Below are 57,671 nucleotides of genomic sequence, written 5' to 3' on the forward strand. Positions count from 1 at the left end.
CCCGAAGGACAAGATCCGCTCGACTTGCATGTATTAGGCACGCCGCCAGCGTTCGTCCTGAGCCAGGATCAAACTCTCCAAAAAGGGTAGTTCAATATGCTGTGCTCATTACAAGCTAGCTTTATTTCTTTAAAAAGCATATGCGCTCATGTTCAGTTTTCAAGGAGCAAGCTTGTCTTACTCGGTGTTGCTTGTCCGACTCGCTCTCGCGGCCGGAAGACTAATGTACCACATTCGTTCGTCTCATTTCAACTGGTAATTCATAACAGTCTCGATGATGTCCTCCGTGCTTGCGGCGGATTCATAATATAACACCGCGGACAGCCCGCCACAACCGCTAAATATTTCCGTCATAGCCCTAGGAAATAAAACGGGCCGCCCCCGAAGCGAACGATCCGCTTCGGAAGCAGCCCTCAACCATCGTCTATTGCCCGATGTCGCCGCGCCGCTCCATCAACCTCAGAATCATCGCGGCCCCTTGCGCCCTCGTCGACGCCGACGCCGGGGAGAATGCGCCGTCGCCCATTCCGTTCATCAAGCCGAGCTCGCGGGCGAGCTCGACGGCGCCGATCGCCCAAGCGGCGATATCCGCTCCGTCGCGGAACGCGCCGACGCTGCCCTCGCGCGCGAGTCGATCGGCTGTCGACTTCGCTTGCGATTCCAGCCCTAGCGCCCGGACGATGAGCACGGCCATCTCCTCGCGCGTTACCGCGTCGTCCGGCCGGAAGCGGCCGTCGCTGCCCTTCACGAGCCCGAGCGCCGCGGCGCGGGCGATGGCGTCGTAGTGCCATGCCCCGGCGGGGACGTCGACGAACGTCGGGACGGCGTCCGGTTCGGCGTCGCCGTCTTCGCGGCGGACCAACGCTTCCACGAGGAGCTTGCCGAACTGCGCCCGCGTCAGCGGCTGCTCCGGCCGGAACGAGCCGTCCTCGAAGCCGTCGACGACGAAGCGAGAGGCGAGCGCCTCGACGTCTCGCCGCGACCAGTGGCCGGACAGATCGGCGAACGTCTTCTCGGTCGACATGACAGCGTAGACGCCGAACGTCGTCAGCTCTACCGATAGCGTCGTCTTCTTCGAATCGAGTACGCCGCCGACATATCGCCATGTACCGCCCTCCAAGCGGTAGATACCTAGCTTCCGCGGATCGATGTCCGCAGCCGCTGCAGCATCGTACTTCAGCGACAGCCCGAACGGCTGCCCCGTCGCGGCCATCGATCCGACGTCAAGCCGGTAAGCGTCGCTGTAGCCCGCGACGCGCTCGGGCAATGCAAGCGACTCAAGCGCGAGGCGGCCCGCCTTCAGCTTCCGCTCCGCGTCGAACGTCCCTGCGGCGAACCGCAGCTCGACGTTCCCATCGAAGCCGCTCCACGCCGTCGTCGCCGGACCGAACGTCGCTTCCTCTTCGTCGACCGCGTTCGTCGGCGGAGGCGGAGACGGTGGAGGCGACGGGTTACCGGATGAACCGCCCCCGTCTCCGCTCGGACCCGCAGTTCGGAACTGCACGACCGCCGCGTCTGACACGTTCCAATACGTATCCGCCGACACGAGCGTCGCCTCGTAGTCCGTCGAAGGCTGGAGCGATCGAAGCTCCGCCCTCCCGACGCCCTTCTCGATATACGTCGGCTCCGAATACGCGGCGTCGCCGACCTTGCGCCAAGCGACGATGAGGCTTCGGAAGTCGGCGTCCGCCGGATCCGTCCAGACGAGGTCCGCCCGATCGATGCCCACGTTCGTCGCGCGGGGCGAGCCGGCCGGCGCCGGCGGCGCCGCGTCCATCACGAGCTCCGGCTCGTCGACGGTCGCGCCGCGGACGATCGCGCCGTTCGAATCTTCGCCAGTCGGATTGATCGCGATCTTCACCTCGTACGCCGCGCCCGACTGCAGGCCGGTGATCGCCGCGAACCGAACGCCGACCGGCACCTCCACGCTTTGCTGCTGCGTAAACGAAGCGTCTGCGGAGGCTTTCCAGTATACCCGAATGCGGTCCGCCGCCGTCACTCCCGTCTCCTTCCACCGTATAAGCAGCTCCTTACGGCCGGAGACGGCTTCCGGCGCCTGAACCGTCAGCGGTCCCGACGCAGCGACCGTGCCCTCGTACGCCGTCTCCATCGCGACGGAGGCGTAGCTTACCGGCTTCGCGGATACCCGGACCGTGTACGCGGTGCCGACTTCCAAAGCCGCTTGGAAGCGGAACGTCCGGGCGACTTCCCGGCCGTCGGCCGTTTCCTCGGCGTCTACCGGAACCAGGACGCCGGGAACGTTCTCTCCGCCCTTGGCGAGAGCGACGTCCCCCGGCTCGAACGAATCGACGAGCATCGGCTTGCTGAACGTCAGCAAGGCGCCGTTCGCATAAGCGAGCAGCTCTTCGACCCGCGGCGTCTCGAGCGACGTCATCGGAATGTTGACGTCGAAATGCGGCGGCAGCACCGTCAGCTCCTCGCTCTCCGCCGGGAGGTAGCCGTCCTTTTCGTACAACACCTTCCACTTGCCTTCGGGCACATCCCAGCCGTACTTCCCGTTCGCGTCCGTATAGAGCGGATTCGCTTGACCGTACCAATCCGCGTCCCACGGGCTCCACGAACCGTCCTGCGGATCTTGATACAGGATCGTAGCTTTCACGCCTTCCAGACGATTCGACGCGACGGCTTCGTACACGTATCCGCTCGGGTCCCAAATCCAGACCGGATCGGCCACTTTATCCTCGTTCTTCGGCTTATCGTCTTCGTCCTCCGGAGGCTCCTTGCAGCGATCGATCGCACCGGCCGCGGCCATATCGTCGCGCCACTTCTTATTTTCCTCGAAGTCTTTCTTGAGGTAATCGAGATCCTCCTGCCACGTCGCTTTCGCCGAATCGCCTAGAATCGTCAGGGCGCTCGCAAAGACGAGTCCTCCGACCCCGGCCGTTACGACGCCCGCCACCAAGCCGAGTCCGGCGGTAATTTGTTTCAAGACCAGCATCTCATGCGCCCGTTCGAAAATGCGCTCGGTCTCCTTAATATAATGGTTGACCGAGGGCGCGTGACATTCGCTGTTGATGACTTGGTTCTGGAAGTCGAGCAGCTGATCCGCGTAATCGGTGAAGTCGAGGGCGTCCTCCACGTACCCTTTGGCCGCGTTCAAGTGACCCAAGACGCCTGTCAGCTTGCTCTCCGGCGAGACGAAGCTCATCACGTTCATGACATGATCCGTGTTGATCTGGTCCCCCGCGAGCTTCGCTTCGGCGGCGAACGACTTGAAGGCGAGCTGCGCCTCCCGCGTCATCGCGCTCGTCGGGACGATGCTGGAGAAGGTCACCGCTCCCGCGGCCGGATTTTTCTCCACGGTAAAGTTCGTATATGACGAAGTCGGCCCTTCGATGCCCTTGAGCGAGAGACGCGCGTAGGCGATTGACCCGTCCGGGAATGTCATCTTGAACGCCGGGGAATGGAAGAAGCCGTCGGCCGCCCCCGTTCCGAACGCCTCCGCCGTCTCCGCTTCGGTCGCCCGAGCGAACGTCGTATCCGCGAAGCCGCCCGTCATCTCGCTTCGGCCGTATTTGCTCCACTGCTCCGCCGTCGGAGGCATTCTCGCCTCGACCGGCTTCGGCGCGACGTCGTACGTGACGTAGATTCCCGTCTTCAGCGAGTGATTCGGGATGAGGTAGCCGCTGAATTCTTTCGTCTGCCCTGTCCGCCTCGCCGGAATCGGCGTGTCGCCGACCCAGAAGGTCACGTTCGAGACGCGGTCGGCTTCGTTGATTTCCGCGTCCAGAAACAACGGCATGCCCGGCACGATCACGTACGGAAACTTCGAGACGCCCTTCGACGGATCGAGCGTCACGACCCGCCCGTCGGATTGCTGCATCGTCACGCCCTCGACGACCGCATGCGTTTCGTCGACGGACACCCGGACGATCTCGGATTGCAGCGTGCCGCCTTCCGCGGCGACCTTCGCCTGGAGCCCGTAGACCGGGCTCTCCCGCCAGATCGCCGACTCCGGCTTCGTCGGCAGCGACACCGTCGTCCCCCAGAAACCGCCCGGCGACGCCTCCGCGACGCCGACCGTCTCCCGGTCGGCGAAGATCGTCACTTGGCTGCCGGCCGGCGCCCGTCCGCTGACGTAGATATCCTGCGAAGCGGACAGTCGCGGCGCTTCCAGCGTGACGGCGACGGGCGTCAGGAAGACGCTGCCGACCGTCTCCTCCCGAGGCTCCGTCTCGTTCGCTAGCCGGAAGCTCATGCCAAGCCGCGCCTCCGCCCGCGTCGCGAACGACGCCGCCAGCTTCAGCCGGTACGTTACGGAGCCCGGACGCTGCCGGTCGACCGCCCCGATCGGCACGAGGTACCGCCCGTCGGACTGCTTCGCCGGCGAGACGACGGCGCCGTTCCAGACGACGCTGTCCTCCTGCAGCGTCGCGCCGGCCGGGACGTCGAGGACGAGGCTCGCTTCGGCGGCGTTCTGGCTCGCATCGAGCCGGTAGCTGCCGCGCAGCGTGACGATTTCGCCCGGCGATACTTCGTTCTTCGCATGCAGCGCGTTGCCATCCCTCCCGAAGAACGCGAAGGTCTGCGCAGGAATCGCGATCGACGGAATTTCGACGATCTTGCCTTCTTCGACCGTGACCTCGCGGGTTACCCGCTTATAGCCGCCGGCCCGAGCGCGTTCCGTGAAATCCACTCGGAACTCTCCTGCTTGCGAGAGTCGGAAGGAATACGTTCCGCCGGCTTGGAACTGCAAGGGTCCGACATAACTCCAAGCGCTCCCTGTCCGACGATATACCGTTCCGGTCAGATTCGCGAAGTCCGTCACCCCGTCGATTCGTCCGACGATCCGCCCTCTCTCCGTCAGCTCCAGCCTCGCCGTGCCGTTGCGATTGTCGTCCAACGCCGCAGTCGTGCATACGCGGGAGTAATCGTCGAACAACCCTTTCGAGCATACGTTAAGCACATCTCCAGGGGACGCTTCGAGTGGAATCCGGTTGTTGCCGCCGATCCAAGCATTGGCATAGACCCCTTCTTTCCCCCCTGTCGCCGTAATGCCGTAATCGACGGCTTGGCGCCAGTCGTCCACCGGCAGCCGTCTGGACGCTTCGTCTAGCGGCGTATATTGGAGATGAATCGTAAGGTATCCACTTCCTCGGTCCGTGACCCGCAGCGGCTGCTCGAGGTCCGTCCCTTCGCCGATGCGAATCGCGACGGGACTCGTCGCCATCTGGTACGACGGCGGTCCTTTCTTCTCGACGCGGAGCGTATAATCGCCGCTCGGTCCCCTCAGAACATAAGCGCCCTGCGCGTCGGTTTCGACCTTATTCTCGATGCTGTTTTTCAAAACGAGATACACGGTCGCGCCGGCCACTGGCTGCCCGCTCTGATCGGTAACGACGCCGCGAACGGCGCCGTCCGGCCGCAGCGCCGCCGATACGGCGAGCTCATTCGCCCCGGGCGTCAGCGTCACGCGCCGTTCCTCAGGCGTCTCGTAAGCCGCCGGAACGTCGAACCGAACGATGATGTCCTCCTCGGCGTACCGCGCGGCGCGCATCCGGTAGCCGTAATCAGCTTCCCATCGAGCCGTCTCGAGACGCTTGCCGTTCGCGTCGTAAAACTTGATCGCGGCATCTTTGATCTCTTCTTCGCCCGGCGTCGTCAGCTTCACCGCGAGCGTTGCGGAAGGCTTCGGCGACAAAGCCGCCTCGGCGCGTCCGCCGCTCTTCACTTCGATCTCCGCCCGCTCGCGGAGCGTCACGCCCCGAGCGTCGATCAATTCGATCGCGTAGACGGCAGGTCCCGGCAGCGGAATCGTCGCTTCCGGGGTTTCGCCGAGGCGAACCCCGCCCTCGTATCGAAGGTTTTCGCTTTTGCTCTTGAGCCGCACCCAGCTTCCCTTCATCTGACCAGCGTAAGCGCCCGTCAGCTTCACCGTCGCCTCCCCCGCGATCTTCAGCGGGAAGCCGGACGGGTCCGCCTCGGCCGATACTTCGGGCGCTCCGACCTGTTCGGCGCGAATCGCCAAGACGTCCGTCGCTCCTTCCGGCGGCGCGAACGCCGCACGGTAGACGCCGGGCTGCGACGCGTCCTCCGTCATCGGCAGCGTCGCGGTCTTCTCGCCTTCCGACGACGATGCGTACCGGACGACGGCCTGCGCTTCGAGGCCGGGCGTGCCGAACGCCAGAATCGCGACGCTCGCGCCCAGCGGGAGCTGCCCGCCGATCCGGTTCGGATGCGACCAGGCGACCGTCGAAAGCTGCGATTCCGGCTGCTCCGCGTCGGTGCACGGCCCTTCGAAGCAGGCGATATGAATGCTGCTGCCTTCGCCTTCGCCCATGAGGAACGCCGCCCGGCTGCCGTCGCCGCTCAGGAACGGGGCGGTTACCGATTTCGCTCGGTTACCGATATACGTCCACTCCTCCGCGACGCGGTCGTACCGAATCGAACCGCGGTCCGAATCGAACGGCTGCGTGCTCGGACTTCCCGGCGTTCGATTGTAATACGAGAAGGCGACGTATCTGCCGTCCGCGCTGATCTGCGGCTCCCCGAGCCCTAGATTCAAGCCTTGACCGAGATGAGAGGCGATCGATTCCGTCGTTCCCGACCGTCGGTCGTGGACGTATACGCGAATGTCCCGGTACCCGACGCCCCCTTGCAGCGCGATCGTTTGACCGTCCTGGGACAGCGAAACGTGCATCGCGCTGACGAGCTCATCGTCCCCGAACGGCACCGGAACATATTCCAGCGCGTTCGTGCGGGTATCGTACACGTACAAGCGGCGAACCGCATCGTCCTGCCAGCCCGGCATATTCGAAGCCGACGTCAGGAACGCCGCGTACCGGCCGTCGCCGCTGATCGCGGGCGACGAGCTGAAGTCGTTCGCGATATCGCCTTCGTTCGTCTTGCTGATCAGCTTCACCGTCTTCGTCGGTCGATGATATAAGAAGATGTCGGTATGCTCGTTGTCGTCTTCCTCTACGATCTTATTCGAATCGCTCTCGAAGACGAGCCACTCCCCGTCGTCGCTCATCGCCAGATGCCTCGGATCGACCGCCCACACCGGCAATACGGTATCGGAGTATCCGGTCGTTCCGTCGTAAATATACAGGTCCGGATTGGTGACCAACATCACCCGGGTCGCGTACGCGACGAACCGTCCGTCTCCGGACATCGCGTACAGTCCGTCTTGCACATACTGGCGCGGGTCGGATAAGTTTTGAGGCAGGCTCCCGATCCGCTTGTAGCGCTTCGCCGGGTCCTCTTCCAAAACATCGTACGTATAGACGCCATATAAGCTGTTCGACGTCGTCGCATCCGGCAGCGTGTACAGACGCGCAATGAATGCCGCTTTCGTGCCGGCCTTGTTCAACATCGGAGAATAGATGCCCTGATTGTATCCGGCGTGCTCCGGTACCGACGCCGCCTCTGCCGAGTAGCGGTGGAACGTCCCGGCCCGCATGCGCATGGACTGTTCGCTTCGATTGCCGGCCCGGTCGACCGCATAGATCTCGTACTGGAACAATCCGGTCTCCGGCAAGCCGGCGTCCAAGTAAAATAAATCCCGAGTCTCCCCTAGCTTCGCGCCGTCTCGGAACACCTCGTACCGATCCACGGTCGAATCCCGCGAATACGAGCCGTCCGGATTCGGTTCCCGCTCATACGGCGAATCCCACTGAAGCAAAATCTGATCGTACGCGGGGTTGGTCCACCCCTTGGACTCCGGCTCCATCGGCTTCGTCTCGTCGAATTCCACGAACTGCGACGCGGACGCCGGACTCGTCAGTCCATCCTTCTCCGCCGTCGCATAGAATTCGTACACCCCGGTCCCGCTCCATAACGACGCTCCCGTTTCGAACGAGCCGATGTCGCCGTACACCGCTTCGGTGACGTAGACGCTGCCGCTCTCTTGAACGGCGCCGTCCTTGCGGTAGTAAATCCGGACCGTCGACTCCAGCGGCGCCGTCCCCCGAATCTCGACTTCGGAAAACGCGACCGCGCTCGGCATCGGCTCGAGCGCCGGCGCGGACAGCGTCCCGTCCGAGAGCGCCGGCGTCTCGATCTCGCCGAGCAGCTGCGCGACCGTCTCGGGCGGCGGCGCCGGTGGTTCGTCGCCCGCTCGAATCGGTACGGCGGGCGCCGTCGACGTCGCCAGGACGGACGCGATGACCGCGGCCCATATCGTCTTGCGTATTCTTCGCTTCACGTGGCAAGCTCCTCCTCGTTCCTCGTTCCTCGTAAGAAACCGTAAACTACGTTCATTCTAACGAGAGCTCCCCTATGACAATCGTGACGGTTTGTCACGACTGTAGTCATAGAAGACCAAAGAAGGAGTCGCTATAGAGCGATAGTCTCAACAAAAAAAGACCGATAGGGCGACTATCGCCCCATCGGTCTTCCTCTTCCCGCTTATACCATAACTTTGCAAATATCGTTCGTGAACGCGACCGGATCCTGCACCGGCAGCCCTTCGATCAGGAGCGCCTGGTTGTAGAGCAGGTTCGTGTACAGGTTCAGCTTCTCCTTGTCGTTCGCGTGCGCGGCTTTCAACGAAGCGTACACGGGATGGTTCATATTGATTTCGAGCACCTTCTCGGCTTGGACGTTCTGTCCGCCGTTCGGCATCGCGTTCAGCACCTTCTCCATCTCGATCGTAATTTCGCCTTCCGTGGAGAGGCACACCGGATGGGACTTCAGCCGCTTCGACGCCTTCACCTTCTTGACCTTGTCGGACAAGAGGCCTTGCATGTACTCGAACAGCTCCTTCGCTTCGTCCGTTTCCTTCGCCGCGTCTTCGCTCGCGTCCGGCTCGATGCCGAGATCGCCGCTCGATACCGACTTGAACTCCTTGTCCTTGTACTTCTGGAGCATCTTGATCGCGAACTCGTCGATCTCCTCCGTGAAGTACAGCAGCTCGTAGCCCTTGTCCGTCACGAGCTCCGCCTGCGGCAGCTTCTCGATGCGCTCGATGGAATCGCCCGTCGCGTAATAGATGAACTTCTGATCTTCCGGCATGCGGGAGACGTATTCGTCGAGCGTTACGAGCTTCTTCTCCTTCGAGGAGTGGAACATCAGCAGATCCTGCAGGTCGTCCTTATGCGCGCCGTAGTCGCTGTACGCGCCGAACTTCAGCTGACGGCCGAACGCCTTGTAGAACTCCTCGTACTTCTCGCGCTCGTCCTTCAAGAGGGAGAGGAGCGCGCTCTTGATTTTGTTCTTGATGTTCTTCGCGATCAGCTTCAGCTGGCGGTCGTGCTGCAGCATCTCGCGGGAGATGTTGAGCGACAAGTCTTCCGAGTCGACCATGCCCTTCACGAAGCTGAAGTAGTCCGGCAGCAGGTCGCCGCACTTGTTCATGATGAGCACGCCGTTGGAGTAGAGCTCGAGACCCTTTTCGTATTCCTTGGTGTAGTAATCGAACGGCGTCTGGCCCGGGATGAAAAGGATTGCGTTATACACGACCGCGCCGTCGGCGCTGACGTGCAGATGCTTGATCGGCTTGTCGAAGCCGTAGCGCTTCTCGAAGTAGAAGTTCTCGTAGTCTTCGTCCTTCAGCTCGTTCTTGTTCTTGCGCCAGATCGGCACTTGGCTGTTGACGGTCTGCTCCTCCGTAACGTCTTCCCATTCGTTCTCCGCGCCTTCCTTCTTCTTGCTGCGCGTGACGTCCATCTTGATCGGGTAGCGAATGAAGTCGGAGTACTTCTTAACGATGTTTTGCAGGCGGTACGTCTCGAGGAACTCGTCGTAATTGTCGTCCTCGGTGTTCGGCTTGATCTTCAGCACGATGTCCGTGCCGACCGTCGCCTTCGTTCCGGGTTCGACCGTATAGCCGTCGGCGCCTTTGGAATTCCACACATACGCCTCGTCGCTGCCGAGCGCGCGGCTCGTCACCGTCACCTCGTCCGCGACCATGAACGCCGAGTAGAAGCCTACGCCGAATTGACCGATAATGTTGTGGCCGTCTTTCAGTTCGTTCTCCTGCTTGAAGGCCAACGATCCGCTCTTCGCGATGACGCCGAGGTTGTTCTCGAGGTCTTCTTTCGTCATGCCGATGCCGGTATCCGAAATCGTCAGCGTGCGATTGTCCTTGTCCGGCGTTATCTTAATGTAGTAATCCTCTTGGTTGAACGTCAGCGAGTCGTCCGAAAGAGCCTTGTAATAAATCTTGTCGATCGCGTCGCTGGCGTTGGAGATCAATTCTCTTAGGAAAATCTCTTTCTGCGTATAGATGGAGTTGATCATCATCTCCAACAGACGCTTGGATTCCGCCTTAAACTGCTTCTTAGCCATCCGTTCGGTTCCCTCCACATCGATTCTGCCGCGTAATGATTAGCACTCTATTGAACTGAGTGCTAATTCTCCTTTTTATATAACATACTCGATTTTTCCATGTCAACCGCGAGTCCGTCCACCGCTTCTCTCGTGCACGGCGTGACGAGCGACAGCGGCTTGCCTGCGGCGGCGCGCGCTTGCTCCAGCGCTTCCTCCGGCTTGCCGAGCTTCTGCAGCGTCAGCGCGTAATAATAGTAAGATTCGGCGTGCTTCGGCTTCTTCTCGATCGTCTTCTCGTACCACTGGGCGGCTTCCTCGTATCGTCCGAGCATATAGTACGTCTGCGCGAGGTTGTCCAAAATCGAAACGTCGCTGTCGTTGTACTCCTGCGCCTCTCGATTGATCGCGAGCGCTTCCTCGAGATCGCCCCGCAGCAGCTTGAAATAACCGAGATTCGCGTACACGGTCGTATTCTTGTATTCCTTATGTACTTCTTCCAGCAGCGCGACGGCTTCGTCCCGCTTGCCCTGCAGCCATAGCGCGGTCGCCAGGTTCAGCTGCCCCTGCATGCGCGGGATGCCGGGCTTCGTCTTCGGCAGCGCCTCCTCCAGCACGCGTTCCGCCTTGACCGGGTCGCCGGCCTTCATGAGCAGGTACGCGTAGCCGATCGCTTGCGGCGGCTTCGCGTTGGGGAGATTCGCGCTCTTCTCGAACAGGCGCAGAGCCTTCTCGGCGTTCCCCTTCATAAGTTCCGCATTGCCCCGCCCGGCGTACCAGGTCGGTCTGAGCGCATAGAAGGCGGCAAGAAGCAGGACGAAAATAACGAGTAGAATAACGGCTTGAACTGGCGGCATAAGGCAAGATTCCTCGCTTTCGGATCGGAAGTGTCGCCTTCTATTATAGCCGATCCCTCCGAGATCGCCTAAGCCGCCGTTGCGGCGGGACCCGCTTCGTCGACATCGGCGCCGCCGCCCCGAATATTGCGACTGCGGCGCCTATGCGTCCCCGCCGATCCGCACGACAGTCCGGCCGCGAATCGTACCGCGGAGGATGTCCGCGAGCCGCTCAGGCAGCTCGTCGAAGCCGATCTCCTGCGCGATGTCCGTCAGAAGTCCGGCCGGCTTCCACTCGTCCGCCATCGCGCGCCACAGCTCGAGCCGCGTCTCCATCGGACACGCGACCGAGTCGATGCCGAGCAGGTTGACGCCCCGCAGGATGAACGGAAAGACGGACGCTTGCCACTCGCCGCCGCCGGCCATGCCGCTGACGGCGGCCGATCCGCCGTATTGCAGGGAACCTAGCACATGGCGCAGCCCTTCGCCGCCGACCGGATCGATCGCCGCCGCGAACCGCTGCTTGAGCAGCGGGGACGGCTTCTCCGGCGCGAGCGCGGCGCGGTCGATAACGTCGGTCGCGCCGAGACGGGTCAGGTAGTCGCGCTCCGACGCTCGTCCCGTGCTCGCCGTCACCTCGTACCCCGCCCGCGCGAGCAACGCGACGGCGATGCCGCCGACGCCCCCCGACGCGCCGGTGACGAGCACCGGACCGCGGTCGGGCCGCAGGCCGTTGTCCTCGAGCCGCCGGAGCGACAGCGCCGCCGTAAAGCCGGCCGTGCCGAGCGCCATCGCCTCCTTCGGCGACAGACTCTCCGGCAGCGGCACGAGCCAGTCGGCCGGCAGCCGGGCCAGCTCCGCGAAGCCGCCGTCGTGCGAGACGCCGAGCCCGTAGCCGGTCGCAACGACGCTGTCGCCTTCGCGGAAGCGCGGCGCGCTAGATTGCACGACGACGCCCGCAAGGTCGATGCCGAGCGTCCGCGGATACGCCGCCACGACCTTGCCGTTCGCCGTCGCCGCCAGCCCGTCCTTGTAATTCACGCTCGAGTACGCGACGCGAACCGTCACTTCTCCCTCCGGCATTTCCTCCATTTTGCGTTGCTCGAACCCGGCCGAGAAGCCGTCCGCCGTCTTGCGCGCCGCGAACGCTCGATACTTCTCCATATCTCAGTTTCCTCCGATCGTTAATAAGAATGGTTTACGCGAGGGTAATCTTGTTGCAACCATTCTAACAAACGCCCTCTCCCCTCGCTATTCATCCGCACACGACTTGGCACCGGAATCGCCGTGTGAGGGGTGACCGCCTTCACTTCTTTCGCCCCCTCATCTTACAGCTGAGCCAAGGGAATTCGGGGAGAAGGAACTGCGAGGAATACTTGGCCCGAGGCGCACAGCAAGGCGCGGACAGCTGAGCGAGCTCAACGAAGGGATTGCGGGGAGCTGAGACCAAGAGAAGCGCCAAAAAAAGAAGGGCGACATCGTCACCCTTCCTCCCCCGCGGCTTGTAAATTGCGGAATTGATTGTAAAACATCTGGTAATACGTGCCTTCTCGCCTCATCAATGCGTCGTGGTCGCCTCGCTCGGCCACCTCGCCGCGATCGATGACCATGATCGTGTCCGCGTCGCGGATCGTGTTCAACCGATGCGCGATGACGAAGCTGGTTCGATCCCGCATGACGTTCAGCAGCGCTTCCTGAATGTGCAGCTCCGTGCGCGTGTCGATGCTGCTCGTCGCCTCGTCGAGAATCAAGATCGACGGCTGCGCCAGAACGACGCGCGCGATCGCGAGCAGCTGCCGCTGCCCCTGGCTGATGTTGCCGCCGTTTTCGGTCAGGACGGTGTCGTAGCCTTGCGGCAGCCGGCGGATGAACACGTCCGCGTTCGCCGCCCGCGCCGCCGCTACGACCTCTTCGTCCGTTGCGTCCGGCTTGCCGTATTTGATGTTGTCCTTGACGGTGCCGGAGAACAAATACGTGTCCTGCAGCACGATGCCGAACGCTCGGCGCAAGCTGTCGCGGGTATACTCCCGGATGTCTCGGCCGTCGAGCAGAATGCGCCCGCCGGTCGGATCGTAGAACCGGGTGACCAGGTTGACGATCGTCGTCTTGCCCGCGCCGGTCGGCCCGACGAGCGCCGTCGCGCTTCGCTCCGGCGCTTCGAAGCTGACGTTCCGCAAAATCGGAACGTCGGCGCGGTAACCGAAGCTGACGTTCTCGAAGACGACCTTCCCTTCCGGCCTCCGCAGCTCGACCGCGTCGGGCGCGTCCGGGGCTTCCTCCTTCTCGTCGAGCACCTCGAACGCCCGCTCCGCGCCGGCGACGCCCGCCTGCAGCACGTTATACGTCTGCGCCAGCTCGTTCAGCGGACGGACGAACTGCCGCGAGTACCCGACGAAGCTCGCGATAACGCCGACCGTGATCGAGCCCTTCACCGCCAGCAAGCCGCCCGTCAACGCGATCGCGGCGAAGCCGATGTTGTTGATGACGCTCAGCAGCGGCATCATGAAGCCGGACCATACCTGCGCCTTGACGGCGGCGTCGTACAGCTTGACGTTTACGGTCTCGAACTGCTCGATCGACTTCTCCTCGTGATTGAACGCCTTCACGATCTGTTGTCCGGTGATCGTCTCTTCGATATGGCCGTTGAGCGCGCCGAGGTGCGCCTGCTGGTCTTTGAACAGCACGCTCGTGCGTTTCGTGATCGTGCGCGCCAGCAAGAAGACGAGCGGCACGGTCACGAGGGCGGCCAACGTCAGAAGCGGGCTGAGCACGAGCATCATAATGAGCGAGCCGAGAATGGCTAGCGAACCGGACATCAGCTGCACGGTCGACTGCGAGATCGTCGTGCTGACGTTGTCGAGGTCGTTCGTCAGTCGGCTCATCACTTCGCCGTGCGAGCGGGAGTCGAAGAAGCCGAGCGGCAGCTTCTGCAGCTTCGCGAACAGCGACGCCCGCAGACCCGCGACGACGCGCTGCGATAAGCCCGCCATCATCCAGCCTTGCAGGAACGACAGCGCGCCTTCGCCGACGTAAGCCGCGGTCAAGGCGACGATGACGACGGGCAGCAGGCCCATGTCGCCGTCCGCGATCGCGTCGACGCCGACCCCGATCAAGTAAGGGCCGGCGACGCCGATCGCCGCGCTCAACGCGACGAAGACCGCGATCAGCGCAAGCCCGGCGCGTTCCTTGCCGAAGTACGACCACAGCCGCTTCATCGTCGCTTGGAACTGCTTCGGCTTGACGACCGGCCCCCGGCCCGGAGGGCCGAAACCGCCCGGACGGCCCGGCATGGGAGGTCCCGGCGGCGGACCGCCCGCGCCTCCGGCGTTCTCGCGATTCTTGCGATCCGACTCAGACATGGCTCCGCACCTCCTTCCCGACTTGCGATCGATAGATTTCTTGGTAGACGCGGCATGTCTGCATGAGCTCGTCATGCGTGCCGACGCCGACGACCTCGCCGAGGTCCAGTACGACGATCTTGTCGGCGTCCATGACCGAGCTGATCCGCTGCGCGATCAGGAGGCACGTCATCCCTTTCGCGTACGCCTTCAGCGATTCCTTGATTCGCGATTCTGTGGCGGTGTCCACAGCGCTCGTGCAGTCGTCCAAGATTAAGATGCGCGGCTTCTTCACGAGCGCCCGCGCGATCGAGACGCGCTGCTTCTGGCCGCCGGACAGGTTGACGCCGCGCTGCCCGAGCCGCGAACGGTAGCCCTCCGGCAAGCGCGCGATGAACTCGTGCGCTTCCGCCATCTTGGCCGCGCGTTCGACGTCGGCTTCTAGAGCATTTTCGTCGCCCCACCGGATGTTATCGAGAATCGTGCCGGAAAACAGCACGCTCTTCTGCGGCACGATCGCGATCGACTCACGCAGCGCCGCCGGATCGACGTCCTTCGCGTCGACGCCGTCGACGAGCACCCGCCCGCCGGTCGCGTCGTAGAAGCGCGGGATGAGCCCGACCAAGGTGCTCTTCCCCGAACCGGTGGAGCCGATGATGCCGACGGTTTCCCCCGGCTCGCACGCGAAGCTGACGTTCTTCAGCACGGGAGAGCCCGGCGCCTCGCCGTACGCGAAGTCGACGCCTTGAAATTCGATTCTCCCTTCCTTGCTCTTCGGCGCCGCGTCCGTCTTCCACGTCATGTCGTTCGTCTGGGCGAACACCTCGCCGATCCGGATCGCGGAAGCGCGAGCCCGCACGAACATGGCGAACACCATCGACACCATCATGAGCGAAAAGAGCATCTGCGTCATATAGTTAATGAACGCGACGAGCTCGCCCACTTCGCCGCTCTGCATGGCGCCCGACTCCATCCACCGGCCGCCGATCCAAAGAATCGCGACGACGCCCAGGTTGACCGTCAGCATGATCGCCGGATTGAAGACGGCCATGGCTCGCATCGCGCTCGTCGAGCGCTGCCGCTGCTCCTCGTTCGTCGCCCCGAACTTCTCGACCTCGAAGCCGAACCGGTTGAACGCCTTGACGACCCTCACACCGGCGAGATATTCGCGCACCGCCGCGTTCACGCGGTCGAGCGACTGCTGCACTTTCAAAAACCGGGAGAAGCCGACCTTCATATTGAAGGCGACGAGCGCGGCGACGATCGGCACGACGACCGCGAAGATGGTCGACAGCTCCGGGTTGAGCCGGATCGCGAGGATGAGCGCCCCGATGCCGAGCAGCGGCGCCTTGACGAAGATGCGCATCAGGCCGCCGACGAAGTTCTGTACGAGCGTGATGTCGTTCGTCATGCGGGTAATGAGCGACGCGCGCTCGAACTTGTCGATGTTCGCGAACGACAGCGATTGAATTTTCCGAAACAGGTCGCTCCGCAGCTCCGCGCCGAATTTCTGCGACACGTAGACGGCGAGCACGTTCCGAAGGCTGGCCGCGATCGCGCCGCCCGCCGTGATGAGCAGCATGAGCCCGCCGATGCGGAGCACGTAATCCATGTCCCCGTTCGCGATGCCGCGGTCGATGATGTCGGCCAGCAGCGTCGGCATCATGAGGTCCGCCGCCGCCTCGAGCGTCAGGAAGAAAATCGCCAAAAGAAAGCCCTTCCAATACTTCTTAATATATTTTCCGCTTGGCATCCGCCGCTACGCCTCCCCGTTCCCCCGCAATTGGTCGGACAGCTTCTTCATGAGCCGCACGAGCTCCGCGCGATCCGCTTCGTCGAGCCGCTCGAACGGCCCCGCGAGCGATGCTCTCCAAGCGTCCTCCGTCTTGCGGATCGTCTCAAGACCCGCCTCCGTCAGGGCGATGTTCTTCACGCGGGCGTCCGTCGCATCCTGTTCTCGCCTCACGATGCCCGACCGCTCCAGCCGGTCCAGCATCTGCGACATCGTGCTGGCTCGCACGTCGAGATGCTCCGCCAGCTGTCCGATCGTCGCGGCGCCCCGCCGCTGCAGCTGCCTCAGCAGCAGCCACTGCACCTTCGTAAGCGGCTGCTGCCGCTGCGCGTCCCACGTCGACGAGCGCAAATGCCGATTCACGGCTTGCAGCGACGCCAAAAATTGTTCCAGGTTCGCATCCATCGTGCCGCCCCCTTTTCCACATATTTGTATTATATAGCTAACCTAAATAAAATGCATCAATAATCGTCCCCTTTTCCCCGGCCCATATGGTAGGATAGTAATAAATTTATGGCGTTAAGCTTTGAACCCCAGGAGCGTGCGTGCGGATCATGGAAACAAATATCATAACGATGTTCATTACGTTGGTCGCCACTTCGGGCGTGTTCACGCTGTTCCTGTGCCTATACGCGTATGTCAAACGGAAGGAAATTCCCGGCGCGCGCACGTTCATTTGGTATACGGCCTCCATGGCGATTTACATCTTCGCGGTCGCCTTCGAGTGGACGAGCGATACGGTGGAAGAGATCATGCGCTGGACCGTCCTTGAATATCTCGGCATCGCCTTCGCGCCGCCGCTCGGTCTGTTGCTCGTGCTGCAATATATCGGCAAGTCGGTCCCCCGCAAGGTCGCGGCGCTCATGTTCGTCGTGCCCGCCGTTACGTTCTTGTCGGTGGCGACGAACGAGTGGCATCATTTGTTTTATAAATCCATTTTCCTCCGTGAAAATACTCCCTCCCCCCTCGCCGACGTCGAGATCGGGGAGATGTACATCGTGCACGGCGCGTACACGTTCGGCTGCATGCTGGCGTCCGTCGTCCTGCTCGTTCGCCAGTGGTTTCGGACGAACCGGGCGTTCCGGCTGCAGCTCGCGACGCTGACGATCGGTCAGTTTCTGCCGATGGTCGGCGCGTTCTTGTATTTGATGGGCGTCACGCCGTACGGGATGGATCCGGTGCCGATGGTGCTGTGCCTGACGTCGGGCATGTACATCTGGGCGATGGTGTCCTCTCGCGTCCTGACGATCGTGCCGATCGCCAAGGAGCGGCTGTTCGAAAGCCTGCGGGAAGGCGTTATCGTGCTGGACGCGACGGAGCGCATCGTCGACTTCAACGCGGCGGTCGCCCGCATGATGCCGGGGCTGACCGCTTCCTCGGTCGGGACGTTCCTTCGCGACGAGTGGCCGCGGCTGACCGGCTCCCCGCTGCCCGTCGGCGGGACCGGGGACGGGATGCAGGAAGTGATGGTCTGGACGGTGAAAGGCGAGGACGTCTCCTACCAAGTGCGGTCGTCGCTCGTGCGCGACCGGACGGGCGAGACGATCGGCCGCCTGCTCATGCTGATCGACGTGACGGAGCAGAAGCGGCTGCAGGACAAGCTGACGCAGATGGCGTACTTCGACGGACTGACGAAGCTGCTTAACCGGGCACGGTTCGTGCAGCGAAGCCGGGAGCTGTTGTCCTCGGCCCAGCGGTTCGGCCTGCCGGTGTCGTTCGTCTTGTTCGACATCGATTCGTTCAAGCGGATCAACGACACGTACGGTCACGACGTCGGCGATCAAGCGATCGTGCACGTCGTCTCGATCGCGAAGCGGCTGCTTCCGCCGGACGCGCTGTTCGCTCGCTACGGCGGCGAGGAGTTCGCGCTCGCGCTGCCGTCCGCGACCGGGCTCGAGGCGGTCGAGCTGGCGGAGCGCGTCCGGGCGGCGTTCGAGGCCGAGCCGCTCCGCGCGGGCGGGGAGACGATCCTCGTGACGTCGAGCTTCGGCGCGGCAGAGGCCCGGGGGAGCGACGACACGCTGGAGTCACTGCTGCGCGACGCGGACGCGGCGCTGTACGCCGCGAAGCGAGCGGGCCGCAACCGGGTGCGCGCGTTCGAGCCGACGACGTAAGGCAAGGGGCTTTCGGGGCGAAGTCAGACTGCCCCGGAGGCCCCTGCCTGTGCCGCCAAACTGCTCAAAATTTGACACCTTCGCCGCAAACGGCTCAATTATTGACACGTTCCCCCGCCTGCCGTCCGACCGCCTTCCTCCGACAGCCTCGTTTACCGCGCATCACCAGCGATTGCGCCGACAAACTGCTCAAAATTTGACACCTTCGCCGCAATCTGCTCAATTTTTGACACGTTCCCCGGCCAGCCGACCGACCGCCTTCCTCCGACAGCCTCGTTTACCGCGCATCGCCCGCGACTACGCCGCCAAACTGCTCAAAATTTGACACCTTCGTCGCAAACGGCTCAATTATTGACACGTTCCCCCGCCTGCCGTCCGACCGTCTTCCTCCAACAGCCTCGTTTACCGCGCATCGCCCGCGACTATGCCGCCAAACTGCTCAAAATTTGACACCTTCGCCGCAAACGGCTCAATTTTTGACACGTTCCTCTGCCAGCCGACCGACCGCCTTCCTCCAACAGCCTCGTTATCCGCGCATCACCCGCGACTACGCCGCCAAACTGCTCAAATTTTGACACCTTCGCCGCAATCGGCTCAAATTTTGACACGTTCCCCGCAAAATAAAGAGGGACGCCGCTAGGCATCCCTGATCAAATCGCTTCCATTCATCTACAGCACTTCATCTAGCGAGCCGCCGCGTCTCTCCCATAGAGCGCGCTGCCGATCACGCCGGCTTCGTCGCCGAGCGCCGCCGGCACGACCGAGATCCGCTCCCAGTAGTCGGAGATCAACAGCCGCTGCATCGCCTCGCGAACGGGCGCGAGCAGCCGCTCGCCGGCCGCCGCCGCGCCGCCCCCGACGAGCACGACGTCCGGGCTGTACATCGTCACCGCGTACGCGAGGCCACGGCCGAGCTGCTCGCCCGTCCGCCGCAGCACCTCGATCGCGACCGCGTCGCCTTCGTCGTACGCCCGGGACACGTCCCGCGCCGTCAAGCCGGGCATGCCTTCGCCCGGGAACCACTCGCGCAGCACCGACGCTCGTCCGTCCCGCTCGACGAGGTCGCGCGCTTGGCGGGCGATGCCCGTCGCCGACGCGACCGTCTCGAGGCAGCCGGTCAAGCCGCACCCGCACCGGTACGGAATGCTCTCGAGCGGGATATGCCCGAGCTCCCCCGCCATGCTGCCGCCGCCGTAAAACAACCGCCCGTCCGACACGAGCGCCGCGGCGAGCCCCGTCCCGACGGTCACGCCGAGCACGTGCCGAACGCCGCGGCCCGCGCCGAGCAGCGCTTCCCCGTAGACGTACATCCGGACGTCGTTGTCGATCGCGACCGGAACGCCGAGCCGCTCCCGCATCCGCGCGACGACCGGCACGTCGCGCCATCGCAGATTCGTGCTGTTGAGCGCGACGCCGCCCTCCTGATCAATGAAGCCGGGCACGCCCATGCCGACCGTAATCGCGTCCCCGGGCACGCCGCATCGGCCGAGCAAGCCGCGCACCGTCGCCGCGATCCGATCGAACAGCGAGTCCGGCCCTTCCCCCGCCAGCGTAGGGATGCTCTCCTTCGCCGCGACGCGCTCCCCGTCGAGCAAGCCGATCGCCGTATTCGTTCCTCCGATATCTACTCCGACGCAATAGGACATGCCTGCGTCCTCCTCTGCCTAGTAAAGTCTTCCCTCTATTATAGTTTCTCGTCCGGAAAATATCTCCACTTTTTCCGTACCGCCCCGTATGTTTCGCCTCTCTCTCGACCATCCTAGTAGTATCGTAAATTAAGAGAGTATCGGAGGAATGAACCGTGAGCTTCGAGTTGGCGTTATTGGCGTTCGTCATCGTCGCGTTCGGATTTCTATGGCTACGAACTAAGAAACAACTCCAATCCACCCGGGAAGGCAGCGCTCTGCTGACGGACATCGCGGCGGAGCAGCGAGAGACGCTTCGGCATGGTTTATATCAGCGATTCAAGAGAAGCGACGATACGGAAAAGGAAAATCCGTTCGACTTCGAACACTTCGTCGCCGAACTGCTGACGGTCGTCAACGAAAGCGACGTATACGTGACGAAGTCGACCGGCGACTTCGGCGTCGACATCGAAGAACGGCGGGACGACGGTTTATTCTTATACCAGGTCAAGTGTTACGAGAAGCCCGTCGGTTTCGAGCCGATCGCCATCCTCCATTCGCGGATCGTCAAGGACGGGGCGGACGGGGGCTGCGTCGTCACGACGAGCGCGTTCACGCAAGCCGCGATCGACTATGCGAAGGCGGTCGACATCGAGCTGATCGACGGGGACGATCTATTGGACCTGTGGGAGGAAGCGTTGGAGTATAAGAAGGAAACGGCGCGTGAGCTCATCCCGGACGTGGTGTGATTATCGAGCAGAAAGAGATGTTCCATCTTACTGAATCATCTCTTTCCGGGCTCGCGGTTACCCCGCGCGTAATACGGCACCAGCGTTAGATATGGTGGACTTTAATTGGGTTTGTATGTTCGGAACTCAATCTTTCCCGGTCAGCAATCTTCTGCCGAATTGCACGCGCGCTTCAAGCTCGATCATAAACTTGCATTCCTCGCAGCAGTGCATCCCCTTCGCGTTCCGCTTCACTCGATCGTACGCGGCCGTGCCCTCGAAGACGACGAACTCCTTCTTGCAGATGTAACAAATCGAACGCAGCCGAAACCCGTCTTCGTTCATCACTCGATCCCTCCCGGGCCGGGAGCTTCGCCGGCATTGACGGGCGAAGCGCATCGCGGTATAAAGAAAATATGAAATAACACACTGTGCTAAAATATTTTAGTTCAGTGTGCCAAATATAGCAAGGGGCTAACAACGTTGCCGAAAATCGTGGACCACGAGGAAAAGAGGAAGCTCATCGCCGAGACGGCGTGGCGCATCATCGAGTCGAAGGGGATCGAGCATGCGTCCATTCGCGCCGTCGCCGCCGCCGCGAGACTGTCGCCCGGCGCCCTGCGGCATTACTTCACGACGCAGGACGAACTGCTCATGTTTATCGTGGATTATTATTTGACGAGAGGAACCCAGCGCGTCGAGTATCCGACGATCGGTTCGCTGCCGATGGAGGCCGCGAAGGAGGCGCTGCTCACGCTGCTCCCGACGGCCCCGGACAAGCGAACGGCGACCGGCGTCTGGTGGGTGTTCGCGATCCGTTCGCTGACGAGCGCCGCGCTGCAGGGGAAGAAGGACGAGCTGACGGACGGACTCCACGGGCTGACCGCGGCCGTTCTCGAGCTGTTGGCGAAAGCCGGGCTGCTCCCGCCGACGCTGGATACGAAGCTCGAGACGCTCCGGCTCGCCGCGGTCGTCGAAGGGCTGACGATACTCGCCTTGCTCCGGCCGGAGCTTTATACGCCGGAGACGATCGAGTCGATCGTCCGCCGACACATCGAAGAGCTTTGCGGCGTCCGATGAACGGGAATTCCTCAGCCTTATTACACGAACGAAGGGCTTGCCCAGAGGGAGAAATCACCTCTGAGACAAGCCCTTCCTTTTTCAAACCCGCCTTCACCGTCCCAACGCCACGCCCAGTTAGCGCCCCAATGGTTACGTTGCCTTCCGCCGATACGAGCGGAAGGTCAGCGGCGCGAACGCGAGCAGCGCGGCGGCCATGACGGCGAGCGCCTTCGTCAGCTCGACGACGTCCGTCTGGCCGTGCATGAGCCCCCGGGCGGCGGTCGACGTCAGGCTGATCGGGTTATACGCGACGATCGGACCGAGCCAATTCGGCATCGTGGACGTATCCACGAAGACGTTGCTAGTGAAAAGAAGCGGGTACAGCGCGATGTACGACATGCTGGAGATCGACTCCGTCTTCTTGACGACGACGCCGAGGAACGCGAAAATCCAGCTCAGGCAGAACGCGTACGCGAGGACGAGCAGCAAGGCCAGCGCCGCGCCGACAACGCCGCCTTCCGGCCGGAAGCCGAGCACCAAGCCGAAGGCGAGCGTCGTGAGCAGCGCCGCCGCGAACTGCAGCAGGTTGATCCCCATCGTTCCGACGATCGCAGCGGGCTGCCAGAACGGAAGCGTCCGAAACCGGTTGAACACGCCGCGGTCGATATCGGTTTTGATGCCGATGCCGATGTAGACCGTCATGCTCGTCACCGTGTACACCAGCATACCGGGCAGCAGAAACTGCAAGTAGTTTCCTGTCGAACCGGAGATCGCGCCGCCGAATAGGAACGTAAAGATGAGCAGGAAGACGACGGGGAACACAACGACGTCGATCGCCATATACGGCAGCATGCTCAGCGATCTTCGCCAAGAGCGCCAAGCGAACGTCGAGATCGCGCGAGCCGGATTCGGAGGCGGCGGGATCGCCCCCTGCCTCATCGCCCGAAGCAGCTTCGACTCGTTCTGCATGTTCATACGAACGCCTCCTTCTCCGGAGCCGACCGTCCGGTGAGCGCGAGGAACACCTCGTCCAGACTCGGCTCGCTCAGCGAAAATTGGACGACCGCGACGCCCGCTCGAGACAGGGCGAGCAGCGCCTCGGCCGCCAGCGCCGGGTCCGGCGCCGCCGCGGAGAGCGCCGTCGGTTCGGCGAGCGTCCGCACGTCGGCGCGCAGGGCGCCTCGCAGGACGCGCTCCGCGTCGGCCCGCTGCTCCGCGCGTTCCAGGCGAACATGCACCGTCCCGCGGCCGACGGACGCCTTCAGCTCGGCCGAGGTTCCTTCGGCGATCACGACGCCTCCGTCGATCACCGCGATGCGATCGGCCAACCGGTCGGCCTCTTCCAAATATTGCGTCGTGAGCAGGATGGTCGTCCCGGCTTGCTTCAACAGGCGCACCATATCCCACACCTCGTTCCGGCTGCGCGGATCGAGCCCCGTCGTCGGCTCGTCGAGCACGAGCAGCTCGGGCGTCGCGAGCATCGCCGCCGCAAGATCGAGCCGCCGCCGCATGCCTCCCGAATATTGCGACGCCGGTTTCCCCGCCGCTTCCGAGAGGCCGAAGGCGTCCAGCCATTCGTCCGCTCTCGCCGCGGCCGCCTTGCTTCCGTACCCGAGCAGCCGCCCGAATAACTTCAAGTTGTCCCGGCCGCTCAGCTCTTCGTCCACCGCCGCGAACTGCCCGGTGAGACCGATCCGGCGACGAACCGCGTCAGGCTCCCGCACGACGTCGCGGCCGAACACCGCGGCAGTTCCTCCGTCGGGTCGAAGCAGCGTCGCGAATACATTCACCAACGTCGTCTTACCCGCCCCGTTCGGTCCGAGCAAACCGTACACGCTGCCCCGCGTCACGCGCAGATCGATCCCTCGCAGCACCTCGGTTCGGCCGAACGATTTTCGAAGTCCTCTCGCTTCTAATGCCAACTGTTCCGGTATCATTGGTTCCTCCTCCGATCAAGGATAAAACCATCGTACAACATGAATGCAAGTCCTCGGCTTGGAAAAGAAGAACCCTCTCGCCCCGCCGTTTCCCGAGCTTCGACCTTCCACAGCGGCTTTAAGGTTTTACTTGAATGTTCGATCGAACGCTTTACAAGCGGACCGAAGACTGGTTAAATCGGGTACGACGAGAACGGAGCGACGAGCGGAAGAAGAGGCTTGCGGAAGGGGGAAATCGGTTGAAGTACCGGCCGATCGACATCGCGAGGCGGCTCGGGATCAGCACGAGCGCGCTGCGACATTACGAGGATTGGGGCCTTGTGCCGCCCGTTGCGCGGGGAGCGAACGGGTATCGAATCTATACGGAGGAGCATCTCGCTTATTTCGAATGCGTTCGCGCGATGAGCGCCGGCTTCGGCATGGCGCTGACTTCCGACGCGTTGAAGCGGGTCCGGAGTGGCGATTTCGACGCCGCCCTATGGATCGTCAACGATGCGTTAAGCGAGCTGCAGCAGGAGAAGCGAATGGCGGAGCAAACGATCCGCGCGCTGGAGACGATCGAGCCGGCCGAGCTCGAATCGAAGGGGAAGCGGAAGTGGATGACGATCGGCGAGGTGTCGAAACTGACCGCCCAGCCGGCATCCGCCATACGTCACTGGGAGAAGATGGGCCTGATCGACCCGCCCCGAAACGAAGAAAACGGATACCGGCTGTACGGCCCGGCGGAGGTGCGGCACATCCGGATCATCGCGCCGCTGAGGACGTCGGTCTGGTCGCTCGAGACGATACAGCGGGTCGTCCGCGAGCTCGACCGCAACGACTTGGAGCAGGCGCGGCGCGTGGCCCGGGATGCGCTGCGCTACCTGCACGATTCTCTTCGGAGGCGCATACGCGGCATCCGGCATCTGGACTTGCTCGTCGAGCTGGCCGAGGGCGGGCCCGCCGCGCCGCGCCGGCCTACTTGTTAAGCTGCGACAGCTCGTTGTACCGTCTCAGCAGCGTAGCGCGGTTCAGCCGAACGCGATGCGCGCGTTCGAGGCTCTCCTGCACGAGCGTCGGCTCGACGCCGAGCTCCTCCGGCGTCGCGGGGCCGCCGGCTTCGGCCAGCAGCGCCCGCAGCTCGGTCGGCCCTGGCACCGCCTGCAGCATGGAGCGCAGATCCGGGACGCCGTCAAGCGCGACCGAGTCCTCCTCCGCGATGCGGCGGTACCGCTCGGACACGAGCGCGCAGGCGACGCCGACCTTGGCGCCGTGCAGCAGCTGCCTCCGCTGCCTGCGAATGTATTCCATCTCCCAGTAGTGGGAGACGTGATGCTCGGCGCCGGACGCCGGATGCGACTGGCCGAAGATGAGCATCGCGAGCCCGGACTCGATGAGCGCCTCCATGAGAGCGACGACCGCCGCCGGCTCGCCGCGTCCGATCGCGCCGGCCTGCGCGACGCACTTCGCGAGAGCGCGCTCGGTGATCGCGGCGGCGAGCGGCGAGTACGGCTCGTCGGCTGTCGCCGCGCCGAACCGCCAATCGAACAGCGACGTATACTTGCCGAGCATGTCGCCGAAGCCGGCCGCGATCAACGCGCGGGGCGCCGCCGTCAGCAGATCGACGTCGGCGAAGATGGCGGCGGGGCCGACGGCCGGAATCGTGATTTTATCGCCGCGCACGATCAAGGGCGCCCCGACCGAGGTGAAGCCGTCGACGGAAGGCGCCGTCGGCACGGAGACGAACGGTCGACCGCACGTGAACGCGGCGTATCTCGCGATGTCGTGCAGCGTCCCGGCCCCGACGACGACGAGCGCCTCGGCGCCCGTGCGCTGCGCGTCGAGCAGCACCTGCACGACGGACGCCTCGTCCGCGGCGACGTCGCCGAGCGCGTTCGGCAGCACGATCGTCGGCACCGCCGACGCTCCGCGCGCGACCAAGCCGTCCGTAAGCCGCTTCCCCGCCGCTTCGTACGTGTTCGCGTCGGCGATCACTTGAACGCGCGCGTACCCCGACGCCGTCAACCAGTCGGCCGCCGCGTCGACGGCGCCGGGCGCCAGCACGATCGGCTCGGGAAAAGCGACCCCCTCGATCGACTCGCCCGTCTCCTCCGCCATACCCCGAATCCGTTCCATGATCTCGTTCATGACCGATCCCCCGCTTCCGCGAAATCTGTTTTCTTGCATACTACCATATTTTCGACGGAATGGCGGCTCTTTTTCGAAATCAATCGTCTCGTCGGACAAGCCCGCTCGCGATCGTTTGCGAACATAGCGAAAGCAGGGGGGGCCCCCTGCTTCAAGATGTCGCTCTCGTTATTTCGCCGCGCCCCGCTCGAAGGCGACGATCCAATCGCCCTGCACGGCGGCGTAGCCTTCGTCGCCTTCCACGACGAGACCGTACAGCCCTTTCACGTCTAAATACTCCCGGCGCTCGCCGTCCTCGAACTCCAGCGTGATGAAGTAATGCGTGCGAGAGGAGCGCGACGTATGCATATGGTCCCCCGCGCCGTGGGGGTGATGGTGCGTATGAGTGCGGACATCCATTCGCTTCGCGATCACTCGAGCATAGACGCTTTCCTTCGGAGAACTTGCATTCTTCATATACCGCGCTCCGTTGAGCGCGATGCCCCCGATCACGACGACGAAGCCGATCACGATAATAATGGGGACGAGCGTAAACATAAAGTCGAAGCCCCCGCCGAACGGGGATCCGCCGAAACCACCCGGCATCCGATTCACCTCGGTTCGAATTGTGTCTCCTTATTTACGTCGGCATGCCGGAATATGTTTCGGACGGAGGGCGAATTCGCGACGGCAGCAAATCTATTTCGTCAGGAACCCGGACATTAGTAACGAAACACCTTCAACTCGTAAAGGTCGCGGATGAACAGCAGCCTCGCTTCCGCGTCGACATGCTCGACGGCGCCGCTCGCCGTGCCGGCCGACGCCCATGTCGCCCCGCGGTCGAACGACAAGAACAGCTCCGGCTCCCGCGAAGCTTCGCCAGGCCGTTGCCCGGTCGCGGCGAGCGTGTCGGGCGCGGCCGGGTCGACCGCGATCCGGTCCGCTCGGAACGGCAGACGCCGTTCCGTCCAGACGGCAGCGTCCGCGCCGGCTGTCGCCAAATAAGCGTCGGCGCCTTCGGTGCGGCCTCCGATCAACACGGAGCCCGATGCGTCCGCGCCCGCGCCGTAGAAGCGCTCCACCCCCTCGATCGCGCTCCAATGCAAGCCGCCGTCCTCCGAGACGAGAACGTCCGGCTGGGCGAAAGCAACGTTATAGGTCTGCTCGGACAGCAGAATCGAGACGTCGGTCTCCGCGAAGACGCGGCCCGGCGTCCCCGGATCCGCCCAAACGCGTTCCGGCCAGCTGAAGGACATCCGATCGTCGCCGTTAACGCCGCCCCACGTCCAGCTCTTCCCTCCGTCTTCGCTCCGGAATAAGCCGTCGGACGTCGGCATGCGCGTATCGTGGGCGAACGTCGCGTAGATGCGTTTCGCGTTCCGCAGGTCGGGGATAAAGCGAACCGGCGGATACTTGTAAATCGCCTCCGGCAACGGGTATTCCCACACCCGCTCCCACGCTGGCGACCCGCCTCCCGCATCCGACCGATAGACGTGCCCGTCTACGCGGTCGCTGATCAAGCGGACGCCGTCCGCGGCGAAGCCGATCGCGGCCGGCGCCAACGTCTCGGGCAGCTCCATCCGCCGCCAATCCGCGCCGTCTTCCGAAAACCATACGTTCGACGCTCCCTCGGCGCCGCTCGCCGAACGTTCGAGCGCCGCGACCGCGTACCCTCCGCTCTCCGGGTCGATCGCCAGTTCGCCGTGCCACCCGTCGGGCAGACCGGTCTCGACCGATCGGATCGATATCGCGGCCGCCTCCTTCAACGCCGCGTCGGGGGCGGACTTCAGCGTCGCCGCGCGCTCGGGGAACGGCGACGGCAGCATCGCCCGTATCGCCTCCAACTCGCGCAGCACCTCCTCGCCGGCCGAGCGGAGGTAGATCGTCGCCGGGGTCTGCGTATATAGTTCTTCCAGCGCGACATGCGGTCCGGATACCGTCAGCCGATAGCTCCCTCCCTCGATGCGGGCGCCCTTGTCGTCGTACCGTTCTTGAATGCTCAAATCCAGGACCAACCGCTCCCCTTCCGTCCCCGTCGGCGGCGCGGCGGGCGCCGCCCTTCCGATCGCCGCTTGCAGGCGGTCCAACGCTTCCGCTTGCCGGCGTTCGAGCTCGGATGGAGAGACGTACTCGGGATGCCGCGAAAATCCCCAGTTCCCGGCCTGCTCGCGCCACTGGATATAGGCGATCTGTCCTAACGCCGCCTGCGGACGAGAAATCGTAACGGTTCGCTCCTTCGCGTTCCATTCCACCTTGGCGCCGAGCGCCTCCGCGACGACGCGGACGGAGACGAGCGTCCTCCCCTTCGACAGAACGGGCGCTGCGTCCGGCGTCAGCTTCCGCCCGTCGACCCACAACCCGATCGCGCGCCCTTGAGGCGCCGGAACGAGTCCGGCATCCGTATCGATCAGCACCGCTCGCTTTTCGCTATCCCAATGAACCTTCGCTTCGAGCGCTTCCGCCACCCAACGCAGCGGCACCAGGACGCGCCCTTCCTTCATCGAAGGCGGCACATCCGTTCGAACGACCTGCCCGTTCACTTCTAGAGATATGGAGCTGGAGCTTGCTGAAGCGTATGTACTTCCCGGAAACACCGTAACGACCATCCCCATACTTAGGATCCATGCCATCCACCGACGCGGCGTTTTCACCCCGTAACACCTCCTGTCTATTAGACTCCAAAAAAGTAAATTTGTTGCAGAGCAGTTTTGAGGGTTACTCCCTACTCTTGCAGCGTCTTTCTAAACTGATTCCCCTTGCTCAGGTCTGGCGTTTCCGGGCTTTACATTATCTCTCTCAGCGTCTTTCTAAACTGATTCCCCCTTCTGAGCAGAAGACATCAAGTTGGAAAGAAGCCCGTCGGGTACACCTGCCCTGCCCCTTAGCGGCGGTAACGATAAAGAAGCCTGCTCCGAGTTTCGTCGGAACAGGCTTCTCCAAATTATAAACTGAATAAGGCGACGCCGTACGGTTCGAGCTCGAACGCGTCCGCCGCCTCCGCCAGGCGATCCGTCAGCAGCTCCCGCACCTCGCGCTTCGTCCGAATCGCGGCCGGCGTCGAGCCGTAGTTCAACAGGAACGCGACGCGTCCGCCGTCGTCCTCGCGGATCCCGGCCTCCACCTGCTCCGGCAGCTCCTCGAACCAATCGAGCAGCGGACTCCGCAGCCCCAGCTCGGCGGTTAACGCTTGCGCAACGCTCTCTTCGAAAGCGGAGCCGTAATAATAGACGGCGCCCGCTCCGACGGGACGGCGGGTCAGCGCGGGCTTGCCCTCGAAGTAATCCGAGGCGTATCGCGCGAGTACCTCAACGTCGCCCGCGGCGACCCGCAGCACGTCGACGAACTTCGGCCCGACGGCGTCCGGCGCCCCTCGCAGCCGCTCCGCCGTCCATCGCACCTTCGGCGCGTCGCCTTCGAGCACATAGGTGAAATCCTCCACCTCGACCCCGCATAACGAGGCGACCGGTCCCGGGAACGCCTGCATTCTCATTTGGCCGTTCTCGTCCTTCAGACCCGTCCGGCAGCCGAACACGACGATTCCGCCCCGCTCCGCGAATGCCGTCAGTTCCCGGGCCGTCTCCTCCGACAGGATCGCGGCATGCGGATAGACGACGACGCGATACCTCTCGAGCGTCTCCGCCGACGCCTGCTCCGCGTTGACGTAGTCGACGGGAATGTGAGCGTATTGCAGCGTCTTGATCCACGACGTGACGCTGTACCCGGTTAACGGTCCGTACCAGCGGTCGAGCTCGCCGTCCCACTCGTTGTCGTAGCTGCCGAGAACGGCGACGTCCGCTCGATACGCCTTGCCCGCGATCGCGCCGCCCACGCGCCGGAGCTCCTCTCCGATTCGGCCGGCTTCTTCCACCCGGCGATTCGGCCGGTTATGAGGGTCGTTGATGCCGTGCCAGTACATCTCCGTGCCGAACGCCGCCGTCCGCCAGCGGAAGTACAACACCATATCGGCGCCGTGCAAAATCGATTGGTACGTCCAAAGCCGCATCTGTCCGGGCTTCGGCGCCGGCATCTCCATTCGGTTCACCCAGCCGCCCGCGCCCGACTGCTGCTCCATCACGCAAAATTGCGGCGACACGGACCTCGCCTTGCTTAGATTCCAACTCCACTTCCGATCGCGCAGCGGGCGGTCGCCCCCGTCGGGGTAGATCGATCCGAACTGCGGGTAAGAATCGTAAGAGAAATAGTCGAGCAGCTCATCCGTCAGCCGGTGGCTGTCCAGATGCCCGAACAAGCCGTTCGTCGTCACCTCGTGCCGCGGCGCCAGTTCTCGGATGATGTCCGCCTGCAGCTTGGCGTACGAGATCGCGCTGTCGGAGATGAACCGCTTCTCGTCGAGCGCCTGATGCGGATTCGGGGAATCGGAGACGGTCGGCCGGGTCAAGTACACTTGTTCCCAAGACGAGTACGTCTGGTTCCAGAACGCGGCGCCCCATGCCTCGTTCAACCGATCCAGCGAGCCGTACTTCCCGATCAGCCAAGCGCGGAACGCGCGGTGATCGCTCTCCGAATAAAACACGTTCGTCTCGCAATTCAGCTCGTTGTCGATCTGCCACGCGACGACTGCGGGATGCTCCTTGTACTGCGACGCCATACGCCGCACGATCCGCTCGCTGAACGAACGATATACGTGGGAGTTATAGTTGTAGTGTCGTCGCTGGCCATGTCGATACGGCACGCCCGCCTGCGTCGCATTCAGCACCTCCGGATACCGCTCCGTCAGCCAAGCGGGCGGCGTCGCCGTCGGCGTTCCCAGGATCGCCTTGAGCCCGTACCGATGCGCGAGGTCCAGCGCCTCGTCGAACAAGCCGAATCGGAACACGCCCTCTTCCGGCTCCATGGTCGACCAAGCGAATTCGGCCATCCGGACGACGTCGAAGCCGAGCTCGCGCATCCGTCGGAAGTCGTCCTCCCACATCTCCCGGGGCCACTGCTCCGGATAGTAGCAAACTCCAAGCCATACGCGATCTCTAGCTACGGATTTCGGCATCCGCATGCACCTCGTCCTCTGATATAATGATATTGCTGATTCGACCTCGAATTAATGTCATCATAATACGCAGGAACGCAGAAATAAATCGCAGGGTTTTGCTTCGATAACACGATATTGCTATCGGCAGGAGGTCCACGATGCGGATTCATCAATACGTCTCGAGGCCCGTGTTCCCGGGATATTTATTGTATCCCGAGTCTTACGGATGGTATCGCGAGGAGCCGGAGCATCGCGAGCATCGCCCGCCCGGGCAGCTTCCGTACTACAATTTGCATTTCGTCTTCGGGGGAAGGGGCGAGCTGGTTTGGAAGAACCGCCGCTACGAGCTCGCCGCCGGACAAGGGTTTCTATACGCTCCCGATCAAGAGCAGCGGTACGGCGCCGTACCGGACGAGCCTTGGGATGTACGGTGGGTGCATTTCTTCGGGGAAGGCGCCGCCGCCCTGCTCGGGGATAAGGGGATCGGCGAGCCTTGGGTGTTCGCGTTGGGCGACGTCTCGCGTTGTCTGGCGCTCACCGATGAGCTGCTCCGATTTTCCGAAAGCCCGGATTCGTCCGCGGAGCAGCGGCTCTCGGCGAAGCTGTACGAGCTGCTGCTCGCCATGCTGGGCGCGTCGCGGCCGAAAGCCGCGGGAGCGCCGCCCGACAGCCGCGAACGGATTTTGGCCGCCGCCGACGCGATCCGCTCGCGCTGCGAAGAGCCATGGACGCTCGCGCGGATGGCGGAGACGGCCGATTACAGCGTTTATCATTTCGATCGATTGTTCCGCGGCTACATCGGGAAGAGCCCGATGCGGTTCCTGTTGGAAAGCCGGATCGTCCGAGCCAAGCGCCTGCTCATCACCGGCCGCCTGAGCGTCGGAGACATCGCGGCGGCGACCGGCTTCTCGCAAAGCAGCTACTTCATCAAGCGGTTCAAGGAACTCGAGGGACTGACCCCTCAGCAATTCCGGGAGCAGCGGACGTAGACTCCGGTTTATTCCGCCGCCGCGGGCGCGCGGTCCGGGAACCAGAAGCCGCGGTACGGCGCCGGCTCCTCGATGCGGACGCCGAGCTGCTCCGCCGCCCGCCTCGGCCAGAACGGGTCGCGCAGCAGCTCCCGGCCGACGGCCACAAGATCCGCGCGCCCGTTCCGCAATATTTCCTCGGCTTGCAGCCCGGTCGTGACGAGCCCGACCGCCGCGGTCGGAATGCCCGCCTCCGCGCGGATCGTCTCGGCGTACGGCACTTGGTACCCCGGATACACCTTCGGCTTCTCCGGGTAGACGCCGCCGCTGCTGACGTCGATCAAGTCGACGCCTTGCGCCTTCATCCGCTTCGCGAAAAAGACGCTGTCCTCGATGCCGTTCCCTTCCGGGCCGTATTCGTTCGCCGACACGCGGACGAACAGCGGACCGTTCCAGACGGAGCGCACCGCTTCAATGACTTCTTGGAGCAGCCGATACCGCTTCTCCCGCGTGCCGCCGTACCGATCCGTCCTTCGGTTCGTGTAGGAGGAGAGGAAGTCGTTCAGCAAGTAGCCGTGCGCCGCATGCAGCTCGATCGCGTCGAACCCGGCTTCGGCGGCGCGGACCGCCGCCGCGCCGAACGATCGAACGACCTCCTCGATCTCCTCGATCGTAAGCGCTCGCGACGATCGCCCGCCGGAGGACAGCCCCGACGCCGACACCGCCTTGCCGGGCACGTTCGTCTTCCGGCCGGCGTGCCACAGCTGTACGCCGACCTTGGAGCCTTGCGCATGCAGCAGGTCGACGAGCCTCCTGTGCATCGGCACGTGTTCGTCGCTCCACAGTCCGAGCGAGCCCTCGTCCCTCCCGTCCTCCATGACCGCATGAACCTCCAGCATAATCAGTCCGACCTGCCCGAGCGCTCTATCTCCGTAGTGGAGCAGATGCCAATCGGTGACCTTCCCGTCCGCGCCCGCGGCCGTCGTTCCCATCGGAGACATCATAATTCGATTTTTTAAGGATAAGCCGCGGATTTCCGTCGGCGTGAAGAGCAAGCTCATTCGCGATAACCCCTTTCTCGCTTTCGCTTTACAAGATTTGCTCTAATTTTATAAGATGGAATCGCGGAGATGAAGGGCGGAACAACGGAAAACTCAGCGGTTCGCGATGATTTTCAAGTTCTTTTTCCACAATCGATTATGATTTATAAAAAGGAGCGTCGATCGATGGATCGCGTCGACAAAAGCATTGTTACCCTGCTTCAAGAGCAAGGGCGGATGTCGTTCACGGAGCTCGGGAAGGCGGTCGGTCTTTCGCAGCCGGCCGTTACGGAACGCGTTCGCCGCTTGGAGGACAAAGGAATTCTCGGCCGCTACCGCGCCGTCGTCCCCCCGGCCAAAATCAACAAGACGACTTCCGCGTTCCTGCTGTTCCATACGAAGGATTGCGACAGCTTTCTTGCGTTCTGCGAAGCGTCCCCCGACGTCGTCGAATGCCACCGCATCAGCGGGCAGTACAACTACCTCGTGAAGGTAGTGACCGAATCGATGGCGTCGCTGGAGTCGTTCAACAACGCCTCGAACAAATACGGCGATTCGCTGACGATGATCGTCATGTCCACGCCGATCCAGTCGAGGCCGCTCATCCCCGTCGTCGAAGAACAATAAGGTTCGGAAAATGAAACTCCCCTCGGTCCGCCGAGGGGAGTTTGGTTTTTATTTTAGATCCGCGGCGCGTTCCACGCTCCGACGGAGATGCCGTCCAACGGGCATTCGCGCCTCGTCTGGAACGGGATCCCGCGCGCTTCGCCCGGATACAAGCCGAGGTCGTTGTCGCCGAGGTAGCTGCCCCAGTCGTCGTCGGGGAAGCCCTCGATCGTTACCCGCACCGCCGGGACCGCGCCGACGTTGCGGATACGTATCTCGCCCGCGGTTCCGTCGGCGCTGCGCTCGAGCGACCACTCCAGCCGCGCTTCGGGCAAGCGCCGCATCGGCGCGTCCGGCAGGCTCGCGTACAAGTCGAACGCTTCGGCGGCTTGTTCGCCGGGGTATTCGTTTTCCGCGTTGCCGGTGTGACGCCCTTCGAACGCGAGCAGCTCCTCCGACTTCGCCTGCGCGTTGAACCAATACCATTGGTCCGCGACGAGCGAGCCGTCCGCGGCCCGCAGCGCCACCGCCAGCAGGAACGGCCGGATCCGCTCATCCTCGGCCAGCGCTATGGCGACGCGATCGACCGAGACGACCGCATTCGGCGCGAGCGTCAGTCCTTCGTACCGGTTCGACCACAGCTCGATCAGGTCGCTGCCGTACAGCGTCGCGCTCACCGATGCGCCGTCCAGCGTCTCCCGCGTCTCGTTCGCCGCATGAATGCCGGCCTCGAACGTCTCCCCCGCCGCCCAGCCGTTCATCTTCGCGTACGTCGCGAAAGCCGAACGCGGCCGGCACGCCTGCATCGCTCGGTAATACGACAGCTTCGGCGTTCCGTAGTAATCGATGATCCCCCAAGAATGCCCCGGGAACAGATCCGTGAATTTGTAATACCAAAATCCCGACTTCGTTACGCCCGCCCCGGCGCGCTGGATTTCCGCGGTAAACCGCAGCGTCTCCCCCTGCGCCGTCTGCGAGTAAGCGATGTAGTCGTCCCAATCGCGGATCGGACCGTACGCGCCGTAGCGCATCACCTTGATGACGTCCTTCAAGCTGAACTGGTGAGAGTGCGCCAGCAGCCCCCGACTGTCTTCCGTCGGCGGCCACGACGCCAGCGCCTCCTCCGGCACGTAGCGAAGGCAGCTGTCTCGATTCGGCATGCTCGGAATGCCGTACTCGCCGTACATGACCGACGGCATGGCGAGCGTCGCCGCGTCCATCGGCTCGCCGAAATGGTAGACGTGCCAATTGTGCACGCTGCCGCCCCACGGGTCGGTGCGATGGTACGGACGCGACGGATCGAACCGGCGGCAGCGGCGTCCGACCAGGAACAAGCCTTCGTCGGCGCCGCCGTGCGGGCCGTTCTCGTTGCCGCCGCCCCACATGACGAGCGACGGATGGCTGCGCAGCCGCTTCACCGATCGCGTCACCTGACGGTCCAAGACGCCGAGGTCCGTATGCGGCGAATCGGGAGGACCCCAACATAACGGGAACTCTTGATACACCATAATGCCCTTCTCGTCGCACATCCGGTAGAAGAAGTCCCCTTCCACCAGCCCTCCGCCCCAAGCGCGGAGCATCTGCACGTTGCCGCGGCGAGCCAGCTCGAGCAGTCGCTCGTACAACGCTTCGTTCTGCTCCAGCATCGGGTCCGGCCAGCACCAATTCGCGCCCTTAATGAACATCGGGACGCCGTTCACGACGAACTGCCAGCGGTATTCGGTCTCCGGCGCCGTGTCCGCGAAGGGGCGCAGCTCGATCGTGCGCACGCCGAAGTCGACGGCGATCGCGTCGACCGCCTCCGCCGCGTCTTCGGCGTCGCGCACGGCCAGCGTCAACGTATATAACGCCGGGTCGCCGTAACCGACCGGCCACCAGAGCGCCGGGTCCGGCAGCTCGACGTCTGCCTCGAACTCGTTCCGGCCGTAGCTCGCCTCGACGGCGCTCCGGAACCGCAGCGCCGACGCGGCGTCCGCCGGCGCCCCCTTGCGGCGGATGTCGCCTTCGACGACGACCGTCGCGCGGTCGGCCGAGCGGCTGTCCGCCGCGAACGCGATCCGGAGCTTCGCGGCGCCGCCTTCGATCGACGCCGTCGCGACGTACGGATCGACGATCGCGACGTCCGGCTCCGCCTGTACCCACACGTCCCTCCAGATGCCCATGGAGATCAGATGCCCGTAGTGCCATCCGAAGCCGGGGCTGCCCTTCAGCAAGCCGTTCCACGACTCAGGCGCCTGGTCGATGCGCATGACGAGCTCGTTCGGCCCGTCGTAACGGATCAAGCCGGTAATGTCGAGGTCCGGTCCGCCGAACATCCCCTTGTGGTGGCCGAGCGACGCGCCGTTGAAGAAGACGGTGCCGGAATAATCGAGCCCGTCGAAGCGCAGCGTCAGCCGCTTGCCCCGCCACGCGGGCGGCGTCTCGAACGTCTTCGCGAACCACCAGTCCCGGCGTTCGACGCGCGTGCGGCGGAACCAGAGCGGACGCTCCTTCGGTTCGCCATGCGCCTCGAGCTCGTCGATCGTATTCGTGTTCCACAGCGGATCTTCGAGCAGCCCGAGCTCGACGAGCGCCTTCTGCACCGTCGTAGGCACCTGCACCTCGTGCCACGCGCTGCGGTCGAACCCCGGCGCGTACCACTTCTCGATCATGCCCGGACTCGCCTTCGCTCTTCGACCGAACCACCCCGTGTTCGGCGCGGGGTCGCCCGGATCGGCCGGATCGCAGTCGATCATGCGCCAGGCGCCGGACAGACAGAGCCGCTCCGCTCGATGCGCCGGCATGGCGCCGCTCGCCGGCTCGACGATCGCCGTCCGGCGCGGAATGCGGCTCTCCGCCTCGATGAGCGCGTCCCCGTGCAGCGAGGAGCTTGCGTATGCTTCGTCCTGAACCTCGTCGAGGTACCGCTTTCCGTCGACGGGACGATAATAGGATAAGGTGGACATGAAGGAGCCCCTTTTCTGATGAAGGATGAGAGGATTCCCCATTATTATCGAATGTGACGGAAAGGAAGTCAATCGTTTTTAATTGTTTGTTGTTGTTTGATGTTGCTTATTGAAACGGAAAAGCTCCGGTCTATTTTGGCGAAACCCGCCTAAACCCGTGGTTCCGAGCAAATAAAAGGGAGCTTTTCCGCTCCGTTCGCCGATTTCGGCAGAAGAGGGGCGAATGAAGCGGAGCTTTTCCCGTTCGGGGCGAAGCGGCGCCAGAAAAAAAGAGGCGGCCGCAGCCGCCTCCCCGCCTTACTTGCGCGTCCCGCGAATCGGAGCCGCCTCCCGTTTCCCGAACGACACGTTCGGCGTAAGCTCGAGCTCGAGCTCCTCGGCGTCGTCGCCCTTCACGCGGCACGCGAGCGTGTGCGCGAACGGCGTCTCGACGAAGCGGATCGCGATCTCGAGCGTTCGCTCGTCCCGCCATGCGTACGCGCCGACGACGCGCTCCGGCGCGTTCGAGTGGAAGCGCGTCTCGCCCTCGCTCCATGCGCCGCGCCCGATCGGCAGGCGGCCGTCGCCCCCGCGCGCGCCGATGACGACGGTCGGTTGCCCGCCGTCGGGAAACTCGAAGCCGATCGAGGCGAGCTCCGCCCAGTTCGGCTCGAGCGCGTACGTTCGGCCGTCGAGCAGCCGCTCGCCGCTCGGCGACGACGACGCCGGCGGCGGATCCAGCCGCAGCGCCCCGAGGCGCGACGCCAACGCGTCGGCCGCGGCGGCGTCCGCCGGCAGCGCCTCCGCCGCCATCGCCGGCAGCAGCGTGTCCCATGCCGCGTTCAGAACGGCTTGCATATCGTTCGTCCCGCTCGTAATCGCGAGAACGGCGTCCTGCTCCGGCAGCACGACGCAAAACTGCCCGAACGCCCCGTCCCCTCGATACGCGCCGTGCCGGCATCGCCAGAATTGGTAGCCGTAGCCTTGCGCCCAGTCGCTGTCCCCGCCGTCTCCGTTCGAGATGTGCTTGCGGCTCGCCTCCTCCGCCCAGCCGTACGGCAGCAGCTGCCGCCCGTTCCAGACGCCTCGCTGCAAGTACAGCTGGCCGAACTTGGCGATATCCTCCGTCGTCACGCTGAGCCCCCAGCCGCCGACGGCGATGCCGCGCGGGCACGACTCCCACGTGGCGCCTACGATGCCGAGCGGCGCCAGCAGACGGCTGTCTAAGTATTCCAGCAGCGACTGACCCGTCGCGCGGCGCAAAATCGCGGACAGCATGTACGTCGCGCCGCTGTTGTACACGAATTTCGTCCCGGGGGCGAACTCCACCGGCGCCGACAGGAACGCCTTCGCCCAATTGCCGTCGGTCGCCCCGTGCAGCGTCGGCTCGGCGGCATGTCCCGTCCCCATCATGAGCAAATCCCGGACGCGCATCTCCGCCAAACTCGGAGAAACGTCAGCCGGCAAATCCTCCTCGCCGAAAAACCCGACGACCCGGTCCTCCAGCGACAACAATCCTTCCGACAGCGCGAAGCCCACCGCCGTAGACGTAAAGCTCTTGCTAAGCGAAAACAACATATGCCGATCCGCCGCCCGGTACGGCGACCACCAGCCCTCCGCGACGACGCGGCCGTGCCGCACCAGCATGAAGCTGTGCAGCTCCGACTTCCGTTCCCGCACCTCGTCCAAGAACGCTTCGATCGCGCCGGACCGAACGCCTTGCGCCTCGGGCGCGCTCCGCGGCAACGCCGCTCCGATTCCCATGTCCGCTCACCCTCCCCCAAAACGGTACTTCTACATAATTATACCAGTTTCTTATCCGCCGGTAAGGGGTTGTCCGATGTTCGGACGAAACAAAAAAAAGGCAGCCGCGGGCGTTACGCTTCCCCCGGGCTGCCGATCGCGATGTGAACGTTGGCGTAATCGATCAACACGACTTTGTCTCGCTTCTCGTCGAGCCGTATATTTTTCTTTCTCGGCCGATTCCGCCTGCGCGTATATAAATCCCTGATGACGATGCCGGCCGCAAGAAACTCCTCGCAAATGCGGTCCAACTGCTCGACGTACCTATCCCTGAAAGGCACTCTCGCCGTCATTTTCTTCATGACGACCCAGCCGTATCCGAAATCGACGATATCGCACAGATGCCGGCGCAGCTCCGGAGGGGATCGGTCGTAGAGCCATACCTCGTTCCCGTTGCACGCGACGCCCTTCGGAACTTTCGCGACCTTCAAGACGAGTCCTTCGCCCGCGTCGAAGACGATCCGATGCTTGCCTGCGCCTGCGATCGGGTAAGGCAAGCCGATGCGAGCGATCGCCTCCTCGTTCGCGATCGACCCGGCCCGATCCGACTCCAAAGCTTCGATCCATGCCCGAATGCGCTCCTCGTCCGCTTCCGTAAGAACGATACTCATTCCGCTCCCCTCCCCATATCGTATATATCCATCGTATGGTAAATACGGGGCGCCCGAGTGGACGAGAGTATAGGTACGCGGAAGTGGAACGATGGCGTAAGCCGGGTGCCTACCCTTCTACTTCCCCGCCTTAGGCTTCCGCGCGAAGGAGACGACGAGCGCGAGGCAAGCGACCGCGAGGGCGGCGATCGACAGGTAGAGCGGAAGGCCGGTCTCCCCGGCGGCCGCGCTTTCCCCGCCGCCGCTCGGACGTACGGTCGTGACGGAGGCCGGTTTCTCGGCATCTTCGGCGCCTACCCACTCGACGACCGTACCGTCTCCATACGACTGGTAGGCTTTCCAGACCAGCGATTCCGCTTGCTCGCCGACCCTTCCCGACATATAGAACTCCGCGAATTCCGTCGGAGACAATCCGTCGCCCTCCGCGGTCCAGGTCACGCTCGTCACCTTCCCCGTATCGTCCGTCGCCAGCTCGTACGTCCAGCCCGGCTTCGGCTCCACGCGGGAGACGGTCGCCTCCTCCGGAATTCGGACCTCCACCTTCACCGTCGGGGTCGCTTCCTCCTCGCTCGGCACGCGAACCGCGAACTTCTCGTACGCCCCCGGCTCGACCTCCTTCGGCCATACCGTGACGTGCGCGCTCGCGATGCCGCCGAACAATCCGATCGACAAGAGGCAGGCGACCGCCAAACTCATTCCCTTTTTCATTCGCTGACAGCTCCTTCTTTAATATGTGGTCCACCGCTTCTCGAACACGGTTTCGTCGTCGTTCGCGTCCAAAATCCGCAGCTGGACGTTCCACCTTCCGGGGAACGGCGGGTACGGTCCTTCGGCGCGATAGGCGCCGTCGCCGCCGGAACGTTCCAACGGAACAAGGATCGAAGCAACCTCCCTGCGGTCGAGGCTGGACAACAGCAGCGTTACGCGCTTCGGCGGCGCTCCGTCTTCGTCCGTCGATTCGACGTCGAACCGGAACGCGTGCATGCCCTCCCCCGCGGGAACGAGCTGCGCGGCGACCATGACCGTCCCGTGCATGTCGTGCCAGTCGAGGGTCTTATTTTCCGGCACTGGATTCAGGTACGTAAACGCGCTGGCCAAGCCTGCGATGACGAGCATCAATCCCGCGTCCAGCAAGAGCAGCGGCCTAAGCGCCCGCTCGCGGCCGGACCGCCGCATCGACCTTCGAAGCAAGCCCCCCGCGATCGCGACCAACGCCGTGGCGCACACCTTCGCGACGAGCAGTCTGCCCCATGCCGCATCCAGCAAATAACTTACCTTCGGTACGTACAGCAAGGTTAGGATCGTGCCCGAGAAGGCAAGCGCCAGGACGCTAATCAGCGCGGCGCTCGAGAACGCCGGCGCGAACGCCGCGGCGGCGTCCCGGTGCCTTCTCCAAAATGCGACAAGAAACAAAAGCCCCCCCGCCCACAACGCCGCTCCCAACAAATGAATGCCGTTCGACGCGATCGCAAGTCCTCGCGGGTCGTGCGCCCATGGGTGCCCCGCCATGCTCTTGGCGGTAACGAGGAGCAGGATCCAACCCGCGTCCGCGAGCTTCCAACGCCCGAGCAGGGGGACCCCGATCGCCGTAAGCCCGAGCATCGCGACGGCCGCCGTCCCGGCGGAGGTCCCGACGAGGGCCGACAGCGCGCCGTCCCACGTCGTTGCCCGGATGTCGCGCAGCCAAACGAACGCATACGCGATTTGCGCGGCCAGGAAGACAAGCAGGATGCGCCGGAGCCAGCGCCGGTACCGCAGGCGGACGCCCTCGTCCGCGTTCGCGGCGATCCAAGCGCCCCAACCGACCCAGCCGACCGCGAAGAGCATGCTTACATACAACACCCCTCTGACGAGGAAAAAGATCGCATCCGGCCGTCCCGCCGTCGGATCGTCGGGCAAACCCGAACCCGCGGCTTCCTGATCCCTGCCGACGGTAAAGAAATAGGAGCCCGCGACGGGATGGCCGTCGGCCGATATGACGCTGTAGGATACCGTGTACCGCCCTTCCGCTTCGCCGGGGAACGGGACGGAGATGCGTTTGCGGTCATCGCTCATCCTCGCCCCCGGCGTACGCAGTTCGTTTCCCTCGGCGTCGAACACTTTGATAAAATAAAGTCGGCTCTCGAGCCGTTCGTTGAACGTTACCGCGACGGCGTCCGGAACGGCGTCGAGCTCGTCGCCGTGGGACGGCTCGGACGCGATCAGAGAGGCGTGCGCCTCGGCGCGGATCGGAATCGCGACCGCGATCGCCGCCGCCAAGATGATGAAGACCAGCGTCCATAGTCTCGCGCGACCTATCGCTCTCATTCGGACGATGACCCCTCCCTTCCCTGAATCTCCGACCCAGTATACCGTCGGCGGGACGCGTTGGGTATCGCTCGAACGGGTGATTTTCCGAATCGCGATTGTTGGTACAATGAAGGAATCGATTCCATCGGGGGTGTCTTTTTGACGTATCGCACGCTGAAGCTATTTACGATCCTGCTCCCGCCCGTCATTATCGGCGGCTTCGAGTTCATCAGGCATGATTGGCTCATTTCCCACTTGTCGATGGACATGGGCAATGTGTATATTACCGCGCTGACGCTTCTCCTTTCGTATTTGTTCGCGACGTGGATGTTCAAGAAGATCGAGCGGATGAACCGCCGGCTGGCCGCCGCGGAAGCGGAGCGGGCCGTCTTCGAGGAGCGGGAGCGCCTCGCCAGCGAATTGCACGACAATATCGCGCAAACGTTGTTCTTCCTGAACGTAAAATTAAAGAAGGGCGAATGGGCGGAGGCCGAGTCGGCGGTAGCGGAAATCGACCGCAACGTTCGGCAAGCCATATTCAATCTCCGATCCAAGCCCGACGAGGCGGGGTCGCTGGCCGCGCGGCTGCGCAAGTGGCTCTCCGAATGGCAGACGGCGTCCGGCGTCGACGTCGACTTGGAGCTTCGGATCGAAGAGCAATACTTTACGGTCGCCGAGGAGGTGCTGCTGTTCGGGATCGTGCAGGAGGCGCTGACGAACATTCGCAAGCATTCGAACGCGACGAAGACGGATATTCGCTTCGTTACGGCTCCGAACGAGTGGCGCCTGACCATTCGAGACAACGGAACGGGCATGCGGCAAGCGCCCCGGACCGAGAACACGTACGGGCTGTCGCTCATGAGCGACCGGGTCAGGAACGTAGGAGCCTCGCTCGAGATCGAATCTCTAGACGGGCAAGGGACGAACATTACCGTGCGTGGGCGGAAAGGAGCGGCGGGGAGATGAATCCGTATCGCGTATTGATCGTAGACGACCACCCGCTCGCGCGGAGCGCCGTTCGCTCGATCTTGGAGTCCTCTTCCCGATACGTCGTCGTCGGGGAAGCCGGCAACGGCATGGACGCTTACGAGCGGTGCGGAACGCTGCGGCCCGACTTGGTCCTCATGGACATCAACATGCCCGGGTGGAACGGACTGGAGACGACGCGGCGCATGAAGCAGACGTACCCGCTCGTGAAGGTCGTCATTCTCAGCGTGTCGGACGACGTCGCCGACCTGTTCGCGGCCATTCAATTCGGGGCGCAGGGGTATTTGATGAAAAATATGGAGCCGGACCATTGGATCGAATATTTGGACTCTTTGTTCGAGGGGAAGGACGACGTGTCGCGCGGCATGGCCGGGAAGATGCTGCGCCGATTCCGGGGAGGCGCCGAGGAAGAGCGCGACGACGACGTCCGTCTGACGGACCGCGAGAAGGAAATTTTGACCTACATCGCCGGCGGCGGCACGAATAAACAGATCGCGGACCGCCTCTCCATTACCGAAAACACGGTGAAGACGCATATTAAGCACTTGCTCGAGAAGCTCCGGCTGCAGAATCGGGTGCAGCTTGCTTCTTATGCGTTCACGAAGGGCATGCAAGGGAAATAAAGCGATAGGGAGGGAATCCGATGAGGGACATCTGGGAGCGAGTCGACTTGAACGGATTGGCCGAGGCGAACGTCAAGCGGTTCGCGGCGACGATCTATGCGTTGATCGAGGAACGGCGAACGCCCTTCGACCTCTTGCTCGTCGGCGGCAATACGGGCGTCGTCATGGCGAGGCTCGCCCTGCTCGTCTACGAGCGGCTGCGGAAGACGCCGCCGTACGTCGTCAAGACGACCCCGCAGCGGTATGAACCGGGCCGGGAGGAGCGCGAAGAAAACCTGTACGACAACTCGATTTTGGAGCTGGACGTCGGAAATCAACTCGCGGACTACCGCATCTCCGAAGTGGGCAAGGCGCTCTTCGTCGACGACGAAATTTCCGCCGGGACGACAGCCCGCATTTGCTTGCGCGCGCTGCTCTCCGCTCTCCCCGCATCCCCCGACCCGATTGAGGTCTGGATCGTCGCCGAAGATCAGGGCTTCCGCGGCAAGGCGTTGGGCGAGCTCGGCCGTCCCGCCGAGGTACGATTCATGCCGTTCGCGCCGGGAGTCGACGGTCTCAGCAATGTCGTTACGTATGTCGTTCCCTACGATATCAAGACTGCGCTGAACGAGACGTTCCCGGACGACGTCCTGTCCCCCCCGCTCCTGTGCAATCTGCTCTTGGATCTGCCGATTCGCGATAAGACGGTCGCCCTGTCCGGCTTCCACTACCGGTATCATCGAATCGCGAGGGAACGGATTCCCGAACTTCCCGCCATGCAGCGCCGATTCCTGCAGCTCCTCCGACGACTCGTCGACGAAGGGATCGAGGCGTATCGGTCCGGGGCGCTCGACTTGGCGGGCGAAACGTACGTGCGGCAATATATCGCCTCGGAATAAAACCAGCCCTATCGGCGAAAAGCCGGACGCGTTCCATGCTGCGCATGGATGCGTCCGGCTTTTGCATTTTCCAGCCCTCTAATCGTTACTTCCCGCTCCGCGGGTTATCGATCTTTAAGGAGAAGCGCTGGCTGACCGTCTTCCCTGCTTCGTCCGTCACCGTCACTGTAAATTTGTGCATACCCGGCTTCGTCGGCGTACCCGACACGACTCCGTCGGCGCCTAGCGTCAGCCCCTTCGGCAAGTCCTTGCTCTCCGCCTCGAACGCATGCGAGCCGACGCCCCCGGTCGCGGGGATGCGGGCTTCATACGTCTCGCCTACGGTACCGTCCGGCAGCTCGGCCGCACCTAGGGCCAGCTCGGTCGCGCCGATTCGATAGACGATTCGGTCGACCAGCATCCGCTCGCCGGAACGCTTCACCGCCTTGACGACGTGCTCGCCGTCCGGCAGACCGGAGAGGCTGAACAGCGTCCGCCCCGCTTGGCGGCTGTCGTGAACCGCGTTCACCGTCGCCTGAAGCATGCCGTCGACATAAAGATCGAATTCGCCCAAGTCCGGCCCCTTCGGCCCGATCCAATCGAAGCCCGAGCCCGAGAACCGGTATTCGACCGCATCCCCGTTCGTCCGCGTCGCATGAACGTCGTTCCCGTAGTCGCCGCGGAACGCGAACGTCAAATACGATGCGCCCAACGGAAGCGAAGCCAAGTATTCCTTCTTGATCGTCGCGGCGTCGTCCGATATGACGTAATCGGTTCCCGGTACGAGAATCGTCTCTCCGTTCGAGACGGACAGCAATCCGCTCTCGTCGACGGCCGTCTCGATCGTAACGTCGGCCGGCTCCGCCGCCCGCTTGTCGAAGGCGACCCGATCCGGTTCGACCAGATCGGAGACGCGCACGCGGAGCTGATCGAGAAGCATGTAGTACCCGTTCTTCTTCACGGCCTTCAGCGTGTGCGCGCCGTCCGCAAGCCCGGAGACCGCGAATACGGTTTGCTGCAGCTGGCGGTTCTGGCTCCAGGCGCTGACCGTCTGGCGGAATTCGCCGTCGATATAGATGTCGATATCGCCCTGCGCGCCTTCCTTCTCCGTCACCAGCTCGACGCCCGTGCCCGCGAACGTAAATTCGAACGAATCGCCGTCCTTCTCCGTATAGTGGACGTCATCCTGGTAATCGCCCAGCCCGCGGCTGCGGCTCGACTGCCAGGAGCCCGAATACAAGATGCCCGATGCGTCGTCGTTCAACGAAATGTACCGTCCTAAGGCCGTATCGTGCACGGCGATCGAGAGCGTCTGCGGCCGGCCCGCATCGAAGACGAGCTCCAGATTGACCATGCCCGTCGGCTGGGCCGCCAAGAAATCCCGCGCGATCGTCACCAGATTGCCGGATACCCTGTACGCTTCGCCTAACGTCAGCATCGTGTCGCCGTGACGAATGCCGACGAGCGAATTGCCGTTCGGCTCGATCGTCGTCTCGACGTCCGCCTGGCGGTCCGCATGTTTATCGAAGCTCGCCGACGTCGGGCGGATCGCGCTGTCCGGCGCCGTCGTATCGAGGACGGTTATGGTCAGCGTCTGCGGCGCGCCGGCGCTGAACGTCAGCGTCAGGTTCGCCTCCCCGGCGGGCAGCGTCGCCAAATACTCCTTCTTCACGCGAATCGCGTCGCCCTCGACGACGTAGTCGGTTCCCGCCGTCAAGGCGCTTCCCCCGTTCCGGATGCCGGCGAGCGTATTGCCGTTCGCCGTCAACGTCGTCAGGACGTCGGCGCGAACCGCTTCGTTCTTATCGAAGCTCGCCGCCGTCGGCGCGATGACGCTGTTCGGCGCCGCGCTGTCGGCGATCGCGAGCCGAAGCTCCTGCGTCGCGCCGCCTTCGAACGCGAACGTCAGCTTCGACGTCCCGACCGGCTGCGCCGCCAAATATGGCCGCTGTATCGTAACGACGTCGCCCGCAACCGTATAATCCGTTCCGTACACCAACGACGTAACGGTATCGGCGACGCCGACGAAGCCCGGGCGCGTCAGCCGCACCTGAAGGTCGGCCTGCTGCGCCGCCGACTTATCGAAATTCGCGGCGTGCGGCGCGATCAGGTCGGGCAACGTGACGCGCAGCCGGTCGAGCAGCATGAACCAGCCGGAGCGTTTCACGGCGCTCAGCGTATGCGTGCCGTTCGGCAAATCCGCGACATGGAATACCGATTGCTGCGCCAAGCGGCCGGTGTTTACGGCGTTGACCGTCTGCTTGTATTCGCCGTCGACGTAGAAGTCGATGACGCCTTGGGAAGGATCCAGCTCGGTGATGACCTCGACGCCCGTACCCTCGAACGTATTCTCGAAGTACTCCCCGTCCGCTTCCAAGAAGTGGACGTCGTTGTTGTAATCGCCCAGATTCCGGTTGTAGCTATAATTCCACGGTCCGTGATACGCGATCGAAGGATGATCGTCGTTGATCGCGTACGTTCCGCCCTGCGACGAGTCCTTGACGATCAGGTCGATCGTCTGCGGCGCGCCGGCGCTGAACGCGAACGCGACGTCATGCGTGCCGCTCGGCAGCGTCGCCAAATACGCCTTCTTGAACGTCACCGTGCCGCCGGAAAGCGTATAATCGACGTCCGGCGTTAACGCCGCCCCGCCGATTTCGATTCGCTCGAGCGCGTTGCCGCGTAACGTCAGCGTCGCCGTCGCGTCGGCCTGAGCTTCCGGGTGTTTATCGAAGCGAATCGCGCCCGGGTTCGCCGAACTGTTTTGCGTCGTCGAATCCGTCACTTGAATCGAGAACGTCTGCGGCTTGCCCGCGCTGAACGTCAACGTCAGATTGACCGTTCCGACGGAACGCGCGGCCAAGTACTCTTTCTTGATCGTCAGCGTGCCGCCGTCGAGCGTATAATCGGTCCCTTCGGTCAGGGCCGCGCCGCCGAACGTAATTCCCGTCAGCGTATTGCCCCGGAAATCGATCTCCGTCGCGACGTCGGTTTGCAGTCCCGACTTCCTATCGAAGGTTGCGGTAGTCGGTTCGATCGCGCTGTTCGCCGCTTCGCCGTCGCTGACGACGACGCTGACGTTCTGGGAAGCGGCGCTCAGCTCGTTGCCGCCGTTGCGTACCCAGTCTCCCGCGTACCGCATGCCCGTGTCGTCGTCGTTCGCCGTCGCGGCGCCGCCGTCCGACACAGTCACCTTCAGGAGACGCGAGCCGTGTGCCGGCAAGTCCGCCGCGACGAAGCCGTCTTGGAACGTGCCTAGCTCCGCATGGCTCCATAAGTCGCGCACGGAAGCGGCGCCCTCGATGCCGAGATCGTTCCAATTCGCGCGAACGGTCGCCGGGGCGTCCCCAAGGTTGAACAAGGCGACGGAGTACGTGCCGTCCCCATTGTTCGCGTACCATACCTGCTGCTCGGTATCGAGCGACACCGGATGCCCGGGGCGGCCGGCCTGATTGACCGCGATCGCTTCTTCGTTCGTCAGCAGCTCCAAGCCGTACTCGTCCAGGTTCGTCATGTCGTTGCCCGTGTACAGCTGCGCCGACGAGATCGACCAGAACGTCATGGCCGTCTGCCGTTCGATCGGCGTCAGTCCGTCCATCGCGCCGTTGCCGATGTTGAGCGAGTCGAAGTCGTTCCAGCCGCCCGGGCCGGCTTCCCTCCACCACTTCGCCGCGAGCGGGAACAAGCGCTCGATATTTTCCCATTTCGTTAGGGCGACGCCTTCGCAATAACACTCGATATCCCAGTCGATCCGCCAGCCGTTGGCGTATTCCTTCCAGTAGTCGGCGTAATTGTGGTCGAGCGCCCACGACAGCTCGAGCCAGATGCCGTGCGGCTTCAGCGCCTGCGACCACGCCTTGACGTCGTCCCGCGCGTCGATGCTCGTGTTGTTATGGCCCGAGCCCGGCGTAACGCTGTCGAACTTCAAGAAGTCGATGCCCCATTCGCCGAACACGTCGGCGACGGAATCGATGTACTTCTGAGCGCAAGGGTTGCTGAAGTCGATCTTGTAGCCGATATCCCAATAATCGCCCGTCCGCAGCGGCTGCGCGGCGATGTCCCGCATCGAGCAGCCTTCGGCGCCGTAGATCGGCAGATCCAAAGCGTACGCTTCCTTCGACAGGCCCGGAATCGCGTAGAGGCCGATCTTCTGGCCGTTCGCGTGCACGTGGTCGATCACCTCGTCGAGACCGTTCGGATACAAGGTCTCGCTCGGAATCGGCCGGCCGTACTCGTCCATGCCGCCGTTCCAAGCGGCGTCGATATTAATGTACTCGTAGCCGTACGGCTGCAGCTTCTCGTGCATCGCGTCGGATTGCGCCATAATTTGCTCCGCCGTGATCCACTGTCCGTTGCCGGAGTAAACCTGCATGCTGTAGCTGCTCCAGCCCATATACGGCCTCTCCGCCAGCCCGTTGTCCGCCGCGAGCGCGGTGCCCGCCCCCGGCAGCGCCGGCAAACCCGCGGCGATTTGCGCGACCGAGATGACGAACGTCAGCAGCGCGATGCGTAGTCTCCGGACCCGTAACGATACCCGATTCAACACGAAATCCCTCTCCTCAAAGTAAAATTGACAGCGCTTACCAAGAGTGAGTATATCGGAACGGCATCGTCCGGGGATACGTACAATCGGGTGATTCGGGGTACATCTTCGTCGGAAATCCAGGGGACAATTCGGAGCGGCTGCGTACCGATTTCCCGATTCGGACGCCAAGCAGGGGCGCGAGTACCCTCGCGCCCCAACGTTTTTCCAACGGTTAGCCGCCTGCCTGCGAGCGCTTCTTTTCCTCGAGAAGCAGCAGCATGCCGTACATGATCGTCGACGCGCACCACCCGGTATACACCGAATACATGCCGCCTTCGTCGATATGATTGTTCTGATTCGCGCGACCATCCCACTGCCGCGTCACCGCGTTGTAGGACCCTCTCCACGCGCCGTCCCACAGCGGCGATTCGCCGCTGCATTGAATGGCCGCCAGAAACGAGGCCAATCTTTCCGCAGCTTCCAAATACGCCCGATCGCCGGACGCCTTCCATGCTTCGTACAACGCCATCAAGGCGAAGCCCTGCGTATACACCAGGTCGCACAGCTGCTCGTTGTTTTGCAACGCGGCGTTCTTCGTCTGCGCATCGTTGTTCAGGATGCCCCCGTCCGGATGCTGCAGACGGAGTACGTACCGGCCCGCCTTCTCGAGCGCGGCGGCGAACTTCGGATCGCCGGTCTCCTGATACGCGATGCTGAACGCGTAGACCGCCTTCGACGTCTCCGACGACACCGGACGCCAATCCTCCGTCTTCATCAGCTCGTACGACGTGCGCATGCGGCCGTCTTCCAGCTGCAGGCTCAGGTAGTAATCGTAAGCCTTCAACGCGGACGCGCGGTACGTCTCGTTACCGGTAACCTTGGCGAGCTTCAGCAGCGCGGCGGCCATCCAGCCGACGAAGTCCGGCCCGAGATAGTACGGCTGGGTCTTGCCGTCGTTCCGGTAGAAGTACCCTTCCGGACGCTGGATCGACACCCAGTAATCGGCGAGCTTCGCGGCGCTTCGGAGCAGCCGTTCGTCCGGCGCCCGCTCGTGCATATGCAGCAGACCGAGCAAGATTCTGCCGTTGTCGTTCTGATACACGTAGTAACCCGATCTCGATTGCGTATCGTAGCCGTCGATCAGGTAAAACGGGAACGATCCGCGCCAAGCGGACAACTCGTCGTTGTCCTGGGCGCGCATCAGCCAATTTTTAATGTTTTGGTTCAGCGCTTCGTACCGATCTTCGCCGGCAACGTCCTTATAGAGCGTCAACGCTCTGGCGATTTCCGTGTTGCAATCCGGGCGCACCCAGTTCACTCGAATGTTCTCGTCGATGCGGATGCGTTCGTAGACGCCGTTGTAGCCGTTGTCGAACGTGAGCATCTGGGTTTCGAGCCACGTCAAGCATCGCTCGACGCTCGTCAGCAGCGTGGACTGTTGCATGTCGTTCACCTTCGCCTTTTCAGAAAATTGTTATGTATACTGCCACACTTGCGCGGCCGCCCCGATGACCCCGGCGCGGCTGCCGGCGATGGCGGGAAGCAGCCGCACGTGCTTCCACATGACCGGCGACGTCCGGGAACGCGTCGCGTCCTCGATCGCCGCCAGCAACGCCGGCGCCTTCTCGACGATGCCGCCGCCGAGCACGATCGCTTCGGGATTGAGCGCATGGACGACGCCGGCGAGCGCGCTGCCGAGCGCGGCGAGCACGACGTCCATCGCCTCGCCCGCAAGCGCGTCTCCGCTCTGCCAGGCGTTCAGCAGCCCCGCGGCGTTCAGCGCCCACGCGGGCTTCGCCGCGTTCTCGAACCGCTCCTTGAGCAGCCGCTCGATGCCGGTGCCGGACGCGTACAGCTCGATGCAGCCGTAGTTGCCGCAACTGCAGCGCGGTCCGTTGAAGTCGACGGACAGATGCCCGAGCTCGCCCGCGCCGCCGTAGACGCCGTGCACGAGCCTTCCGCCCTGTACGATCGCCCCGCCGATGCCCGTTCCGAGCGCGACGCAGACGAAGTCCTGCAGCTCCCGTCCCGCGCCGTAATGCTTCTCGGCGAGCGCCAGCACGTTCACGTCGTTATCCACGAACGTCGGCAGCTCCGGAAATCGCTCCTCCACCCTTGCTTTGATCGGGGTGCCGGTGTAACCCGGAATCGTATCGACCGCGAACGCGACGCTGCCGTCCCGCTTATGGATTTGTCCGGCGCTCCCGATGCCGATGCCGGCGACGCGCAGCTCCGGCGCTTCTTCCTTGAGCTCGGCGAGCAGCTTGTCGATGCCGGCCAGCAATTCCCGCATAATGCCTTCGGACGGATCGATCGCCGGCGTCGGTCTCGTCCAGTGGCGCAGCACGCGCCCCTCGCGATCGACGGCGGCGAACTTCAGCGACGTTCCTCCGATATCTACGCCGATAGCCGCTTCCGCTTCCATGGCGATCCTCCCCCTTTTCCGTTAGTACAGCTTCTCCGCTACCGCGTTGGCCGTCTTCGTAATCGATTCGATCGACGGCTGCTTTCGGGATACGATGACGAGGCTCGACAGCAGGTCGAGCACATGCATCTGCGCGATCTTCGCCGAGAGGCTGCCCCCTTGGAACGGCGACTCCTTCGCGGGCACGAGCAGCACGATGTCCGCGTATTGCGTAATCGGCGACCGGCCTTGGCTCGTCAGGCAAATCGTCGTCGCGCCGTTCCGCTTCGCCGTCTTCATCGTGTCGACCAGATCCTTCGTGCTGCCCGACGTGGAGATGCCGAAGACGACGTCGTCTTCGTTCGCGAGCGCCGCCGACATCGCGATAATGTGGCCGTCGCGCTGCGCCTCGACCGGCAGCCCGACGCGCATGAAGCTATAATAAGCGTCCATCGCCGTCATGCCCGACGCCCCTACGCCGTAGATGCGGATCCGCTTGCCCGACAGAAGGGCGCGCACGGCTTCCTCCAGCGCGGCGGGGGAGACGAGCGAGCCCGTGTCTTGGATCACTCTCGCGTTCCGCGACGTCAGCTTCTGCACGACCGCGGCGGGTCCGTCCCCCTCTTGAATTTCCCCGCCGAAATGCCTCGGCTCGCTCACGACATGCTGCGCGATCGCCAGCTTGAATTCATGGTACCCGCCGAAGCCCAGCTTTCGGCAAAATCGGATGACGGACGTCTCCCCGACGCCGGCTTTCTCCGACAGGTCGGTAATCGTGTACAGCACGGCCTCCTCCGGGTTCGCCTGCACCGCGTCGGCGACCTTCTTCTCCGCTTTCGTCATGGAGGCGTAGATGCTGGAGATCGAGAGCAGCACGTTTTGCGAAGTGGGCGCCTTCGGTTTGATCATGAGCGGGCCGCGGCGACGAACCGCTTCGTGATTTCCTGCGGGCGGGTGATCGCCGTGCCGATGACGACCGCGTACGCTCCCGCTTGGAAGCACGCGCGGCAGTCCTCCACCGTCCAGATGCGCCCTTCGGCCAACACCGGGGTTCTCTCCAACGCGGCCAATCGAGCGACGAGTTCCACGTCCGGCCCTTCCAGCTTCGGGCTGTACGGCGTGTATCCCGACATCGTCGAGGATACGAATTCGACGCCGAGCTCCATCGCGCGCACGCCTTCCTCGTAGGTGGACACGTCCGCGAGAATGCCGAGCTCGGGCAGCTCGGCCCGAATGCGTTCGACCAGCTCGGCGAGCGTCGCGCCGTCGGGGCGAGGCCTCTCCGTCGCGTCGATCGCCACGATTTCCGCCCCCGCCGCCGCGATCTCCCGCACCTCCTGGATGGTAGGCGTAATGTATACGTCCGACCCGGGGTATTCCTTCTTATATAAGCCGATGACCGGAAGCGTGCACGCCTCCTTGATCGCCCGGACGTCGACCGGGGTGTTCGCCCGAATGCCGACCGCCCCGCCCGCCTCCGCCGCTCTGGCCATCGCCGCCATATGATGCGCGCCGAACAGCGGCTCGTCTTCGAGCGCCTGACACGAGACGACGCATCCGTTCTTCAAGCGTTCCATGATTTCGGTGTTCATCGTTCCTCCGCCTCTCCGTGGGATCCTGACCCCATCATAATCGCTCGACTACAAAAATAAAAGAAGTTTTTTTTATTTCCCGTTAAAATTTTGGAGTTTTCTTTTATTTCGTGCCGCGACAAGGGGAATGAACGGGAAAACCTCCCTCTCGTTCGCGCTGGAAGTCGTACTCATGAGGGGTGAACGGGAAAACCTCCGTCTTATTCGGCCGGAGTTGCGGATTCCGTCTCCCGAACGCGCATTAAGATGGAGGTTTTCCCTCCCATGCGCCGGAAATGGCGGTATTCGCCGTAATAAGCTGGAGCTTTTCCCGTTCGCGAGAGGACGAAAACAAAAAAAACATGCGATCCGCCGTCCCCGGCGATCACGCATGGTCTTTGTCACACTCGATACGACGCCGGCTTCCCTTCGTCGTCGACATATTCGATCGTCGTCTTCATCGACGCCAGATCGACGAACAAGGTGCAGCGGGAGGCGCCCTTTTCCCAACTCAGTCGCACTTCGTCCTTGGCGGAATCCAGCACGCGGAACTGTCCGTCGAACGCCGGATAATCGTTGCGGAACCGGATCAGCTCCAGCAGCCGCTGCACGACGTCCTTCCGCAGCGACGATTCGATCTCCTCGAGCGTATAGTTGTGGCGGTTCATCGCGCGATTTTCCCCGGTCGCCTTCACGGCCTCGTAGTCATTCTCTCCCGCGAGCAGTCCGACATAGTACACTTGCGGGATGCCCGGCGCGAAAAACTGGATCGCCCGACCCGCCATGTACGCGTCGTCGTCCTTGCCCAACACCGAATAATACGTGCCGCCGATCTGGTGAACGTCGAAGCCGCCTTCGCCCTTATGCTCGTCGGAGACGATCAAGCTGAGCGTGGAGCCGCGGGATACGCACGTGTCCACGACCTTGCGGGCGTCCGCGACGTCGATGAAGCCCCGCAGATCCGGCAGCACCGGAATGCCGTCGTGGCAGTCGAGCATCGTGAACTGGCGGTGCGGGCGAACCTTCAAATATTCGGTCAGCTGCTCGCTCGAACGGTTCAGCAGCGTGTCCAGCACCGCGAAGGGCAAGATGAAGTCGTAAATCCAGTAGCCGCGGTCCGAGAGCTTCTTCTGAATATCGTAGTGCGCGTGCACCTCCGGCAGCAGCTCGATGCCGTGCGAATCCGCGAGCCGCTTCATCTCGTCGAGAAAATCGAAAATCTCGGGCTCTACGAAAAAGCAGCTCGTCCCAAGTTTCTTAATGACGAAGCCGACGGCGTCCAACCGAACGATCTTGATGTTGTTCTTGCTGAAGTTCGCGAAGAAGTCGCTAAGCAGCTGCCGGACCTTCTCGGATTTAATGTCGAGGTCGATCTGTTCGGACGGGTTTTCCTTGCCGAACGTCGTCCACACCGATACGTCCTCGCCCGTGCTCTCGATCGTGAACGTAGAGTAAGGCAGGGGCCGCCGTAGGAACATCTTGTCGATATCGTCCTGCGCCGGTCGACCGTCCTTCCATACCTTATCGAGCGTGATGAACAGATCGGCGTGCTCCGATTCGCGGCCGCGCTTCAAGAAGTCTTGGAAGTACGCCGACTTCCTCGAGATGTGATTCACCATCAGATCGACGAGAATGTCGAACTTCTCCCCGATCGCCTTCACGTCGTCCCACGCGCCGAACGTCTGTTCGATCTCGAGGTACGTCAGCGGCGCGAAGCCCCGGTCCCCGGAAGACGGGAACGGCGGCAAAATATGAACTCCGCCCTTGAAAATGTCCGAAAAATGCGTCGTCAACACGCTGTTCAAAGACTTCAAATCGCCTCCGAGCGAGTCGGGATATGTTATGAGCTGCACTTGATTGTTCGCCGGCATCGGTTCGCTCTTCCTCTCAAGGATACTTGGTTGCATTGTTCACCATCAGTATACCCTATATTCGAGGGGTTTTGAATAGTTTATTCCGTTAAACCCTCGTAATCCAACACAATTAAGTGGATTCCTGCGGCTTCATTCCGCCGTGACGCCCCCACAGCTTCGTCAGGTTGTCCGCGGGCGTTAGAACGCCGCCCGTACGGCGGTACATTCGATACGTCAGCGCCAACAAGACCAGCTTCAAGACGACTTCATAGATCAGCTTGTCCCCGCCGTCGACCTTGCCGCTCAACGCCAACCAGGCGAAATCATCGGCGCGGCTTAAAAACAACTCGTTCACAAGATTATGAATGCCGTGCGCGCCTGTGGACACCGTCAGCGAGCCGCTCTTCAAGTAGATGTACCCGTAAAGAACGCCCCCTAGAAGCCAACTCGCCGCTTTCGTCCATTCGATCCCGTTCGGAAAATGAATGACCATAAACAATACGGAGGATCCCGCGATCATCCCCCCGACTCCGAGGCGCCTAAGCTGGTACATGATGTACCCCCTTGCCAGCACTTCCTCTTTCAAAGCCGCCGCCGCCCAGCCGAAGCAGGAAAGCAGCAGCAAGAGGTAAAAGGATTCGGATCGGAGCAGCTCCGTTCGGACGCCGACCCGCACCGTCGTCCATTGATGCAAGGCGGCCGCGAAGCCGGCGGCGAAAGCGAACGATATCGCGACCGAGCATAGCAGGAACATCGCGTCGCGGCGGTCGAACCCGAATCCCAACTCCCTCGGCTTTTTCCGATCCAGCTTTCGGAACAAGAGGAAGGTGACGGCGACCCACGCCGCTCCGAAGCCGATATTATGAGCTTGAAGGAATCGACTGTCGTTCAGAACGTCGTCCATCGCTCCGAAGAGCTCGTACGCGCCGGCGAACGCGGCGAAGATCGCCAAGCAGCAAGCGACGGAGAGGAAGATCCGTACGTAGGGATGCAGCGTCACTTGATCTTCTCTCTCTTCATCATCCAGATTGCGATGATCGTATATAGAACGATCACGACGATTCCGCTCTCGCCTCCGATGTATTCCGCGACAGGCGATTCCGTCTTCGTGAAATCCCCGAACGTCCCCCAGAAGATGTTGTGAATGGCGTGCATGATCGCGGCCGGCCAGACGCTGCCCGTAGCGATCCGCATCGCGCCGAAGACGAAGCTGATCAGGATCGTCGTGGCGACGAACATCGGCACGACGATCCATGGGTTGCCTTCGGCGTGATAGTTGCCGGCGATCATGATCGGGAAGTGGAACGCCCCGTGTACGACGCCGACGATCAGGAGCGCCTTCCGCCAGCCGATTCCCGCCAGCTTCGGAAGCAAATACCCCCTCCAACCGATCTCTTCCGCGAGCGAGCTGGTTACCGTATAGAAGACGATCGCGATCGCGAGCTTCGCCGGAATCATCAGCCACATCGCGGTCGTCATCCCCTCCGGCACGAAGAAGGAAGCATAAGGCGTTGCCCATAGGATCAGGTACGCGGCCGCCAGTATGACGATCGGCGCGAGCAGCGCGAATCCCCAGTATTTGAATCCGGCCTTGTTCAAGCCGAGCTCCGCCCAGCTTCTGCGCTTCAACAGGTCCCCGGTGATCGCAAATAAGATCAGCACCGTTAGAAGCGGCGCGAACATATACACCTGACCCGGAAGCTTCATGACAATACCCATTATCGACGCGACGATCATCACGATCGCGGTGAACAGTCCCGCTTTGACTCCATTGCTTACCTTACTCATCTGGTTTCTCTCTCCTTAGTCTTTTATCGTTGGCCTAGCGTAATATTGCCGGAGCCCGTCTCCGCGGTCAGCGTAACCCCGCCGTCCCCGAACCGGCCCGAGACCGCGCCCGCGTTCTCTTCTCCGGGCTCGACGAGCCCCGCGGCCTCGTACGGCCATTCGACGCTGCTTTCGCCCGAGTTCGTTCGGAAGTCGAAGGCCAGATGTTCCGGCTTCTCCGCGAGCTCCACGGTTACATTGCCGCTGCCGGCGCGCAGGACGACCGGAGCCTCGATCGCGTCGAATCGGACGGCGATATTGCCGGACCGCGACTCCCCCTGCAGCGTCCCGCGGCCGTCCTCGAGTCGGACGTTGCCGCTGCCGACGTCGAAAGCGAGCCGTTCCGCTCGGAAGCCGATGCCGGTCATATTGCCGGAGCCGATCCGAAGCGTCGCATCCCTCGCGTACAGCTCCCCGAATCGGAGATTGCCGCTCCCCGCATCGACGTCCAGCGCGTCCGCCGTCAGGTCGGCGAGCGCGACGTTCCCGCTGCCGGTTTCGACGGCCACGGCCGCGCTCCGAACCGAGGATACGTCCACGTTCCCCCCGCTCGTAAGCACGTCCATCGACTCCCAGGCTCTGTCCGGCAGACGGACGAGCACGTTGACGTCGAAGACCGCTACGAAGAATCCTTTGTCAGGAACGATCGGTTCGACGGTCAACGTCCCGTCCGCGACGGATGCCTTCACATCGATGCGCTCCGAGGTGTCGGCGTCGGCCGTCCCGACCACCGAAACGACGATTTGCTCCGAATCCCCGCGGACCACTTCCACATCCGCGCCCCGGCCATCGATCCGAATCGCGCGCAGTCCGTCCGCCTCGAACGTCTCCCGAACATCGAAAGAGCGCATTCCGAAGAACTCCCCGTTCCCGAAGGAACCGAAGGCGTACAGCGCCGGTATCCCCGCCAAAACGCAAACGGTACCGATCCAAAGCAACGATTTCATATTGAACATCATCTCCGTCTCCATATATTGCTCCGCCGTCCGAGCGCGAGCGCCCACGCGCTGTACGCCGCCCACAGGCTGAACGGCACGGCCACGGCGATCAACGCGACCGCGAAATCATAAGGGTATCCGTAGAAGCCAGCCTCCGTCGGGCGAAACAGGAACAGCAAGTACCACAGCGGCACGCCGACGACGGCGAATCCGACCGCCCTCGCCGCGACCGCCCATCGCCGCTTCGTCTCGAACCGGCGGCGGCGCAGCCGAACGAAACTGCCGATCAGGCCGGCGAACAGAACAAGACCGAGGAGCAGAAGCCCCAGCGATACCCATCCGAGCAGCTGGAGGAAATTCGGCAAGCCTTCGACGGTTTCAGGGGGATGCCCTAGCACGATGCTGACGATCCCTTCCGCGATGCGTCCGCAGGCTTCCCCGTCCGCTTCGCCGACGAGCAGCACGATGCCGACGCCCAGCTCCGGGAGGAGAACGATTTCCGAGCTGGAGCCCATGCCCTCCCCGGATTTCTCGAGCGCCGGAACGCCATGGATTCGCTTCGCCTCGAAGCCGCTCTCCGCGTAGACGGCCCCGTTCAAGTCGGATGCGGGCACTCCCGCCCGGTGATAAGGCTCGAGGCCGCCCAAGGCGAAGAACGGCTCGGTCGTTCCGTAGCCCAGCGCGGCCGCCGCGAACCGGGCAAGATCCGCCGCGCTGGCGTACGCTCCGCCTTCCGGCGCTTGGCTGCTACCGAATGCCTTCCAATACGGCTCGAACTCGACGGGGAAGCCGAACAAATACCCGTACTCCTTCGCGGTTCGGACGGACCCGTCGACCGGCGGACGGAAGCTCGCATTCGTCATGCCCAGCGGCTCGAACAGGCGCTCTTTCATATAAGCTTCGTAAGGCCGGCCGGTCGCCGCCTCGATGATCAAACCAAGCAGGTTATAACATGTGTTGCAATATTGGCCTTTGGCGCCGGGCTCGGCGTTCATCCTCACGTTCTCGAGCGCCTTGGCCGCATTTTCCAATGAATTCCGGTTCTTCTTTACGTCACGATAAATCGCGCCGTCGGCGGAAAACCGGTTCA

Annotated in this window: 40 protein-coding genes and 1 rRNA gene (1 of these 41 running past the window's edge); 9 read left to right on the forward strand and 32 right to left on the reverse strand. The window is 63.0% G+C overall.

Going from position 1 to position 57,671, the window contains the following annotated elements:
- From FE782_RS13610 to FE782_RS13645, 8 genes are all read right to left on the reverse strand, one after another.
- Positions 1 to 84, reverse strand: a 16S ribosomal RNA gene (locus FE782_RS13610); the annotation flags it as partial.
- A gap of 340 nt (positions 85 to 424) precedes the next feature.
- A complete protein-coding gene (locus FE782_RS13615; RefSeq protein WP_138194681.1) occupies positions 425 to 8,167 on the reverse strand; it encodes an S-layer homology domain-containing protein in 7,743 nt (2,580 codons plus the stop codon).
- 203 nt (positions 8,168 to 8,370) lie between these two features.
- On the reverse strand, positions 8,371 to 10,251 hold the full coding sequence (gene htpG / locus FE782_RS13620; RefSeq protein WP_138194683.1) for a molecular chaperone HtpG: 1,881 nt from the start codon (positions 10,249 to 10,251) through the stop codon (positions 8,371 to 8,373).
- A 62-nt stretch (positions 10,252 to 10,313) separates the two neighbouring features.
- Entirely contained in the window at positions 10,314 to 11,087 is a 774-nt protein-coding gene (locus FE782_RS13625) for a tetratricopeptide repeat protein (protein ID WP_138194684.1), read from the reverse strand.
- 141 nt (positions 11,088 to 11,228) lie between these two features.
- On the reverse strand, positions 11,229 to 12,230 hold the full coding sequence (locus tag FE782_RS13630) for an acrylyl-CoA reductase family protein (RefSeq protein WP_138194686.1): 1,002 nt from the start codon (positions 12,228 to 12,230) through the stop codon (positions 11,229 to 11,231).
- A 317-nt stretch (positions 12,231 to 12,547) separates the two neighbouring features.
- Entirely contained in the window at positions 12,548 to 14,425 is a 1,878-nt protein-coding gene (locus tag FE782_RS13635) for an ABC transporter ATP-binding protein (RefSeq protein WP_202914530.1), read from the reverse strand.
- Positions 14,418 to 16,157: an ABC transporter ATP-binding protein gene (locus FE782_RS13640; RefSeq protein ID WP_138194687.1), complete on the reverse strand. Its 1,740-nt coding sequence runs from the start codon at positions 16,155 to 16,157 to the stop codon at positions 14,418 to 14,420. Before FE782_RS13640 ends, FE782_RS13635 begins: the two co-directional genes overlap by 8 nt.
- A 6-nt stretch (positions 16,158 to 16,163) precedes the next feature.
- Positions 16,164 to 16,601 carry a MarR family winged helix-turn-helix transcriptional regulator gene (locus tag FE782_RS13645; protein WP_138194688.1) on the reverse strand — a complete coding sequence of 146 codons (438 nt, stop codon included), beginning with the start codon at positions 16,599 to 16,601 and terminating at the stop codon, positions 16,164 to 16,166.
- A gap of 149 nt (positions 16,602 to 16,750) precedes the next feature.
- Between FE782_RS13645 and FE782_RS13650 the strand changes: the two genes are divergently transcribed.
- Positions 16,751 to 18,310 (forward strand): histidine kinase N-terminal 7TM domain-containing diguanylate cyclase, encoded by a 1,560-nt coding sequence (locus FE782_RS13650; protein ID WP_138194690.1) that lies wholly within the window; start codon positions 16,751 to 16,753, stop codon positions 18,308 to 18,310.
- 683 nt (positions 18,311 to 18,993) lie between these two features.
- Here FE782_RS13650 and FE782_RS13655 read toward each other — a convergent pair.
- A complete protein-coding gene (locus FE782_RS13655; RefSeq protein WP_138194691.1) occupies positions 18,994 to 19,956 on the reverse strand; it encodes an ROK family protein in 963 nt (320 codons plus the stop codon).
- A 155-nt stretch (positions 19,957 to 20,111) separates the two neighbouring features.
- On the opposite strand from FE782_RS13655, the gene FE782_RS13660 reads away from it, so the two are divergent.
- Positions 20,112 to 20,684, forward strand: coding sequence for a restriction endonuclease (locus tag FE782_RS13660; protein ID WP_138194693.1), 573 nt, complete (start codon positions 20,112 to 20,114; stop codon positions 20,682 to 20,684).
- 126 nt (positions 20,685 to 20,810) lie between these two features.
- Here FE782_RS13660 and FE782_RS13665 read toward each other — a convergent pair whose 3' ends face one another.
- Entirely contained in the window at positions 20,811 to 21,008 is a 198-nt protein-coding gene (locus tag FE782_RS13665; protein ID WP_138194944.1) for a hypothetical protein, read from the reverse strand.
- A 138-nt stretch (positions 21,009 to 21,146) separates the two neighbouring features.
- Between FE782_RS13665 and FE782_RS13670 the strand changes: the two genes are divergently transcribed.
- A complete protein-coding gene (locus tag FE782_RS13670; RefSeq protein WP_138194695.1) occupies positions 21,147 to 21,743 on the forward strand; it encodes a TetR/AcrR family transcriptional regulator in 597 nt (198 codons plus the stop codon).
- Positions 21,744 to 21,875: 132 nt separating this feature from the next.
- On the opposite strand, the gene FE782_RS13675 is transcribed toward FE782_RS13670, so the two are convergent.
- Together FE782_RS13675 and FE782_RS13680 are read right to left on the reverse strand one after the other, a co-directional pair.
- A complete protein-coding gene (locus FE782_RS13675; RefSeq protein ID WP_138194697.1) occupies positions 21,876 to 22,700 on the reverse strand; it encodes an ABC transporter permease in 825 nt (274 codons plus the stop codon).
- On the reverse strand, positions 22,697 to 23,662 hold the full coding sequence (locus tag FE782_RS13680; RefSeq protein WP_138194699.1) for an ATP-binding cassette domain-containing protein: 966 nt from the start codon (positions 23,660 to 23,662) through the stop codon (positions 22,697 to 22,699). The genes FE782_RS13675 and FE782_RS13680 overlap by 4 nt, the downstream gene beginning before the upstream one ends.
- Before the next feature lie 239 nt (positions 23,663 to 23,901).
- Between FE782_RS13680 and FE782_RS13685 the strand changes: the two genes are divergently transcribed.
- Positions 23,902 to 24,630: a MerR family transcriptional regulator gene (locus FE782_RS13685; protein ID WP_158299391.1), complete on the forward strand. Its 729-nt coding sequence runs from the start codon at positions 23,902 to 23,904 to the stop codon at positions 24,628 to 24,630.
- Here the strand turns inward: FE782_RS13685 and FE782_RS13690 are convergent.
- From FE782_RS13690 to FE782_RS13705, 4 genes are all read right to left on the reverse strand, one after another.
- Complete coding sequence (locus tag FE782_RS13690) at positions 24,620 to 25,789, reverse strand: sn-glycerol-1-phosphate dehydrogenase (RefSeq protein ID WP_138194703.1); 1,170 nt, start codon at positions 25,787 to 25,789, stop codon at positions 24,620 to 24,622. The two genes, FE782_RS13685 and FE782_RS13690, sit on opposite strands and share 11 nt — an antisense overlap.
- Positions 25,790 to 25,957: 168 nt before the next feature.
- Complete coding sequence (locus FE782_RS13695) at positions 25,958 to 26,374, reverse strand: DUF2500 domain-containing protein (protein WP_138194705.1); 417 nt, start codon at positions 26,372 to 26,374, stop codon at positions 25,958 to 25,960.
- Between the two features lie 116 nt (positions 26,375 to 26,490).
- Positions 26,491 to 28,419 (reverse strand): stalk domain-containing protein, encoded by a 1,929-nt coding sequence (locus tag FE782_RS13700; protein ID WP_138194707.1) that lies wholly within the window; start codon positions 28,417 to 28,419, stop codon positions 26,491 to 26,493.
- A gap of 290 nt (positions 28,420 to 28,709) precedes the next feature.
- Positions 28,710 to 30,773: a beta-galactosidase gene (locus tag FE782_RS13705; RefSeq protein ID WP_138194708.1), complete on the reverse strand. Its 2,064-nt coding sequence runs from the start codon at positions 30,771 to 30,773 to the stop codon at positions 28,710 to 28,712.
- Positions 30,774 to 30,913: 140 nt separating this feature from the next.
- Between FE782_RS13705 and FE782_RS13710 the strand changes: the two genes are divergently transcribed.
- Positions 30,914 to 31,744, forward strand: a complete 831-nt coding sequence (locus FE782_RS13710; protein ID WP_138194710.1) for a helix-turn-helix transcriptional regulator — start codon at positions 30,914 to 30,916, stop codon at positions 31,742 to 31,744.
- A gap of 8 nt (positions 31,745 to 31,752) precedes the next feature.
- Here the strand turns inward: FE782_RS13710 and namA are convergent, their stop codons facing one another.
- On the reverse strand, positions 31,753 to 32,784 hold the full coding sequence (gene namA, locus FE782_RS13715; protein WP_138194712.1) for an NADPH dehydrogenase NamA: 1,032 nt from the start codon (positions 32,782 to 32,784) through the stop codon (positions 31,753 to 31,755).
- Between the two features lie 165 nt (positions 32,785 to 32,949).
- Between namA and FE782_RS13720 the strand changes: the two genes are divergently transcribed.
- Positions 32,950 to 33,390, forward strand: a complete 441-nt coding sequence (locus tag FE782_RS13720) for an Lrp/AsnC family transcriptional regulator (RefSeq protein WP_138194714.1) — start codon at positions 32,950 to 32,952, stop codon at positions 33,388 to 33,390.
- Positions 33,391 to 33,443: 53 nt separating this feature from the next.
- On the opposite strand, the gene FE782_RS13725 is transcribed toward FE782_RS13720, so the two are convergent.
- From FE782_RS13725 to FE782_RS13745, 5 genes are all read right to left on the reverse strand, one after another.
- Positions 33,444 to 36,314, reverse strand: a complete 2,871-nt coding sequence (locus FE782_RS13725) for a glycoside hydrolase family 2 protein (protein ID WP_158299392.1) — start codon at positions 36,312 to 36,314, stop codon at positions 33,444 to 33,446.
- Between the two features lie 297 nt (positions 36,315 to 36,611).
- The gene (locus FE782_RS13730) at positions 36,612 to 38,057 is read right to left on the reverse strand and encodes a serine hydrolase domain-containing protein (RefSeq protein WP_138194718.1); all 1,446 of its coding nucleotides are present in this window, start codon (positions 38,055 to 38,057) and stop codon (positions 36,612 to 36,614) included.
- A 113-nt stretch (positions 38,058 to 38,170) separates the two neighbouring features.
- Positions 38,171 to 38,707 (reverse strand): hypothetical protein, encoded by a 537-nt coding sequence (locus tag FE782_RS13735; RefSeq protein ID WP_138194720.1) that lies wholly within the window; start codon positions 38,705 to 38,707, stop codon positions 38,171 to 38,173.
- Positions 38,708 to 38,824: 117 nt separating this feature from the next.
- Entirely contained in the window at positions 38,825 to 39,415 is a 591-nt protein-coding gene (locus tag FE782_RS13740) for a YcnI family copper-binding membrane protein (RefSeq protein WP_138194722.1), read from the reverse strand.
- Positions 39,416 to 39,433: 18 nt separating this feature from the next.
- Positions 39,434 to 41,014 (reverse strand): copper resistance CopC/CopD family protein, encoded by a 1,581-nt coding sequence (locus FE782_RS13745; protein WP_138194724.1) that lies wholly within the window; start codon positions 41,012 to 41,014, stop codon positions 39,434 to 39,436.
- Positions 41,015 to 41,155: 141 nt separating this feature from the next.
- Here FE782_RS13745 and FE782_RS13750 point away from each other — a divergent pair, with 141 nt between their 5' ends.
- Genes FE782_RS13750 through FE782_RS13760 form a run of 3 tightly spaced genes read left to right on the forward strand, consistent with a single transcriptional unit; the run spans position 41,156 to position 43,484 of the window.
- Positions 41,156 to 41,962, forward strand: coding sequence for a sensor histidine kinase (locus FE782_RS13750; RefSeq protein ID WP_138194726.1), 807 nt, complete (start codon positions 41,156 to 41,158; stop codon positions 41,960 to 41,962).
- On the forward strand, positions 41,959 to 42,606 hold the full coding sequence (locus FE782_RS13755) for a response regulator (RefSeq protein WP_138194728.1): 648 nt from the start codon (positions 41,959 to 41,961) through the stop codon (positions 42,604 to 42,606). The genes FE782_RS13750 and FE782_RS13755 overlap by 4 nt, the downstream gene beginning before the upstream one ends.
- Positions 42,607 to 42,626: 20 nt before the next feature.
- A complete protein-coding gene (locus FE782_RS13760; RefSeq protein WP_138194730.1) occupies positions 42,627 to 43,484 on the forward strand; it encodes a hypothetical protein in 858 nt (285 codons plus the stop codon).
- A gap of 85 nt (positions 43,485 to 43,569) precedes the next feature.
- Here the strand turns inward: FE782_RS13760 and FE782_RS13765 are convergent, their stop codons facing one another.
- The 10 genes from FE782_RS13765 to FE782_RS13810 all read right to left on the reverse strand — a co-directional run.
- Entirely contained in the window at positions 43,570 to 48,009 is a 4,440-nt protein-coding gene (locus FE782_RS13765) for a X2-like carbohydrate binding domain-containing protein (RefSeq protein ID WP_238392485.1), read from the reverse strand.
- Positions 48,010 to 48,220: 211 nt separating this feature from the next.
- Positions 48,221 to 49,432, reverse strand: coding sequence for a glycoside hydrolase family protein (locus FE782_RS32870; RefSeq protein ID WP_138194734.1), 1,212 nt, complete (start codon positions 49,430 to 49,432; stop codon positions 48,221 to 48,223).
- A gap of 30 nt (positions 49,433 to 49,462) precedes the next feature.
- A complete protein-coding gene (locus tag FE782_RS13775; protein ID WP_138194736.1) occupies positions 49,463 to 50,413 on the reverse strand; it encodes an ROK family protein in 951 nt (316 codons plus the stop codon).
- A 21-nt stretch (positions 50,414 to 50,434) separates the two neighbouring features.
- On the reverse strand, positions 50,435 to 51,301 hold the full coding sequence (locus tag FE782_RS13780; protein WP_138194738.1) for a MurR/RpiR family transcriptional regulator: 867 nt from the start codon (positions 51,299 to 51,301) through the stop codon (positions 50,435 to 50,437).
- The gene (locus FE782_RS13785; RefSeq protein WP_138194740.1) at positions 51,298 to 51,984 is read right to left on the reverse strand and encodes an N-acetylmannosamine-6-phosphate 2-epimerase; all 687 of its coding nucleotides are present in this window, start codon (positions 51,982 to 51,984) and stop codon (positions 51,298 to 51,300) included. The genes FE782_RS13780 and FE782_RS13785 overlap by 4 nt, the downstream gene beginning before the upstream one ends.
- A gap of 380 nt (positions 51,985 to 52,364) precedes the next feature.
- Complete coding sequence (gene gtfA / locus FE782_RS13790; RefSeq protein ID WP_138194742.1) at positions 52,365 to 53,834, reverse strand: sucrose phosphorylase; 1,470 nt, start codon at positions 53,832 to 53,834, stop codon at positions 52,365 to 52,367.
- A gap of 112 nt (positions 53,835 to 53,946) precedes the next feature.
- Positions 53,947 to 54,816, reverse strand: coding sequence for a CPBP family intramembrane glutamic endopeptidase (locus FE782_RS13795; RefSeq protein WP_158299393.1), 870 nt, complete (start codon positions 54,814 to 54,816; stop codon positions 53,947 to 53,949).
- Positions 54,813 to 55,604: a type II CAAX endopeptidase family protein gene (locus FE782_RS13800; RefSeq protein WP_138194746.1), complete on the reverse strand. Its 792-nt coding sequence runs from the start codon at positions 55,602 to 55,604 to the stop codon at positions 54,813 to 54,815. The genes FE782_RS13795 and FE782_RS13800 overlap by 4 nt, the downstream gene beginning before the upstream one ends.
- Positions 55,605 to 55,627: 23 nt before the next feature.
- Complete coding sequence (locus FE782_RS13805; RefSeq protein WP_158299394.1) at positions 55,628 to 56,494, reverse strand: DUF4097 family beta strand repeat-containing protein; 867 nt, start codon at positions 56,492 to 56,494, stop codon at positions 55,628 to 55,630.
- 104 nt (positions 56,495 to 56,598) lie between these two features.
- Positions 56,599 to 57,671: the 3' portion of a serine hydrolase domain-containing protein gene (locus FE782_RS13810; RefSeq protein ID WP_158299395.1), read on the reverse strand. It continues 430 nt past the right edge of the window; the window shows 1,073 of its 1,503 coding nt (coding positions 431-1,503); its start codon lies off the right edge, out of view; its stop codon occupies positions 56,599 to 56,601.

This window comes from Paenibacillus antri (assembly GCF_005765165.1).
Lineage (GTDB): Bacteria > Bacillota > Bacilli > Paenibacillales > YIM-B00363 > Paenibacillus_AE > Paenibacillus_AE antri.

What these genes read in the sequence shown, in the direction of transcription:
- htpG (WP_138194683.1), bottom strand. Translation starts at nt 10,251, where the DNA reads ATGGCTAAGAAGCAGTTTAAGGCGGAATCCAAGCGTCTGTTGGAGATG.
- FE782_RS13625 (WP_138194684.1), bottom strand. Translation starts at nt 11,087, where the DNA reads ATGCCGCCAGTTCAAGCCGTTATTCTACTCGTTATTTTCGTCCTGCTT.
- FE782_RS13630 (WP_138194686.1), bottom strand. Translation starts at nt 12,230, where the DNA reads ATGGAGAAGTATCGAGCGTTCGCGGCGCGCAAGACGGCGGACGGCTTC.
- FE782_RS13635 (WP_202914530.1), bottom strand. Translation starts at nt 14,425, where the DNA reads ATGTCTGAGTCGGATCGCAAGAATCGCGAGAACGCCGGAGGCGCGGGC.
- FE782_RS13640 (WP_138194687.1), bottom strand. Translation starts at nt 16,157, where the DNA reads ATGCCAAGCGGAAAATATATTAAGAAGTATTGGAAGGGCTTTCTTTTG.
- FE782_RS13645 (WP_138194688.1), bottom strand. Translation starts at nt 16,601, where the DNA reads ATGGATGCGAACCTGGAACAATTTTTGGCGTCGCTGCAAGCCGTGAAT.
- FE782_RS13650 (WP_138194690.1), top strand. Translation starts at nt 16,751, where the DNA reads ATGGAAACAAATATCATAACGATGTTCATTACGTTGGTCGCCACTTCG.
- FE782_RS13655 (WP_138194691.1), bottom strand. Translation starts at nt 19,956, where the DNA reads ATGTCCTATTGCGTCGGAGTAGATATCGGAGGAACGAATACGGCGATC.
- FE782_RS13665 (WP_138194944.1), bottom strand. Translation starts at nt 21,008, where the DNA reads ATGAACGAAGACGGGTTTCGGCTGCGTTCGATTTGTTACATCTGCAAG.
- FE782_RS13675 (WP_138194697.1), bottom strand. Translation starts at nt 22,700, where the DNA reads ATGAACATGCAGAACGAGTCGAAGCTGCTTCGGGCGATGAGGCAGGGG.
- FE782_RS13680 (WP_138194699.1), bottom strand. Translation starts at nt 23,662, where the DNA reads ATGATACCGGAACAGTTGGCATTAGAAGCGAGAGGACTTCGAAAATCG.
- FE782_RS13690 (WP_138194703.1), bottom strand. Translation starts at nt 25,789, where the DNA reads ATGAACGAGATCATGGAACGGATTCGGGGTATGGCGGAGGAGACGGGC.
- FE782_RS13695 (WP_138194705.1), bottom strand. Translation starts at nt 26,374, where the DNA reads ATGCCGGGTGGTTTCGGCGGATCCCCGTTCGGCGGGGGCTTCGACTTT.
- FE782_RS13705 (WP_138194708.1), bottom strand. Translation starts at nt 30,773, where the DNA reads ATGCCGAAATCCGTAGCTAGAGATCGCGTATGGCTTGGAGTTTGCTAC.
- FE782_RS13710 (WP_138194710.1), top strand. Translation starts at nt 30,914, where the DNA reads ATGCGGATTCATCAATACGTCTCGAGGCCCGTGTTCCCGGGATATTTA.
- namA (WP_138194712.1), bottom strand. Translation starts at nt 32,784, where the DNA reads ATGAGCTTGCTCTTCACGCCGACGGAAATCCGCGGCTTATCCTTAAAA.
- FE782_RS13720 (WP_138194714.1), top strand. Translation starts at nt 32,950, where the DNA reads ATGGATCGCGTCGACAAAAGCATTGTTACCCTGCTTCAAGAGCAAGGG.
- FE782_RS13725 (WP_158299392.1), bottom strand. Translation starts at nt 36,314, where the DNA reads ATGTCCACCTTATCCTATTATCGTCCCGTCGACGGAAAGCGGTACCTC.
- FE782_RS13730 (WP_138194718.1), bottom strand. Translation starts at nt 38,057, where the DNA reads ATGGGAATCGGAGCGGCGTTGCCGCGGAGCGCGCCCGAGGCGCAAGGC.
- FE782_RS13735 (WP_138194720.1), bottom strand. Translation starts at nt 38,707, where the DNA reads ATGAGTATCGTTCTTACGGAAGCGGACGAGGAGCGCATTCGGGCATGG.
- FE782_RS13740 (WP_138194722.1), bottom strand. Translation starts at nt 39,415, where the DNA reads ATGAAAAAGGGAATGAGTTTGGCGGTCGCCTGCCTCTTGTCGATCGGA.
- FE782_RS13745 (WP_138194724.1), bottom strand. Translation starts at nt 41,014, where the DNA reads ATGAGAGCGATAGGTCGCGCGAGACTATGGACGCTGGTCTTCATCATC.
- FE782_RS13755 (WP_138194728.1), top strand. Translation starts at nt 41,959, where the DNA reads ATGAATCCGTATCGCGTATTGATCGTAGACGACCACCCGCTCGCGCGG.
- FE782_RS13760 (WP_138194730.1), top strand. Translation starts at nt 42,627, where the DNA reads ATGAGGGACATCTGGGAGCGAGTCGACTTGAACGGATTGGCCGAGGCG.
- FE782_RS32870 (WP_138194734.1), bottom strand. Translation starts at nt 49,432, where the DNA reads ATGCAACAGTCCACGCTGCTGACGAGCGTCGAGCGATGCTTGACGTGG.
- FE782_RS13775 (WP_138194736.1), bottom strand. Translation starts at nt 50,413, where the DNA reads ATGGAAGCGGAAGCGGCTATCGGCGTAGATATCGGAGGAACGTCGCTG.
- FE782_RS13780 (WP_138194738.1), bottom strand. Translation starts at nt 51,301, where the DNA reads ATGATCAAACCGAAGGCGCCCACTTCGCAAAACGTGCTGCTCTCGATC.
- FE782_RS13785 (WP_138194740.1), bottom strand. Translation starts at nt 51,984, where the DNA reads ATGAACACCGAAATCATGGAACGCTTGAAGAACGGATGCGTCGTCTCG.
- gtfA (WP_138194742.1), bottom strand. Translation starts at nt 53,834, where the DNA reads ATGCCGGCGAACAATCAAGTGCAGCTCATAACATATCCCGACTCGCTC.
- FE782_RS13800 (WP_138194746.1), bottom strand. Translation starts at nt 55,604, where the DNA reads ATGAGTAAGGTAAGCAATGGAGTCAAAGCGGGACTGTTCACCGCGATC.
- FE782_RS13805 (WP_158299394.1), bottom strand. Translation starts at nt 56,494, where the DNA reads ATGCGCTCTTTCGATGTTCGGGAGACGTTCGAGGCGGACGGACTGCGC.